The sequence below is a fragment of the Variovorax sp. J22P240 genome (assembly GCF_030316855.1).
In the GTDB taxonomy this organism is placed as follows: Bacteria; Pseudomonadota; Gammaproteobacteria; order Burkholderiales; family Burkholderiaceae_C; genus Variovorax.
This window is the reverse complement of the sequence record NZ_JASZYR010000005.1, coordinates 332,430-390,100: the sequence shown is the minus strand read 5'-3', so window position 1 is coordinate 390,100 and position 57,671 is coordinate 332,430. Positions and strand designations below refer to the sequence as shown.

General features: G+C 66.9%; 44 protein-coding genes (2 of these 44 cut by a window edge). 27 read left to right on the top strand and 17 right to left on the bottom strand.

The features are described 5' to 3' along the window. Positions 1-598, top strand: the final stretch of a protein-coding gene (otsA, locus tag QTI24_RS16690) for an alpha,alpha-trehalose-phosphate synthase (UDP-forming) (RefSeq protein WP_286601873.1). The gene continues 788 nt to the left of window position 1, outside the view; only the last 598 of its 1,386 coding nucleotides appear in the window; the start codon falls outside the window, past its left edge; the stop codon is at positions 596-598. A 2-nt stretch (positions 599-600) separates the two neighbouring features. On the opposite strand, the gene QTI24_RS16685 is transcribed toward otsA, so the two are convergent. Together QTI24_RS16685 and QTI24_RS16680 are read right to left on the bottom strand one after the other, a co-directional pair. Continuing rightward, the gene (locus QTI24_RS16685) at positions 601-996 is read right to left on the bottom strand and encodes a hypothetical protein (protein WP_286601871.1); all 396 of its coding nucleotides are present in this window, start codon (positions 994-996) and stop codon (positions 601-603) included. A 131-nt stretch (positions 997-1,127) separates the two neighbouring features. Next, positions 1,128-1,451: a hypothetical protein gene (locus tag QTI24_RS16680; protein WP_286601870.1), complete on the bottom strand. Its 324-nt coding sequence runs from the start codon at positions 1,449-1,451 to the stop codon at positions 1,128-1,130. A 180-nt stretch (positions 1,452-1,631) separates the two neighbouring features. Between QTI24_RS16680 and QTI24_RS16675 the strand changes: the two genes are divergently transcribed. Beyond that, positions 1,632-3,101 (top strand): aminotransferase-like domain-containing protein, encoded by a 1,470-nt coding sequence (locus QTI24_RS16675; RefSeq protein ID WP_286601869.1) that lies wholly within the window; start codon positions 1,632-1,634, stop codon positions 3,099-3,101. Between the two features lie 7 nt (positions 3,102-3,108). On the opposite strand, the gene QTI24_RS16670 is transcribed toward QTI24_RS16675, so the two are convergent. The 8 genes from QTI24_RS16670 to QTI24_RS16635 form a co-directional block, all read right to left on the bottom strand. Beyond that, positions 3,109-4,035: an ROK family protein gene (locus tag QTI24_RS16670; protein ID WP_286601868.1), complete on the bottom strand. Its 927-nt coding sequence runs from the start codon at positions 4,033-4,035 to the stop codon at positions 3,109-3,111. Positions 4,036-4,039: 4 nt separating this feature from the next. Then, on the bottom strand, positions 4,040-4,234 hold the full coding sequence (locus QTI24_RS16665) for a DUF2905 domain-containing protein (RefSeq protein WP_028251900.1): 195 nt from the start codon (positions 4,232-4,234) through the stop codon (positions 4,040-4,042). A gap of 9 nt (positions 4,235-4,243) precedes the next feature. Next, the gene (gene hisN, locus QTI24_RS16660; RefSeq protein WP_286601867.1) at positions 4,244-5,026 is read right to left on the bottom strand and encodes a histidinol-phosphatase; all 783 of its coding nucleotides are present in this window, start codon (positions 5,024-5,026) and stop codon (positions 4,244-4,246) included. A 41-nt stretch (positions 5,027-5,067) separates the two neighbouring features. Then, a complete protein-coding gene (locus tag QTI24_RS16655; RefSeq protein ID WP_286601865.1) occupies positions 5,068-5,937 on the bottom strand; it encodes an ABC transporter permease in 870 nt (289 codons plus the stop codon). After that, on the bottom strand, positions 5,934-6,713 hold the full coding sequence (locus tag QTI24_RS16650) for an ABC transporter ATP-binding protein (RefSeq protein ID WP_286601953.1): 780 nt from the start codon (positions 6,711-6,713) through the stop codon (positions 5,934-5,936). The genes QTI24_RS16655 and QTI24_RS16650 overlap by 4 nt, the downstream gene beginning before the upstream one ends. 101 nt (positions 6,714-6,814) lie before the next feature. Next, positions 6,815-7,825 (bottom strand): ABC transporter substrate-binding protein, encoded by a 1,011-nt coding sequence (locus tag QTI24_RS16645; protein WP_286601863.1) that lies wholly within the window; start codon positions 7,823-7,825, stop codon positions 6,815-6,817. Positions 7,826-7,866: 41 nt separating this feature from the next. Further along, on the bottom strand, positions 7,867-8,766 hold the full coding sequence (locus tag QTI24_RS16640; RefSeq protein WP_286601862.1) for a TauD/TfdA dioxygenase family protein: 900 nt from the start codon (positions 8,764-8,766) through the stop codon (positions 7,867-7,869). Between the two features lie 132 nt (positions 8,767-8,898). Continuing rightward, a complete protein-coding gene (locus QTI24_RS16635) occupies positions 8,899-9,996 on the bottom strand; it encodes a class I SAM-dependent methyltransferase (protein ID WP_286601860.1) in 1,098 nt (365 codons plus the stop codon). Between the two features lie 17 nt (positions 9,997-10,013). On the opposite strand from QTI24_RS16635, the gene QTI24_RS16630 reads away from it, so the two are divergent. From QTI24_RS16630 to QTI24_RS16585, 10 genes are all read left to right on the top strand, one after another. Further along, positions 10,014-10,811 carry an SDR family oxidoreductase gene (locus QTI24_RS16630; RefSeq protein ID WP_286601858.1) on the top strand — a complete coding sequence of 266 codons (798 nt, stop codon included), beginning with the start codon at positions 10,014-10,016 and terminating at the stop codon, positions 10,809-10,811. Continuing rightward, complete coding sequence (locus QTI24_RS16625) at positions 10,808-11,197, top strand: dihydroneopterin aldolase (RefSeq protein ID WP_126837247.1); 390 nt, start codon at positions 10,808-10,810, stop codon at positions 11,195-11,197. The genes QTI24_RS16630 and QTI24_RS16625 overlap by 4 nt, the downstream gene beginning before the upstream one ends. A 1-nt stretch (position 11,198) precedes the next feature. Further along, entirely contained in the window at positions 11,199-12,110 is a 912-nt protein-coding gene (gene ttcA / locus QTI24_RS16620) for a tRNA 2-thiocytidine(32) synthetase TtcA (RefSeq protein WP_286601857.1), read from the top strand. Between the two features lie 4 nt (positions 12,111-12,114). After that, complete coding sequence (locus QTI24_RS16615) at positions 12,115-12,762, top strand: DUF4136 domain-containing protein (protein ID WP_286601856.1); 648 nt, start codon at positions 12,115-12,117, stop codon at positions 12,760-12,762. A gap of 32 nt (positions 12,763-12,794) precedes the next feature. Then, positions 12,795-13,436, top strand: a complete 642-nt coding sequence (locus tag QTI24_RS16610; protein ID WP_286601854.1) for a histidine phosphatase family protein — start codon at positions 12,795-12,797, stop codon at positions 13,434-13,436. Between the two features lie 348 nt (positions 13,437-13,784). Next, complete coding sequence (locus QTI24_RS16605; RefSeq protein WP_286601853.1) at positions 13,785-21,155, top strand: polyketide synthase; 7,371 nt, start codon at positions 13,785-13,787, stop codon at positions 21,153-21,155. Further along, positions 21,152-26,164 carry a non-ribosomal peptide synthetase gene (locus tag QTI24_RS16600; protein WP_286601852.1) on the top strand — a complete coding sequence of 1,671 codons (5,013 nt, stop codon included), beginning with the start codon at positions 21,152-21,154 and terminating at the stop codon, positions 26,162-26,164. Before QTI24_RS16605 ends, QTI24_RS16600 begins: the two co-directional genes overlap by 4 nt. Before the next feature lie 14 nt (positions 26,165-26,178). After that, positions 26,179-26,892: a 4'-phosphopantetheinyl transferase family protein gene (locus QTI24_RS16595; protein WP_286601850.1), complete on the top strand. Its 714-nt coding sequence runs from the start codon at positions 26,179-26,181 to the stop codon at positions 26,890-26,892. Beyond that, positions 26,889-27,695: an alpha/beta fold hydrolase gene (locus tag QTI24_RS16590; protein WP_286601849.1), complete on the top strand. Its 807-nt coding sequence runs from the start codon at positions 26,889-26,891 to the stop codon at positions 27,693-27,695. Before QTI24_RS16595 ends, QTI24_RS16590 begins: the two co-directional genes overlap by 4 nt. Next, positions 27,688-28,632: an alpha/beta fold hydrolase gene (locus QTI24_RS16585; RefSeq protein ID WP_286601847.1), complete on the top strand. Its 945-nt coding sequence runs from the start codon at positions 27,688-27,690 to the stop codon at positions 28,630-28,632. Before QTI24_RS16590 ends, QTI24_RS16585 begins: the two co-directional genes overlap by 8 nt. Before the next feature lie 136 nt (positions 28,633-28,768). Here QTI24_RS16585 and QTI24_RS16580 read toward each other — a convergent pair whose 3' ends face one another. After that, complete coding sequence (locus QTI24_RS16580; RefSeq protein ID WP_286601846.1) at positions 28,769-31,924, bottom strand: efflux RND transporter permease subunit; 3,156 nt, start codon at positions 31,922-31,924, stop codon at positions 28,769-28,771. Then, entirely contained in the window at positions 31,921-33,174 is a 1,254-nt protein-coding gene (locus tag QTI24_RS16575) for an efflux RND transporter periplasmic adaptor subunit (RefSeq protein ID WP_286601845.1), read from the bottom strand. The genes QTI24_RS16580 and QTI24_RS16575 overlap by 4 nt, the downstream gene beginning before the upstream one ends. Positions 33,175-33,384: 210 nt before the next feature. Here QTI24_RS16575 and QTI24_RS16570 point away from each other — a divergent pair, with 210 nt between their 5' ends. The 7 genes from QTI24_RS16570 to mdoH all read left to right on the top strand — a co-directional run bounded on the left by QTI24_RS16570 (position 33,385) and on the right by mdoH (position 41,353). After that, on the top strand, positions 33,385-33,879 hold the full coding sequence (locus QTI24_RS16570; protein ID WP_286601843.1) for a hypothetical protein: 495 nt from the start codon (positions 33,385-33,387) through the stop codon (positions 33,877-33,879). A 144-nt stretch (positions 33,880-34,023) separates the two neighbouring features. Next, positions 34,024-35,394 carry a tRNA (N6-isopentenyl adenosine(37)-C2)-methylthiotransferase MiaB gene (miaB, locus tag QTI24_RS16565; RefSeq protein ID WP_286601841.1) on the top strand — a complete coding sequence of 457 codons (1,371 nt, stop codon included), beginning with the start codon at positions 34,024-34,026 and terminating at the stop codon, positions 35,392-35,394. Continuing rightward, the gene (locus QTI24_RS16560; RefSeq protein WP_286601840.1) at positions 35,394-36,821 is read left to right on the top strand and encodes a sensor histidine kinase; all 1,428 of its coding nucleotides are present in this window, start codon (positions 35,394-35,396) and stop codon (positions 36,819-36,821) included. Before miaB ends, QTI24_RS16560 begins: the two co-directional genes overlap by 1 nt. A gap of 68 nt (positions 36,822-36,889) precedes the next feature. Beyond that, positions 36,890-37,504 carry a hypothetical protein gene (locus QTI24_RS16555; RefSeq protein ID WP_286601839.1) on the top strand — a complete coding sequence of 205 codons (615 nt, stop codon included), beginning with the start codon at positions 36,890-36,892 and terminating at the stop codon, positions 37,502-37,504. Continuing rightward, positions 37,501-38,940 carry a sigma 54-interacting transcriptional regulator gene (locus QTI24_RS16550; RefSeq protein ID WP_503011267.1) on the top strand — a complete coding sequence of 480 codons (1,440 nt, stop codon included), beginning with the start codon at positions 37,501-37,503 and terminating at the stop codon, positions 38,938-38,940. The genes QTI24_RS16555 and QTI24_RS16550 overlap by 4 nt, the downstream gene beginning before the upstream one ends. Before the next feature lie 197 nt (positions 38,941-39,137). After that, entirely contained in the window at positions 39,138-39,338 is a 201-nt protein-coding gene (locus tag QTI24_RS16545) for a hypothetical protein (protein ID WP_286601838.1), read from the top strand. 8 nt (positions 39,339-39,346) lie between these two features. Continuing rightward, positions 39,347-41,353, top strand: coding sequence for a glucans biosynthesis glucosyltransferase MdoH (gene mdoH / locus QTI24_RS16540; RefSeq protein WP_286601837.1), 2,007 nt, complete (start codon positions 39,347-39,349; stop codon positions 41,351-41,353). A gap of 90 nt (positions 41,354-41,443) precedes the next feature. On the opposite strand, the gene ffh is transcribed toward mdoH, so the two are convergent. Then, on the bottom strand, positions 41,444-42,829 hold the full coding sequence (ffh, locus tag QTI24_RS16535; protein WP_286601836.1) for a signal recognition particle protein: 1,386 nt from the start codon (positions 42,827-42,829) through the stop codon (positions 41,444-41,446). A 160-nt stretch (positions 42,830-42,989) separates the two neighbouring features. Here ffh and QTI24_RS16530 point away from each other — a divergent pair, with 160 nt between their 5' ends. From QTI24_RS16530 to QTI24_RS16495, 8 genes are all read left to right on the top strand, one after another. Further along, entirely contained in the window at positions 42,990-43,799 is an 810-nt protein-coding gene (locus QTI24_RS16530) for a cytochrome C assembly family protein (RefSeq protein WP_286601835.1), read from the top strand. Continuing rightward, positions 43,796-44,038, top strand: coding sequence for a PP0621 family protein (locus tag QTI24_RS16525; RefSeq protein WP_286601834.1), 243 nt, complete (start codon positions 43,796-43,798; stop codon positions 44,036-44,038). The genes QTI24_RS16530 and QTI24_RS16525 overlap by 4 nt, the downstream gene beginning before the upstream one ends. Next, a complete protein-coding gene (locus QTI24_RS16520; RefSeq protein WP_286601833.1) occupies positions 44,035-45,714 on the top strand; it encodes a two-component system sensor histidine kinase NtrB in 1,680 nt (559 codons plus the stop codon). The genes QTI24_RS16525 and QTI24_RS16520 overlap by 4 nt, the downstream gene beginning before the upstream one ends. A gap of 4 nt (positions 45,715-45,718) precedes the next feature. Next, a complete protein-coding gene (locus tag QTI24_RS16515; RefSeq protein WP_286601832.1) occupies positions 45,719-47,236 on the top strand; it encodes a sigma-54-dependent transcriptional regulator in 1,518 nt (505 codons plus the stop codon). Further along, on the top strand, positions 47,205-47,819 hold the full coding sequence (ampD, locus tag QTI24_RS16510) for a 1,6-anhydro-N-acetylmuramyl-L-alanine amidase AmpD (RefSeq protein ID WP_286601951.1): 615 nt from the start codon (positions 47,205-47,207) through the stop codon (positions 47,817-47,819). Before QTI24_RS16515 ends, ampD begins: the two co-directional genes overlap by 32 nt. Positions 47,820-48,167: 348 nt before the next feature. Continuing rightward, positions 48,168-51,086: a ribonucleoside-diphosphate reductase subunit alpha gene (locus QTI24_RS16505; RefSeq protein WP_286601830.1), complete on the top strand. Its 2,919-nt coding sequence runs from the start codon at positions 48,168-48,170 to the stop codon at positions 51,084-51,086. Between the two features lie 150 nt (positions 51,087-51,236). Further along, on the top strand, positions 51,237-52,475 hold the full coding sequence (locus QTI24_RS16500) for a ribonucleotide-diphosphate reductase subunit beta (protein ID WP_286601829.1): 1,239 nt from the start codon (positions 51,237-51,239) through the stop codon (positions 52,473-52,475). A 198-nt stretch (positions 52,476-52,673) separates the two neighbouring features. Next, positions 52,674-53,144: a histone H1-like DNA-binding protein gene (locus QTI24_RS16495; RefSeq protein WP_286601828.1), complete on the top strand. Its 471-nt coding sequence runs from the start codon at positions 52,674-52,676 to the stop codon at positions 53,142-53,144. 67 nt (positions 53,145-53,211) lie between these two features. Here the strand turns inward: QTI24_RS16495 and QTI24_RS16490 are convergent, their stop codons facing one another. The 4 genes from QTI24_RS16490 to accC all read right to left on the bottom strand — a co-directional run. Next, the gene (locus QTI24_RS16490; RefSeq protein WP_286601827.1) at positions 53,212-54,114 is read right to left on the bottom strand and encodes a carbohydrate kinase family protein; all 903 of its coding nucleotides are present in this window, start codon (positions 54,112-54,114) and stop codon (positions 53,212-53,214) included. Positions 54,115-54,165: 51 nt separating this feature from the next. Continuing rightward, positions 54,166-55,440, bottom strand: a complete 1,275-nt coding sequence (locus QTI24_RS16485) for a zinc-ribbon and DUF3426 domain-containing protein (RefSeq protein WP_286601826.1) — start codon at positions 55,438-55,440, stop codon at positions 54,166-54,168. 44 nt (positions 55,441-55,484) lie between these two features. Further along, positions 55,485-56,369, bottom strand: coding sequence for a 50S ribosomal protein L11 methyltransferase (gene prmA / locus QTI24_RS16480; protein ID WP_286601825.1), 885 nt, complete (start codon positions 56,367-56,369; stop codon positions 55,485-55,487). Positions 56,370-56,516: 147 nt separating this feature from the next. After that, positions 56,517-57,671 carry the 3' portion of an acetyl-CoA carboxylase biotin carboxylase subunit gene (gene accC, locus QTI24_RS16475; protein WP_286601824.1) on the bottom strand. The gene runs 195 nt beyond the window's last position, so only the last 1,155 of its 1,350 coding nucleotides appear in the window; its start codon lies off the right edge, out of view — the gene reads right to left on this strand; it ends in the stop codon at positions 56,517-56,519.

Genomic DNA, 57,671 nt, shown 5'->3' with positions numbered 1-57,671 from the left:
CATCGACCGGCTCGATTACTCCAAAGGCATCCCGCAGCGGGTGCGCTCGTTCCGCGAACTGCTGGCCAACTACCCCGAGAACCGCCGCAGCGCCACGCTGATCCAGATCGCATCGCCCACGCGCGAGACGGTCGACGCCTATGCCGACATCCGGCGCGAACTCGAATCGCTGTGCGGCGCCATCAACGGCGACTACGGGGAGCTCGACTGGATGCCCGTGCGCTACATCCACCGCATGGTGGCGCGCAAGCGCGTGCCGGGCTTGTGCCGCGCCGCGGCCGTCGGCCTCGTCACACCGCTGCGCGACGGCATGAACCTTGTCGCGAAGGAATACATCGCGGCGCAGGACCCGGCGGACCCCGGTGTGCTGGTGCTGTCACGCTTTGCCGGCGCCGCCGAGCAACTCAGAGAAGCGCTGCTGGTGAATCCCTACGACACGCATGGCACCGCGGAGACGGTGCAGCAGGCGTTGCAGATGCCCCTGGACGAGCGCCGCGAGCGCCACCAGAAACTGCTGGCGCGCATTCGCGAGCAGGATGTGCACTGGTGGCGCGAAGGCTTCCTGAACGCGCTGCGCGAAGCGGAGAGCGTTCGCTAAGGCTATTCGAAGCGAACTTCCGCAACGGTCGGTGCGTCAGGCGACATCGTGTCGGCGTTGGCCAGCGAAGTCGCCGTGCGGAACCAGTACCGGCACACCGTGCGATTCACCATCGTGACGCACATCCGCCCATCGTCCTGGATTGCCCACGTACCGGATGCCCTGCCGAGCCCGGTGCGGCTGGCCTCGACGGTGCCGTCGCGACGGAATTCCCAGTGCGACATGGACCCGCTCGCAAGGTTCTTCGACAACACCGGCTTGCCGACCAGCCCGGCTTCGATGTCGGCCCGGTTCAGGTAGACACGATCTGCCGCGGCAGCCGCACCCGGGTTCAACAGCGCCGCCACGGCGGCCACCACGGAGATGAGGTAGATCACGTGAACGACGAAGCGGGTCATGAGCGGGCTCCCTTTGGGTGTCCGGGGCGCCCGGCAGGTTCGCGCGCCCCATGCCCGTCAATGTAGGCAGAGACCGCGCCGGCGACGAGTAAGCAGTTCGCGTCGGCGATGTGACGCAGTTCACACGACCGTCAGGCCGCCTTGCCGACCAGCAACTGCACGAGCCGCGTGACGCGGGAAGGCGCAGGCGGCGCCACGGTCGCAGCGCGGGGCAAGCCGCGCACCTGCGCCGGCGACAGGGCCGAGACCTCCAACCAGCCACCATGCTCGGCCACGTAGGCCTCGCCCTCGTCCAGCGTGGCCTTGGCAGTGAACACCGTTTCACCAAACCACGAGGGCGGCGATACCACGCTCACGCAGCCTCGCGTGACCAGCAGCGCAGAGCCCGCGTCGACGGCCACGCGCAGGGTCTGGCCCGGTTGAAGACATGTGATTTGGAGAAACTCGCTCGTCATCGGAACACCTCATTGAGACTGATCGGGATGACTTCATCGTAGGCAGCCGGCTGCCGGAAAAACAGGCACAGCAGCGGACATTCGCAGGCAGAACAGTGGCGCTCGACGCGCATCTGTTATGGTCGTTTCCCACTAATCTGCATCTGTTTCCGCCGCCCCGGCTGAGGGAGCATCGACTGCATGGAATCGCCACCGCTCTACCGGCAACTCGCCACGCACTACCTGGACGCGATCCGTGCGGGCTCGCTCAAGCCGGGCGACAAGCTGCCCTCGCTGCGCAGCCTGATGCGGCAGCACGGCATCAGTCTTTCGACGGCGCTGCAGTTCTGCCGCGCCCTGGAAAGCGAAGGATGGGTAGAGGCCCGCGATCGTTCGGGTTACTTCGTGCGGCGGCCGCGCCGGCTCGCGATCGCGACCATGGACGAACCTGCCGCCGACGTGGCGCCCGACCCCGCGCAGTACGTCGGCATCCATTCCAAGGTGTCGGACTTCGTGGCGCGCCGGCGCCAAGGCGAAGTGCAGGTCGACTTCTCGATGGCGCGCGGCGCGCCCGAGCTGTATCCCGCCGAGGCCCTGCGCGCCAGCATGATGCGCATGCTGCGCCAGCGGCCCAACCTGCTGACGACGGCCGCACCCTCGCGCGCCCGCACGCCCCTGCGCGAAGCGGCGGCACGGCGCGGCCTGCGCGTGGGCATGACCCTCGCGCCCGAGGAAGTGCTGGTGACCAACGGCTGCATCGAGGCACTGAACCTCGCGCTGCGTGCCGTGGCCCAGCCGGGCGACACGGTGGCGGTCGAGTCACCGACCTTCTACGGCCTGCTCCAGGTGCTCGAAAGCCTGGGCATGCGCGCCCTGGAAATTCCGACCAGCCCGCAGACCGGCCTGTCGGTCGAGGCGCTGGAGATGGCGATCGAGGCCTACGGCCACATCAAGGCGGTGGTCGTCGTGCCGCATCTGCAGAACCCGCTGGGCAGCGTGATGCCCGACGCGCACAAGCAGCGGCTGGTCGAGCTGTGCGAGCGTCATGCCATCGCGCTGATCGAGGACGACACCTACAGCGAACTGCTCGATGCCGACGCGCCACCACGCGCAATCAAGTCGTGGGACCGCACGGGCAACGTGATCCACTGCGCCTCGCTGCACAAGGTGCTGGCGCCCGGGCTGCGGCTGGGCTGGATCTCGGCCGGCCGCTGGCACGGGCGGGTCGAAATGCTCAAGTACACCCAGACCCGCAGCAACGAGGAACTCGCGCAGCACGCAGCCGGCGAGTACATGGGCACGGGCGCCTACGACCGGCATCTGCGCCGCCTGCGCGAACGGCTCCAGGTGCAGCGCGAGCGCACGGCCGATGCGATTGCGGCGCACTTTCCGTCGGGCACGCGGCTGAATCTGCCGCCCGGCGGCTTGCAGCTGTGGGTGGAGCTGCCCGAGCGTCTCTCGTCCGCCACGGTGTTCGATGCGGCCCTGCGGGAGCGGATCCTGGTGGCGCCGGGGACGCTCTTTTCCAACTCGTCGCGCTTCGACCACTACCTGCGCATCAACTGCGGCTGGCCATACGACGATGCCATCGATGCGGGGTTGCGCAGGCTGGGCGCGATCATCGGGGAATGCGCGGCTGCGCAGGCTGTGTCGGTACGCAAGGCGGCCTGAGCCGGCCTCAGTCCAGCAGGGCCAGGGCGCCGTAATCGCCGACCGTGTCCCCCAGGCCGGCGGGCACCAGCACAGCGCCGCGGGTGAGTGCCACCAGCTTGCCGTCGATCTGCGCCTGAAGTCGGGGCAAGAGGAAATCGCGGTTGTTCCAGAACACGCTCCCGCCGAGGGCGATGCGTTCGAGGTCCAACGTCGCGATCAGGTTGTAGAGCATGCGCCCCATCACGCGGCACAGCGCGTCGGTCGTCGCCAGCGCCTGCGGCTCCCCACGCGCCGTCGCTGCGAACAGCTGGGCAGCAGGCTGGCCGAAACGCCGCGCGATCGCATTGCCAGCAGCCAGCCCTTCGACGTCGCCGACGTTGCCGCAGCCGCACAGCGCGTTGGTGTCGTCGTCGACGACGAAGCTGTGCCCGGCATGCCCCGCATTGCCGTTCTTGCCGCGCAGTACGCGACCTTCGACGCACAGCCCGACACCGACACCGGTGCTCCATGTGACATAGGCGCAGTGGTCGCTTCCCTGGAGCGCGCCCCAGCGCCGCTCGGCTTCGAGCGCGGCGACGGCGTCGTTCTCGACACGGACGTGGGCGAAGCGGCGGGCCAGCGGCGCCTCCAGCAGCGCGGTCATCCACTGGTTGGGCAAGCCGCGCGCCGGTCCGGCGATGCCGCCGCAGATGTTGGGGGTGGCGAGTTCCACCAGGCCGTCGCGCAGCTCGAACGGCCCTGCGGACGACACGCCGACGCGTTCGATCGTGGCGCTGTCGATGTGCTGCTCGGCGCAGATCTCATCGACGAGCCGCATGATCTGCACCGCAACCGCATCGTTGTCGCCGGTCTTGGCGGTCGGCTCGCTGCGGCGGCCGATCAGCGGCGACGCGCTGTCGGCGGAAAGGCTCACGGCCACCTTGGTGCCGCCGATATCGACGCAGGCTCTCATCCGGTCAGATCCATCGTGCAATCAGTGCCGCGATCATGCTGAGCACGACCGTGCTCGCGATCGGCAGCTGCCACTCACGCCCGAAGGCTCGGAACTCGAAATCGCCCGGCAGCCGCCCGAAGCCGAAGCGCCGCAGCCAGGCAGTGAGCCCGCTCATCAGCACCAGCGCCAGGACAACGACGATCAACCAGCGAATCATGGGTGGAGTTTAGGCCGCAAGAATGGCCAGCGCCTGTCGGTGAAGTTCGGGCGTTGCGGCCGCGACGACGCGCGCGTTGGCCTCCAGGCCGAGCGGACGCCCTTCCCAGTCCGTAACGACGCCGCCGGCGGCCTCGATCAGACCGGTCGGGCCGAGGTAGTCATAGGGCTGCAGGCCGGTCTCGACCACCAGGTCGATCGTGCCGCCGGCCAGTTGGGCGTATCCGTAGCAGTCGCCGCCGAAACGGCGCATCGCGCATCGGCGGCTCAGCCGGTCGAAGGCCTGCCAGTCGGCTGCGTTGAAGATGTCCGGCGACGTGGTGACGATGCGCGCCTCGGCGATCGTCTTGCAGTCCCGCACGCGCACGGGCTGCCCGTTGCGTTGCGCCCCGATGCCGGCCTGGCCGATCCAGCGCTCGCCGAGCACCGGCATGTCGACCATGCCCAGCTCGACGCGGCCGCCGCGCACCAGCGCGATCAGCGTGCCCCATAGCGGCGAGCCGGTGATGAAGCTGCGCGTGCCGTCGATAGGGTCGAGCACCCAGATGCGCTCGGCATCGACGCGCTCCTGGCCATGTTCCTCGCCGAAGATGCCGTCGGCAGGGCGCTCGGCGGCGAGGATCTCGCGCATCGCCGTCTCGGCAGCGCGGTCGGCTTGAGTGACCGGGCTTTCGTCGGCCTTGGCAATGATGTCGAGCGGGGTGCGAAAGAGGCGCAGCGAATGTGCTGCCGCGGCACCGGCCAGCGCGTGGGCGACGCGCAGGTCTTCTTCGGGCGAAAAGTGGAAGCTCATGGGGAGGGATTAGAACTCACCCCCCAAGGCTCGCTCACGCACTAGCGTTGTTGGCCCCAACGCCGGACGGTCAGGCGCTCCAGGGTGGCAAACCCCAGGTTCTCGACCAGGAGACCGATCAGCACGACCATCGCCAGGCCGGCGAACACGCGATCGGTATAGAGCTCGTTGCGGTTCTGGAAGATGTACCAGCCCAGCCCGCCCTGCCCGGACGACGCGCCGAACACCAGTTCGGCCGCAATCAGCGTGCGCCAGGCGAAGGCCCAGCCGATCTTGAGCCCCGACAGGATCGACGGCAGCGCGGCCGGCACGAGGATCTGCAGCACGTAGCGCAGCCCCTTCAGGCCGTAGTTGCGGCCGGCCATGCGCAAGGTCTCCGGCACGCCCTGGAAGCCAGCGTAGGTATTGAGCGCCAGCGGCCACAGCACCGAATGGATCAACACGAACACCAGGCTGCCGCGGCCCAGGCCGAACCACAGCAGCGCCAATGGCAGGAGCGCGATGGCCGGAAGTGGGTTGAACATCGAGGTGAGGGTGTCCAGCAGGTCGCGTCCGATACGCGTCGACACCGCGAGCGTGGTCAGCGCGAAGGCCAGCACCACGCCAGCCACGTAGCCTTGCACCAGCACGACCAGCGAGATGCGGACCTTGTCGATCAACTCGCCGCTGGCCAGTCCCTGGACCAGCGCCTGCACGGTGGCGGTGAAGGTGGGCAGCAGAAGATCGTTGTCCTGCCAGCGCGCGGCAAGCTCCCAGAGCGCCGCGAGCACGCAGAGGATCAGCCCCTTGCGCAGCCAGCCCTGCGACCACAGGCGCGACGCGGCCGGCAGCGGCCGTTCGACGGCCACTGCGGTGAAGGGCTCGAGCGGCAGCTCGTATTCGGGCCGGATGGGGGGATTGGCGCTCGTCATGCGGCCACCGCCTCGTCGAACAGCAGGCGGTGGATGCGCTGCGCCGTCGCCTGGAAGTCGCCCGCGCCCAGGCTGTCCTGGGTGAAGCCGTGGCTGTTGATCTCGGCTCGCATGCGGCCCGGATGCGGCGACAACAGCGCCACGCGGTTGCCGACCACCAGCGCCTCCTCGATCGAGTGCGTTACGAACAACAGGGTGAAGCGCACTTCCTCCCACAGCGCAAGCAACTCCTCCTGCATCTTGCGGCGGGTGAGCGCGTCGAGAGCGGCAAAAGGTTCGTCCATCAGCAGCACGCGCGGCTGCATCGCCAGCGCACGCGCAATGGCCACGCGCTGCTTCATGCCCCCTGAGAGCTGGTGCGGATGCACGTCGGCAAACTTGGCGAGGCCGACCTTGTCGAGGTAGTGCATGGCACGTTCCCCGGCTTCCTTCCGGCCGAGCGTGCCGGATGCCCGCAGCGGGAAGATCACGTTCTCGCGGACGGTCTTCCAAGGCGGCAACTGGTCGAACTCCTGGAACACCACGATGCGGTCCGGGCCCGGCTGCGTCACGCGCCGGCCGTCGAGCCGGATCTCACCTTCCACCGGCGGAATGAAGCCTGCGACGGCTTTCAGCAGCGTGGACTTGCCACAGCCCGAGGGGCCGAGCAGCACGAAGCGGTCCGCCTCGTGCACATCGAAGCTCACGCGGTGCGTGGCCCGGACCAGCCGTTCGGGAGTGCGGTATTCGAGACTGACGCCATCCACCCGCAGCAACGGGTCGAGCCGGCCGTGCAGCCCGGAAGACGCCGACCGGACGGATGCCGGATGGCGCGACGGCGTGTCCGCGAAAGTCCGGCGCAGGGTGATTCCCGCCGAGGTCGACGACGAGGCCACGCTCAGTTTCCCGTCGTGTTCTGGGCGTCGTCGAAGAAGTAGTCCTTCACCGAGGCCGGCTTGTTCTTGATGGCACCCACCCGGTGCATGAATTCGGCCAGCACGTAGGTGTTCTGCGGCGTGGTCTTGAACTGCACTTCGGGGTTCTTGATGATCTTCAGCAGCAGGTCGCGGTCGATCTTCGCGTTGCCGACCTTGAGATAGATGTCCGCGGCCTTCTCCGGATTCGCGGTGACGAATTCCGCGGCCTCGTTGAGCGCGTCGAGGAAGGCGCGGTAGGTCTTCGGGTTCTCGTTGCGGAATTTCTCGGTGGCGTAAAGCACCGTGGCCGAGGCCGGGCCGCCCAGCACCTGGTAGGAGTTGAGCACGATGTGCGCGTTCGGATTGCCCGCCAGTTCCTGCTCCTGGAACGGCGGGTTGCCGAAGTGCGCGCTGATCTCGGTGCCGCCCTTGATGATGGCCGCCGCGGCGTCCGGATGCGGCACGGCCACGCTGATCTTGTCGAGCTTGTTGAACTCCTTGTCGCCCCAGAGCTTGGCGGAGGCCAGTTGCAGCACGCGCGACTGCACCGAGACACCGACGGCCGGCAGGGCAATGCGGTCCTTGTCGGTGAAGTCCGCCAGCGTCTTCACGCTCGGGTTGTTGCTGACCAAGTAATACGGGAAGTTGCCGAGCGACGCCACGCCGCGCACGTTCTGCTTGCCGTGGGTGCGATCCCACAGCGTCAGCAGTGGCCCGACGCCGGCGCCCGCGATCTCGATGTTGCCCGAGAGCAGCGCATCGTTGACCGCTGACCCGCCCGAGAGCTTGACCCACTCGACCTTGGCGTCGACGCCCGCCGCCTTGGCGTGCTTCTCGATGAGCTTCTGTTCCTGCGCGACGTTCAGCAAGAGATAGACGATGCCGAACTGCTCGGCGATGCGGATGCGGCCTTCGGCGTGCGCTGCGATGCTGCCGAGGGTCAAACCGATGCCTGCAATGAGTGCGGCGGTGTTGCGTGTGAAACGGTTCATGGTTTTTCTTGTTGCGTATTGCTTCTTGGGATGAGTCCCGATCAGAACGGCGTGTCGCCTTCGATCGTGGTGCGGTAGAGCTTGCGGCGGAGTTCGTCGGGCGTGCCGGCCGCCAGGTGCATCAGCGAACGGTTGTCCCAGAACACCAGGTCGTGCGGCGCCCAGTGGTGGCGGTACACGAACTCGGGCTTCACGCTGTGCGCGAACAGTTCGGCGAGCAGCGCATCGCTCTCGTCCTGCGGCAAGCCGACGATGCGCGTCGTGAAATGCTCGCTGACGAACAGCGCCTTGCGGCCCGTTTCCGGATGCGTACGCACCACCGGCTGGATGGCGGGCGCAACCTGGTCGATCTGCGCCTGCGAGAGCTTGGGCCGCCACGGATTCTTCGAACGCAGTTCCTCGTACTTGGCGAGATAGCTGTGCTCCGCCTTCAGAGGCAGAACGCGCTTCTGCAAGTCGGGGCTGAGCGCCTCCCACGCAAGATGCTGGTCGGCGAAGAGCGTGTCGCCACCCTGGCTCGGCAGTTCCTGCGCGTGCAGCAGCGAGCCGAGGCTGGGCCTGGGCTTGTACGAGATGTCGGAGTGCCAGTACACGCCCGCGTCGCCCAGGCCGATGGGTTCGCCGTTCTCCTTGATGTTCGAGACGATCAGGATCTCGGGATGCCCCTTGAGTTGGAACTGGTGGAGCACGTGGATTTCGAGTGCGCCGAATCGGCGGCTGAACGCGATATGGTCCGCGGGCGTGACCTGCTGGTCGCGGAACACGACCACGTGATGGTCGAGGTGCGCGCGGTGGATGCGCGCGAAATCCACATCGTTGATCGGCTTCGAGATGTCGAGGCCGACGATTTCGGCCCCCACCGGCGCGTCGAAACGGCGCACTTCGAAATGCTGCGCCGGCGCGTTGCGCGTACCGGCGTCAGAAGAGAGAACAGCAGTCATCCAAACAATCCATCGTGGAGCCCGCCCATCCGGATGAAGGGCAGCGAGCCGGCCACTTTAGGAGCCGGCCCGTTGATTTCCAACGAATTGTTTGTTGCTAGCTTATTCGGGCGTCTCCGCAGCCTCCGGGCCTTACAACGTGTGCACGCGGTCGCCCTCGGCGAACCCGATCGCGTCCCAGGGCTCGCCCGCCACGAAGCCGATCACCTTGAACAGTTCGCCCATCTCGTGCTCATGGATCAGCCGCGCCGCCAGCGTGCGCTCGGCGAGCGTGGCCTGTTCCAGCATCGGCAGGATGCCGGCATTGAGCAGGAACCTCGCCTGACTGCAGTAGCCCAGCACTTCGAGGCCGGCGTCCTGGCCCGCCACGGCCACGCCGGTGAAGTTCACGTGCGCGGTGATGTCCTTCTGGCCCACGTCAGCCAGCGGATCAGGGTCGGCCAGATGACCGCGATGGCACATCACCGTGCCCATGTGGCGCTGCGGGTGGTAGTACTCGGACTCGGGAAAACCGTAGTCGATGAAGAAGGCCGCGCCCTGTTTCATGCGATCGGCCAGGGTGGCGATGAAGGCCTCGGCCTGCGGGTGGATCTCGCTCAGGTAGTCGTGCGCGCCCTGGACTTCGACCGGCGGGCGCAACTCGGTGGGGCGGTCTTCCCACGCAAGACCATCGCCGTGCCGCACCACGCCGCGCTCGAACCATTCGCCCTTTGTGCGCACCAGCAGTTGCACCGGCATCGCATCGAGCACTTCGTTGCCAACCACCACGCCGCGGAGGGTTTCGGGCAGTTCGGACAGCCATTCGACCTTGCCGGAATGCTGTGCCAATGTCTGCTGCTGGCGCTCGCGCAGCGTGCCGGAGAGGTCGACGATGCGGTAGCGCGCCACGCGGTCGCCCAGCGCGTCGAGCAACTGGAGGGCGAGCGCGCCCGATCCGGCGCCGAATTCCCAGACTTCGTCCGTGCCAGTCTTGTCGAGGGCCTCCGCCACCTGGATCGCCAGGGTCCGGCCGAACAGCGGCGTGAGTTCGGGCGCGGTCACGAAGTCGCTGCCGGAGTCCGGCATCTGGCCGAACTTGCGGCTCGTGTTGGCGTAGTAGCCCAGTCCCGGTGCGTAGAGAGCCATGGCCATGAAGCGGTCGAAAGGCAGCCAGCCACCGGCGCGCTGCAGCGCGGCATCGATAATCCGGGTCAAAGGGGTGGCGCGATCGGCGCCCTGCTCCAGGTTCATACGGGAAATCTATCAGGATGGCTGAATCAACCCCACGCCACGGCGTGCTCGTGACGGGCGGCGGCCAGCGGCTCGGCGCCGCTGTCTGCGAGGCTTTCGCGCGCGCGGGCTGGCGGGTGTGGTGCCAATACCGCGAATCGCGGGATCAGGCGCAGGCATTGTGCGCGCGCCTGCGCGATGAAGGCCATGACGCCACGGCTGTCGAAGCCGACATCGGCGCCGAAGACAACCGGTGCGCACTGGTCGAGCATGCGTCAGCCGATGGCCCACTGGCGTGCATCGTCAACAACGCCTCGGCCTTCGAGCCCGACACCGGACTGGACTTCGAGGCCGACGCGGCAATGCGCCAGATCGGCGTGAACCTGCTCGCCCCGCTCTCCTTCGCTCGGCTGCTGGCCCGAAGCGCGAAAGCGGGCGACGGCGTCGACCGGTCGGCCATCCACGTGCTCGATCAGAAGGTCTACAACCTCAACCCCGACTACTTCTCCTACACCGTGTCCAAGCTGGCGCTGGAGCGCGCCATCGCCCTCCAGGCCCAGTCGCTGGCGCCGGCGGTGCGCGTGTGCGGCGTAGCGCCGGGCATCCTCTACAGAAGCGGACCTCAGACCGAGGACAATTTCGCGAGGGCCTCGCGCGCCAACCTGATGCGTCGGCCCATCGATCCGGCCGACGTCGCCAGGACCTGCGTCTTCCTTGCCGGCACGCCCAGCGTGACCGGCACCACCTTTTGCGTCGACAACGGCCAGCACCTCGTGCCGCTGCCGCGCGACATCATGTTCGTCGTCGACGACCTGCTGAAAGCCTCTCCCCCATGACCACTGCCGCTCTCGACCCCTTGCTGCTCTCCTGCCGGCGCGTTTTCCTGCGCGACTACGAGGTCTGGATCAACATCGGCGTGCATGAATTCGAGAAGCGCGCCGAGCAGCGCGTGATCATCAACGTCGACCTCTACGTGCCGCTCGACGTCTCGACGCCGAAGTCGGACGAGCTCGACGAAGTGGTGGACTACGACTTCATCCGCCGCACCGTCGCCACGCGCCTGAGCAAGGGCCACATCCATTTGCAGGAAACGCTGTGCGACGACATCCTCACGCAGGTGCTGGCGCATCCCAAGGTGCAGGCCGCCCGCGTGTCGACCGCCAAACCCGACGTCTACCCCGACTGCGACGCAGTGGGCGTTGAAGTCTTTCGGAGCAAGTGAAATGAGTGCCGTATGGATCGACGAGACGCCCTCGTCCACCAACAACCTGAAGATCGAACGCGAGACCCACAAGCTCGAGAAGCGGCTGTGCCGCGAAGTGGGCCGCGCCATCGTCGACTACAACATGATCGAGGAAGGCGACAAGGTCATGGTGTGCGTCTCGGGCGGCAAGGACAGCTATGGACTGCTCGACATCCTGCTCAAGCTGCGGGCCCGTGCGCCGATCCACTTCGACATCGTCGCGGTCAACCTCGACCAGAAGCAGCCCGGTTTTCCGGAGGACGTGCTGCCCGGCTACCTCACGGCGTTGGGCGTGCCCTTTCACATCGAGGAGCAGGACACCTACTCGATCGTCAAGCGCGTCATTCCGGAAGGCAAGACCACCTGCGGGCTGTGCAGCCGCCTGCGGCGCGGCATCCTGTACCGCGTGGCGGACGAACTCGGCGCCACCAAGGTCGCGCTGGGCCATCACCGCGACGACATGCTGCAGACCTTCTTCCTCAACATGTTCTTCGCGGCCAAGCTCAAGTCGATGCCTCCCAAGCTGGTGAGCGACGACGGCAAGCACATCGTGATCCGCCCGCTCGCCTACGTGGCCGAGAAGGACCTGATCCGCTGGGCGCAGCACCGAGAATTCCCCATCATCCCGTGCACCCTCTGCGGCAGCCAGGAGAACCTGCAGCGCAAGCAGGTCGGCGAGATGCTGCGCGAATGGGACCGCAAGTTCCCGGGCCGCATCGAGAACATGTTCAGCGCGCTACAGAACGTCGTGCCCTCGCACCTGCTGGACGGAACATCGTTCGACTTCAAGGGGCTGAAGGCGACGGGCATCGCCGATGCCGACGGGGACAAGGCCTTCGACGCACCCGAATTCCCGACGGCGCCTTCGCCACTGCGCATCGTCCAACTCTGACGCCATGAAGATCCTGCTCGCCGCCCTTGCGCTGACCGCCAGCCTCACCGGCTGTGCGACGCGCTGGGTCGTCGACAGCGACGTCCGGACCTTCTCGAAGATCGAGACGGTCCCGGCCGCCTCGACCTACCGCTTCGAGCGCCTGCCTTCGCAGCAGTACGAGGAGGCGGCGCAACTGCAACTGGAGGCGATGGCGACCGCCGCTCTCGAAGGCGTGGGCCTGCGCCGCGACGACGCGGACCCGCGCTACAGCGCACTGATCGGTGCGCGCGTGACCACCGAACTGTCGCCCTGGGCCGATCCATGGTTGTATGGCGGCGGCCCGTGGTGGGGACCCGGCCCGCGCTTCGGCGGTGCTTGGGGCTATGGCCGGGGCTGGGGTGGCTGGGGCGGCCCGGGCTGGTATGGAGGTGGCTGGTGGGGGCCCGCTTTCCCGCCCCCCTCTCCCTGGTACGCACGCGAGGTCAGCATCGTGCTGCGTGAACTGCCTTCCAACCGCGTGGTGTACGAGACCCATGCGCGCAACGACGGTCCCTATACCGCGAGCGAGGCCGTCCTGCCCGTCATGTTCCAGGCTGCCCTGCAGGGCTTTCCAAATCCTCCCAAGGGCGAACGCCGCGTCAACATCGAGATCCCCACGGCGAAGAACTGAGGGATTAAGGGTTCCCCCTAGAATCCTTTCGGATGGAGCCCACCCGACTCATCGCCGTTCGCCACGGCGAGACCGCCTGGAACGTCGACAGCCGCATCCAGGGCCAGATCGACATCGCGCTCAACGACACCGGCCTGTGGCAGGCCCGGCGCGTTGCGCAGGCGCTCGTGGAGGACCCCATCGCGGCCATCTACGCCAGCGACCTCGCCCGGGCGCGGCAGACGGCGCTCGAGATCGCCCAGTCACATGGCATCGAAGTAGCGTTCGACACGGGTTTGCGCGAACGATCGTTCGGCCTCTTCGAAGGCCGCACCTTCGCCGACATCGACGCCGCCTTGCCGGATCAGGCACGCCTCTGGCGGACCCGCGATCCAGAATTCGCCCCCGAAGGGGGTGAGTCTCTGCTCACTTTCCGTGAACGAGTGACGAGTACCGCGGCGCGGCTTGCGGCGCGGCATCCGGGCGAACTCGTGGTCCTGGTGGCACACGGCGGCGTGATGGACGTCCTCTATCGCGCTGCAACAAGACAGGAACTGCAGGCACCACGCACCTGGCACCTCGGTAATGCAGCCATCAACCGCCTGCTGTGGACACCGCAAGGCTTTACGCTGGTCGGTTGGGCCGACACCGCCCACCTCCAGGGCGACGGGACGCTGGACGAAGCGACCGCCTAAACGCGTTCTCTTCGTTTCCGCAGTGCAACAAACGATTGACGTCAGTCGTTTGTACTCATTTTGTAAAAATGAGCGCAGAATCGTATCTACACGAAGCATCTCCAGGCGGGAAACGCAACCAAGTGCGTCGAATGTTGCAAAGCATCCAAACGACATAGGCTGGCCGACATGGCTTTCGTCCGGTGGCGCGAGGGGGTTCTAGAGGGCAATATGGAGCCTCGGTCAAAAATGAGCGCTTTGTGACTACTCTTCGGCGCTGATACATCTTTCGCCGAAGAGACGTAACGGTTGAAACAGCAGGGGTTACCTGAAGGGCATCGGACCATTCATTCGCGGAGTCAGCAGTTCATGGAACAACAGCCTCTTTCCCCACCATCGTCCGAGGCGGCGGTGCTCTCGCTCATCGACTTGTTCGTGCGTCCGTCCGGCAGCCAGACCCAGGCTCGCCAAACAGGCAGCGCCGCGCTGTCCCCGGACCTCGGCGCGAGGTGGGCGGACCTGGTTCAAGCATCCCGATTCCTTCCGGACACGCTTTTCGCCGCGGCCTGGTGCCTCCTGCAGTCGCGTTGGCTGGGTTCCGCGATCGTCGAACTTGGGGAGTTCCTCGGCGAAGCGCCTGCCCGCACGGTGAGCGTCGCGATCCGTTGCGACGATACGGCCACGGCGGGCCACTGGCTCTCGGAGGTCGATCAGGCCCGTCGCAGTGCGTCCGCCGCCGTCCCGGCGGCCGAGGCACAGCCCTTTGCCTTGTGGCTTCGCGATGGCGCGCCCGCAGCCAGCGGCGAAGGCCCCCTGCTTCAGTGGCGCACCACTTGGGCCGGCCAATCCGCCGCACTCCACCTGACCGCCGCCGCCGCAGTCCTCGAAAGCACAGCCGCCGAAAGCCTGCTGGCAGCACTGATAGATACAGCATCCGATCTGCTGGAGCGGCCCACGGCCACCCTGCGCGAAATCCGGACCCTGACGGCACCTGACCGGCAGCAGCAACTGGATGTCTGGAACACCCCACCGTCCCCCTACGATCCGACGCTGACGGTTCACGCGATGTTCGACCGCCAGGTCGCGGCCCGCGAAGACGCCATCGCCCTGATCGGCGAGGATGGTCTCCTGAGCTACCGCGAACTGGCGGACCGGGCCGAGCGCATGGCACGCAGGCTGCAGGCGCGGGGCGTCCGCGCCGGAGACACTGTGGGCGTGATGCTCGACCGATCGAGCGCAGCCGTGGTCGCGCTGCTCGGCATCCTGAAGGCCGGCGCGGTCTACGTTCCGGTGCAGCCGGACTTTCCGGCCGAACGCATCGCGTTCATGCTGACGCATTCCGATGTCGGGCTGGTCGTGACCCAAACCGCGCATCGACAACTCGTGCCCGCCGGACGGGCGCTGCTGTCGATCGACGAGGCCATGGACGACGACGCCTCGCTGCCGCCGCTCGCGCCCGCGCCGGCAGGCGGCGAATCAGTGGCCTACGTGATGTACACCTCGGGCTCGACCGGCACGCCGAAGGGCATCGAGATCTGCCACCGCTCGATCCTTCGTCTCGTGGTCGATGCCCGCTACGTCGAACTCCCGCCCGGCGAAGCCATGCTGCACGCCGCGCCACTGGGCTTCGATGCCTCCACGCTCGAGATCTGGGGCCCGCTGCTGAATGGTGGCATCTGCGTGGTCCATGACGAGCAGGTGCCCACCGGCGCCGGACTGGCGCGCACCATCGCACAGCATTCGGTCAAGACCGCCTGGCTCACGGCCGCGCTCTTCAACGCGGTGGTCGATGACGATCCCGCGCAACTGGCCGGCCTGCGCCAGTTGCTCACCGGCGGCGAGGCGCTGTCGGTGCCGCATGTGCGGCGCGCGATGGCCGCCCTGCCCGGCCTCACGCTGATCAACGGCTACGGGCCGACCGAATGCACGACCTTCGCGGCCACGCACCGCATTCCGCGCGACTTGCCGGCCGACGCTCGCTCGGTGCCGATCGGACTGCCCATCAACGAGACCGCGCTGCGCGTGCTGAGTCCGACGATGGCGATGCTGCCCGCCGGTCTCGTCGGCGAACTCTGCATCGGCGGACGCGGCCTGGCGCGTGGCTATCTGCAGCGGCCCGACCTGAGCGCGGAGCGGTTCATCCCTGATCCGTTCGGCGGGCCTGACGACCGCCTCTACCGGACCGGCGACCAGGCGCGATGGCTTCCCGACGGCACCATCGAGTACATCGGCCGCATCGACGGGCAGGTCAAGATCCGTGGCCATCGGATCGAGACCGGCGAAGTCGAGGCCGCACTGCTCGCGCACTCTGGCATCAAGTCCTGCGCGGTGATCGCACGTGCCGACGCGGCTGGCCGGCTTCGCCTGGTGGCTTACCTGGTGGCCCGCGGCGCCGAGGTGCCGTGGACGGCCCTGCGCCAACACCTCGCCGAGCGCCTGCCCGAAGCAATGCTGCCCGCGGCGCAGGTCTGGCTCGAACAACTGCCGGTCACGACCAACGGCAAGCTCGATCGCCGTGCGCTGCCCGAACCCCCGAGGCAACGGCCCGAACTCGCGCAGACCTTCGAAGAACCGCGCGACGACGCCGAACGCAGGGTGTGCGCGGCCTTCGCACGCGCCCTGGGTATCGACCAGGTCGGCCGCAACGACAACTTCTTCGACCTCGGCGGCGATTCGCTGCTGGTGCTCAAGGTGTTGAAGGATCTGCAGAGCGGCAGCGAACGCCGTCTCTCGACCAATCTGTTCTTTCGCCAGCCCACGCCCGCGGCCCTGGCCGCCGGGATGCAGGACAACGAGGCGGCCGCGCCGCAGCGCGAGGCCACCAGGCCAGTGCCGCAAGCGACGCACGGCATGGAACCGGTCGCGCTGATCGCCATGGCCGGCCGCTTCCCGGGTGCTGCGGACGTCGAGCAGTTCTGGGACAACCTGATGGCGGGCCGCGAATCGATCACTTTCTTCGACGATGCGACGCTGGACGCCGGCGTCAGCGCCGCTTTGCGGGCCGACCCCGCCTACGTGCGCGCACGCGGCGTGATCGACGACATCGAGCAGTTCGACGCAGCCTTCTTCGGCATCAACCCGAAGGAAGCGGAACTGATGGACCCGCAGCACCGCGTGTTCCTCGAGATCTGCTGGGAATGCCTCGAGCGCGGTGGCTACGTGCCCGATCAGGCGCCCGGCCCGGTGGGCGTGTACGGCGGCATGTACAACGCGACCTACTTCCAGCGCCACGTGACGGCGCACCCGGACCTGATCGACATGGTCGGTGAGTTCCAGGTGATGCTCGGCAACGAGAAGGACTACATCACGACCCGCGTGGCGAACAAGCTCAGCCTGACCGGCCCGGCCGTGAGCGTGCACACCGCGTGCTCGACCTCGCTGGTGGCGGTGGCGCAAGCCTTCCATGCGCTGCGCACCGGCCAGTGCAGGATGGCGCTGGCGGGCGGCGCATCGGTCACCTGCCCGCCACGCAGCGGCTACCTCTACAACGAAGGCTCGATGCTGTCGCCCGACGGCCATACGCGCAGTTTCGACGCCAAGGCGAAGGGCACGGTCTTCAGCGACGGCGCGACGGTCGTGCTGCTCAAGCGGCTGTCCGACGCGATCGCCGACGGCGACACCATCTATGCCGTGCTGCGCGGTGCGGCGATCAACAACGACGGCGGCGCCAAGGCCAGCTTCACGGCGCCGAGCGTGGACGGACAGGCCGCAGTGATCGAGGCCGCGCTGGCATCGGCGGGCGTCGAGGCCCGGAGCATTTCCTACGTCGAAACCCACGGCACGGCGACGCCGATGGGCGACCCGATCGAAGTCGAAGGCCTCACGCGGGCCTACGCGGCGCACACCGCAGATACCGGCTTCTGCACCATCGGATCACTGAAGAGCAACGTCGGCCACATGGTCACGGCCGCCGGCGCCGCCGGGCTCATGAAGGCCGCGCTCTCGATGCATGCGGAGGCGATTCCCGCGAGCCTGCACTACGAGTCGCCGAACCCGGCCATCGATTTCGACACCTCGCCCTTCCGGGTGAACGACCAGCTGCGCCCGTGGCCGCGCGAAGCAACGCCGCGCCGCGCGGGTGTGAGCAGCTTCGGCGTGGGTGGCACGAACGCGCACGTGATCATCGAGGAAGCGCCGCTGCGCGTGCCCTCCGATGCCGCGACGGGTCCACAGTTGCTGACCCTTTCCGCCCGGTCGCCCGCAGCGCTCGCCGCGGCGGCGACCCGCCTGGCCGATCACCTCGACACGCATCGCGATGCCGCGCTGGCCGACGTCGCCCACACGCTGCGTGTCGGTCGCAAGCAGTTCGCGCATCGCGCCTGCGTGGTCGCCGAGTCTTTCGATGAAGCCGTCGCGGCATTGCGCACGGCCGACTCGCCCGCTCGCGCCGGTGGCTCGGTCAATGCCTGGGTGCCGAAGCCGGTCTTCATGTTCCCGGGCCAGGGCGCGCAGTACGCCGGCATGGGCCGCGCCCTCTACGCCGGTGACGCCGTCTTCCGCGCTGCCTTCGACGAGTGCCTGAAGGCCTTCGACGACGTGCTGGGCTTCGATCTCCGCGAACGCATGTTCTCGGACGATGCGTCGGCGCTCACCCCCACATCGGTCACGCAGCCGGCCACCTTCGCACTCGAATACGCGCTCGCGCGCCAGCTCATGGCGCTGCGCGTGACGCCGGCCGCCATGATCGGCCACAGCGTGGGCGAATTCGCCGCCGCCGTGCTGGCCGGCGTGATGCGCCTCGAAGACGCCGCGCGGCTCGTGGCACAGCGCGGCGCGCTGATGCAAGCGCTGCCTGCCGGCACGATGCTGTCGGTGCGCCTCGCGGCCGCCGAGCTGCTGCCGCTCCTGCCCGAAGGCATTTCACTGGCCGCCGACAACGGCCCGGCCGTCTGCGTCGCCGCCGGTCCGAGTGATGCGATCGAGAACCTGCGCGCCGCGCTGGAGGCCAAGGGCATCGTCGCGAAGACGCTGCAGACCTCGCACGCCTTCCACTCCGCCATGATGGACGCCGCCGTCGCGCCCTTCGAGGCGCTGGTGCGCCAGACGCCGCTGTCGGTGCCCAGCCTGCCAATCTATTCGACGCTCACGGGCCGCCTGCTGACGGACGAGGAAGCGACCGACCCGCACTACTGGGCCCGGCACTTGCGCGAGACCGTTCGCTTCTCGCCCGCCGTGCGCGAAGTGCTGGGCCAGCTCGCGCATCCGTTCTTCGTCGAGATCGGCCCCCGCAACACGCTCGCAACGCTGGTGCGCCAGCACGCGACCAAGGCGGTGCCCGCACCTGCCGGGTCGCTGTTGCCGGACCCGGCACAGGGCGAGAGCGCCGCATGGCGGCTCGCCGCCGGGCGTCTCTGGGCGCAAGGCGTCGAGATCGACCTCGGCGCCCTCGATCCGCGCGAGCGCAAGCATCGCGTGCGCCTGCCCACCTATCCGTTCGAGCGCAAGCGCTTCTGGGTCGAGATGGCAACGGCTTCCGCCGCGCCAGTCGTGCCGGTTGCACCTGTCGCTCTTGCCCCTTCTTCAGACCTTTCCGCCCTTTCAGCCCCTCCTTCCACATCGATTTCGGAGTTGACAATGACTGTCGCTGCTGTCGCCACATCCGCGCCCCCCGCGCGCCGTGCATCCCTCGTCACGCGCCTGCGCGAACTGTTCGAGAACCTCTCGGGTGTCGACATGAGCGACGTCGAGGGCGCAGCGCCCTTCGTCGAGATCGGCCTCGATTCGCTCACGCTCACGCAGGCTGCGCTGCAAGTCAAGAAGAACTTCAAGGTCAACCTCACCTTCCGGCAGCTGATGGAAAGCTATCGCAGCTTCGACGCGCTGGCCGAGTTCCTGGATGCCACGCTGCCACCCGACCCGGCAGCACCCGTGGCCGCAGTGCCAATGGCGGCACCCGCAGCGGCGGCGGCCATGCCTCAACAGGTGGCGGCCATGTCGATCCCTGCGATGCCGGCGATTCAGCCCTCGGCTGGCCTTGCGGCGGGCAACGGCACCCTGATGCAGCAGGTCATCGCGCAACAGATGCAATTGATGCAACAGCAACTCGCATTGCTGTCGGCGGCGCCGACGGTTCCGGTCAGCCCAGCGCTGCCGGCATCGGTGGCGGAGCAACCCACGCCCATGGCCACCGCCGCGGCTACGGCGTCCAATTCCCCCACGCCGGCTGCCACCGAAGAGCCCGCCGCGCCGCTGCAGAAGTACGACGTCAAGAAAGCCTTCGGCGCCATCGCGCGCATCCACACGCAGAGCAAGGAGCCGACCGAACGGCAGAAGGCGCGCCTGGCGGCCTTCATGCGGCGCTACGTGGAGCGCACGCGCAGCAGCAAGGCCTTCACCGAGCGCAACCGTCCGCACATGGCCGATCCGCGCGTGGTCAACGGCTTCCGTCCCGCGACCAAGGAGATCACCTACCAGATCGTCATCGAGCGCTCCAAGGGCTCACGCCTCTGGGACATCGACGGCAACGAATACGTCGACACGCTGAACGGCTTCGGCATGAACCTCTTCGGCTGGACGCCGGACTTCATCAACGACGCAGTGCGCAAGCAGTTGGACCTGGGCTATGAGATCGGCCCGCAGCATCCGCTCGCGGCCGACGTCACGCAACTTCTGTGCGACCTCACCGGCTTCGACCGCGCAGGCCTGTGCAACACGGGCTCGGAGGCCGTGATGGCCGCGCTGCGCATCGCGCGCACGGTCACCGGCCGCAGCACCGTGGTGCTGTTCACGGGCTCCTACCACGGCACCTTCGACGAAGTGCTGGTGCGCGCAGGGCGCAATGCCAAGGGCATGTCGGCGGCGCCGGGCGTGCTGCAAGGGATGTTCGGCGACGTCCGCGTGCTCGACTACGGCACGCCGGAAGCGCTGGAGTTCATCCGCGCCAATGCCGACGACCTGGCCGCCGTACTGGTCGAGCCGGTGCAGAGCCGCCGGCCCGACTTCCAGCCGCGCGAGTTCCTGCGCGAGGTGCGGGCCATCACGGAGAAGTCCGAAACCTGCCTGATCTTCGACGAGGTCATCACCGGCTTCCGCTGCGACCTGGGCGGCGCGCAGGCCGTGTTCGGCATCCGCGCCGACCTCGCGACCTACGGCAAGGTGCTCGGTGGTGGCTTCCCGGTCGGCGTGATCGCCGGCAAGCGCACCTACATGGACGCGCTCGATGGCGGCCCCTGGCAGTACGGCGACGACTCGGTGCCCACCGTGGGCGTGACCTACTTCGCCGGCACTTTCGTTCGGCACCCGCTGGCGCTCGCCGCATCCAAGGCCGCGCTCGAACACCTGAAGCAGGACAACAACAAGCTGCAGACCCAGCTGAACCTGCACACCGCGGCCATGGCCGACGAACTCTCGGCCTTCTGCCGCGAGGTCGGCGCGCCTCTCGAGATTCGCTACTTCTCATCGCTGTGGCGCGTGAGCTGGCTGGAAGACCACCCGCTGCAGGACTTGCTGTTCGCCATGATGCGCAGCCGCGGCGTGCACATCCTGGACAACTTCCCCTGCTTCATGACGACCGCGCACACGCAGCAGGACATCGCGACCATCAAGTCCGCCTTCAAGGAATCGATCGCCGAGATGCAGGAGGCCGAACTGCTGCCGCGCCGTGCGGCGCCGAAGCCGGCCTTCGACCCGTCCAACCCGCCCGTGCCCAACGCGCGCCTCGGCCGTGACAAGGACGGCCAGCCCGCATGGTTCGTTCCCGATCCGACCGCCCAAGGCAAATTCATGAAGTTCCAAGCATGACCACAGCCGTCCTCACCCCCTCCGACGACAGCGCCGTGGACGAGTTCGACCCGTTCGCCGTGGGCCTGATCGAGCGCATCGTCGCGACGACCGAAGCGCAGCGCGAAGTCTGGCTCGGCGACCGGCTGAGCCCCCAGGCATCGCTGGCCTACAACGAGTCGATGCGGCTTCGCCTCAAGGGCCTGCTGGACACGCCCGCGCTGGGCGCGGCACTCGACCAGCTGATCGCACGCCATGAATCCCTGCGCTCGACGATCTCGCCCGACGGCACCCAGTTGCTGATCGGCGAGGCCGCTCCGGTGCAGATGGGCCAGCATGACCTGCGACACCTCGACGCGGCCGCGCAGCAGCGCCGGCTGGAGGAAGACGGGCTTGCCGCCGTGCAGGACCCCTTCCTGCTGGAGAAAGGCCCGTTGTTCCGGGCCGCGCTGTATCAGCTCTCTCCGACCGACCATGTGCTCGTGATGACCGCGCACCACGCCATCTGCGACGGCTGGTCGTGGGGCGTCATCAGCGAGGACCTCGGCGCGCTCTATGCGGAGCAGACCGGCGCCGGCCCGGCGCTCGAACCGGCCGCGCGCTACTCCGACTACGCCACGTGGGAGGCCGAGGAAGCGTCGAGCCCCGACATGCAGACGCACATCGACTACTGGCTCTCGCGCTATGCCGGGGGCAGCCTGCCGGTGCTGGAACTGCCGCTCGACCGCCCAAGGCCTGCCGTTCGCACCTTCAGCTCCTACCGCATCGACCACGTGCTGGACCAGTCCCTGATCGACGGGCTGCGCAAGGTCGGCTCGGGAACGGGCACCAGTCTCTTCGCGACGATGTTCAGCGCCTTTGCCGCGACGCTCCACCGGCTGACGGCGCAGGACGATCTGGTGGTCGGCATCGCCGCCGCGGGGCAGATGCCCAGCGACATGCCGGACCTCGTGGGCCACTGCGTGAACCTCCTGCCGATTCGCGTGGCAGTCGACGCGAATGCGCCTTTCGATGCGCTCGCACGCCAATCGGGCAGCGCGCTGCTCGATGCCTTCGAACACCAGACGCTGACCTACGGCTCGCTCCTCAAGAAGCTGCCAGTGCCGCGCGACCCGAGCCGGCTGCCGCTGGTGAACGTGCTGTTCAACGTCGACCGCGATGCGGCGCCCAACGACGGCAACTTCCCGGACCTGAAGGTCGAGCAGAGCACCATCGCGCGCCGCTACGAGAACTTCGAGCTCTTCCTCAACATCACGCCCGTGGTCGGCGGCATGCAGATGGAGGCGCAATACAACGCCGACCTGTACGACGATGCCACTGTGCGCCGCTGGCTGGTCATGTACGAATGCCTGCTGCGCTCCGTGGTGAATGACCCGGCGCAGGCCGTCGGCAAGCTGCAGGTGCTGTCGGCCGACGAGGCGCGTGCGATCACCGCGTTGCAGCCGGCACCGACGCCGATCGAAGGCGATCCGCTGATGCACGCCGGCTTCGTGGCGCATGCGGCCGCGCAGCCCGAGCGGCCGGCCCTGCGCGACGGCGCGCGAAGCATGAGCTACCGCGAACTCGACGTGCGGTCGAATCGCCTGGCGCACGCCTTGCGCGCACGCGGCATGGGCCGCGGCCAGCGCGTCGGCCTGTGCCTGGACCGCGGCACCGACATGTTCGTGGCCCTGCTCGCCGTGCTGAAGAGCGGCGCCGCCTACGTGCCACTGGACCCCGCCTTCCCGCAGGCCCGCCTCGACTATTACGCCGAGGATGCGCGCCTGGGACTGCTGCTGACCGCATCGTCGATCGCCGCCGCACCGGTCAACTGGTGCGCCGATGCGGCCCAGCGCGTGTTCCTGCTCGACCGCGAGACCGCCTGGCTCGACGAGCCGGCAACGCCGCTCGCGGCGGGATCCCAGGACGCGCAGGCCGAGGACACGGCCTACGTGATCTACACCTCCGGCTCCACCGGCAAGCCCAAGGGCGTGTGCGTGCCGCACCGCGCGGTTGCGAACCTGATGCAGACCATGCAGCGCGAGCCCGGCATCACGGCGCAGGACCGCCTGGCCGCCGTGACCACGCTGTCCTTCGACATGGCTGTGCCCGAAGTGATGCTGCCGCTGGCGGCGGGCGCCGAGATCGTCATCGTGCAGCGCGAGGTCGCCATGGACGGCAACCGCCTGCGCGCGCTGCTCGAATCCGAATCCATCACCATCTTGCAGGCCACGCCCGGCATGTGGCGGCTGCTGCTCGATGCGCAATGGTCGGGTGCACGCGGCTTCCGCGCCTGGATCGGCGCCGAGCCGGTGCCAGCGGACCTCTCGCTCGAACTGCTGGATCGCAGCTCCGAGCTGTGGAACTTGTATGGGCCCACCGAGACCACCGTGTGGTCGACGGTCTGGCGCATGGAGCGGCCGCGCATCGCGGCGCGTGGCGTCTCGATCGGCCGCCCGATGGCGAACACCGGCGTCTGGATCCTCGACAACAACCTGCAACCCTGCCCCATCGGCGTGCCGGGCGAGATCTGCATCAGCGGAATGGGCGTCACGCTCGGCTATCTCGATCGCCCCGAACTCACGGCGGAGCGCTTCGTGACGACCGCCATCGACGGCGTGGACACGCTGATCTACCGCAGCGGCGACCGCGGCCGCTGGCGCAACGACGGTCTGCTGGAGCACATGGGACGCTTCGACTTCCAGGTGAAGGTGCGCGGCTACCGCATCGAGCTCGGCGAGATCGAGGCGCGCTGCAACGAGGCACCCGGCGTGGCCCGCAGCGTGGTGGTCACGCGCGAAGACCAGCCCGGCGACGTGCGACTGGTGGCCTACCTCGCGAATTCCCCCGGTGCGACGGTCGACCTCGCGGCGCTGGACCGCCATCTGCGCAGCCGCCTGCCGCAGTACATGGTGCCGCAGCACGTCGTCTCGCTCGACGCCATTCCGCTGCTGCCCAACGGCAAGGTCGACCGCAAGGCCCTGCCCAAGCCGAGCGCGACCCGGCAGGAAACGACGGAACGCGTCTTGCCCCGCAACGAGCGCGAGCGCGTCGTGATGGAAACCATGGAGCGCGTGCTCAACCTGCCCGGGCTCGGCATCCGCGACGACTTCTTCGCGCTGGGGGGACATTCGCTGCTCGCGGCTCGCGTGTCGACGCTGCTGAGCCGCGAGTTCGGCATCACGGTGCCGCTTCGCACTCTGTTCGAAGCCCCGACCGCCGAGCGGCTGGCAGCGGCGATCGACAGCCTGAGCGGCGATGACGCGCCGCGCAGCGAGCCCATTCCGCACATGGCCGGCCGCCGCAGCGCGCCGCTCACGCCGATGCAGGAGCGCATCCGCTTCGTCGAGGAGTTGCACCCGGGCCGCTCGGTCTACAACGCGCCTTCCGCGCACCGGCTCGGCGGGCCGCTGGACGTTCCCAAGTTCAATGCGGCGCTCCGCGAAATCATCCGCCGGCAGGCTTCGCTGCGCACCTCGGTGGGCATCGATCCACAGACCGGCGAGCCGGTGGCGCTGATCGCCGACAGCATCGACTACGAACTGCCTCTGGTCGACCTCGGCAGCCTGCCTGCGGACCAGCGCGAGGACGAGTTGCTCGAACTCATGCAGGAGCTGGCCGACCGCCCGATCGACATCCACAAGGCCCCGCTCTTCCATGCCGCGCTGTACAAGGTCGCGGAAGACGACCATGCTTTTGTCTTCGTGCCGCACCACCTGGTGTGGGATGGCTGGTCCTTCGACATCCTGCAGAGCGAGCTGTCGCAGATCTATGGGGCGCTGGTGCGCGGCGAGCCGCACGGACTGCCCGAGCCCGTCCTGACCCACGGCGACTACGCCGAGTGGTACGCGAACTGGCTGGAACAGCCGGAGCTGGAGACCCAGCTGCAATACTGGAAGAACCGTTTCGCGAATTCGCCGACGCCCAAGGCACCCCAGACGGACATGCCGCGCCGCGCGGGCATGAGCGGCCAAGGCGGCACGCACTGGATCAGCGTCGACAAGGCACTGACCGAGCGCCTGCGCGACGCCGGGCGCGGCCACAACGTCACGCTCAACATGCTGACGCTCGGCGTCTACATCCTGATGATGAGCAGCGTCATCGAGACACGTTCCATCGTGATCGCGACGCCGGTGCGCGGCCGCGAAGCGCCGGAGACCGAGTCGATCATGGGCTTCTTCAACAACGTGCTGCCGCTGTCCTTCCAGGTCGACGGTTCGCTGCGTTTCGGGGAGTTCATGCGCTACGTCAAGCAGGAGTTGCTGTCAGTCATGAACTACCAGCAGGTGCCCTTCGAGCGCCTGGTGGTCGAGCCCGAGTTCGTCGAGCGCGCCCAGGGCGTGGGGCTCTACCAGGCCCTCTTCTCCTTCCAGGATGCGCGCGAACGGCCGCCGGGCATCGGCGATCTCCAGGACCGTCAGATGCACCTGCTGCAACGCGGCGCGACGGACGACCTCGGCATCTGGCTCATGGACAAGCCGAAGGGGCTGGAAGGCGCGATCACCTACAACGCCGACATCTACCGCCGCGAAACGGGCGCCGCCTTCAAGGAGCGCTTCGTCGAACTGCTGCACCTCGTCGCACAACGGCCGGACGACACACTGGAGGCGCTCTGGACCTCGGGCGACTCGGAAAGCGCCAAGTACCTCCAACGCCTCGCCGCCGGCGACACGCCGCCGCAGCAGGCCGTGTCCGCAGCAGCCCCGGTCCAGGAGGAGAAAGGGCCGCCGGCGCTGCTGCTGCCCGAACAGGCCCGGCTTGCGCAGATCTGGGCGAGCGCACTGAACATCGACGTCAACGACATCCGCGCCAACGACAACTTCTTCGACCTCGGCGGCGATTCGCTGCTGGCGATGCGTGTGCTTCGGCAGGCGGAGCAGAGCCTCGGCTTCCGTGTGGAGCCGCGCCGCTACGTGTTCGAAAGCCTGGCGCAACTCGCCTCGACCGCCGCGGGCACCGCCATCGAGGCGACCGCGCAGGCTTCGGAAGAGAGCGGATCGAAGCGCGGCCTGCTGGGCCGCGTGTTCGGGGGCTGGAGCCGCAAGGGCTGAAGAGGGCGACGGCCATGTCCATCGTCCAGATTCCTTCCGTGGCGCACTGCCAGTTGTGGCGTGTGGATCTCGATGTCGTGCCGGGGCCGGAAGCGGCCGCCTGCCTGTCGAACGAAGAATGGGAGCGGGCCCACCGCTTCGTCTTCGCGCGGGACCGCCATCGCTACGTCGCCGCCCATTCGGCGCTGCGCAGCACGCTGTCGGCGCACACCGGTATCCCGGGCGCGTTCCTGGACTTCACGCATGGCGCCTTCGGCAAGCCCACACTGGTCGAGCCGGCCGGCGTGCGCTTCAACCTGAGCCATAGCCAGTCGGTGGGACTGATTGCGATCAGCACGGATGCGGAGGTCGGCGTCGATGTCGAGTTGTTGCGCCACATGCCGGATGCCGAGGCTCTGGCCGACGCGCATTTCACGGAAACGGAGCGGTGTGCATTGGAAGAGTTTCGACCGGACGAGCGTGACCGCGCCTTCCTGCGCTGCTGGACGCGCAAGGAAGCCTGCCTGAAAGCCACGGGGATGGGCCTCAGCGCCGACACCCGCAGCTTCGAGGTGGGCCTGGCCGGCGATGCGCGCGACGTGCAGATCGCCAGCGACGGGAGTCTGGTGCGCCTGGCGCTGAGTTCATTCGATGGCGGGCAGGGAGTGGTGTGCGCGATCGCCCGAGTGGTGGCGGTCGATGCGATTGCGCCGCGCCCCATGATGCAGGAAAGCGAGTTGTACGCATGACCCCGATGCTCTTCGGCCCGGCCTCACGCCAGTTGTTCGGGCTGTTCCATGCCCCCGAACGCGACGGCAGCGTGGCCCTGCTGATCTGCCAACCCTTCGGCCAGGAAGCCATCCGGGCGCACCGGCTGTTCCGCGTGCTGGCCGACCGCCTCGCACGCGGCGGCGTGGCGGTGCTGCGCTTCGACTATTACGGCACCGGCGACTCGCCAGGCGAGGACACCGACGGCGAGCTCGAAGGCTGGCGCCGCGACGTCTGCTCGGCGCACGAGGAATTGCGCCGGCGCGCGGGCTCGCGCCGCATCTTCTGGCTCGGCTCGCGCCTGGGCGCCGCGATGGCAGTGCTGGCGGCCAAGAGCGGCCGCTGCGACCCGTCGCGGCTCGTCCTGTGGGACCCGATCGTCGATGGTGCCCGCTACCTGGACACGCTGCGCGCCGGCCACGTCGACGCGCTCGAACGCTCCTTTTGCGTGCCCGACCCGACGTGGCGCCGCCGCCTCGCGAAAGACCCCGACGCCTTCACCGAAGAACTGTTCGGCTTCGGCATCTCGCCCACCATGCGGCAGCAGCTGCGCGCGCTCGCTCCGCAAACCCTCCAATTGACCGCACTGCACGAAACCGTGATGCTGGCGAACGCGGAAGACCAAGCAGCGCACCAGTGGGCGCAAGCCGAAGCCGCTCGTCACATGCCGGTGAAGATCTCCCAATTCCAGCACCCGCTGATCTGGACCTCGGACCCACACCCCAACAACGCCATGGTCCCGACCGAAGCGCTGCAACGTCTGATGGCAGAAGTTCATGAATGATTGCAAGGAAACCCCGGTCCAGTTCGGCGCCGATGGCTCGCTAATCGGGATCGTCACGACCCCCGGCGAAGGTTCGATGGCGCCGGTCGCCTGCCTCATGCTCAACATGGGCGCGAACCACCACATCGGGCCGCGTCGCATCAACGTGAAGCTGGCGCGCCAGCTCGCCACGCGCGGCATCAGCAGCATCCGCCTGGACCTCTCGGGCCTCGGCGACAGCGGACCGGCCAGCGGCTCGGAGCACTTCCTCACGCAAGCTGTGTACGACCTGCAAGCCGCGATGAGCCTGATCGAGACCATGCTCGGCGTGCGCCGCTTCATCGTGATCGGCCTGTGCTCTGGCGCGACCAACGGCCTCTCCCTCGCGGTCGCGGATGCGCGGGTGGTCGGGCTGCTGATGTTCGACAGCTATTCGTTCCCCGGACGCCGCACCCGCCTGGAACGCATGGTGCGCCGGGCGCTGGCCGCGCCGACCAATCCGGCCTTCATCGGCAAGCTCGGGCGTTGGGTCCAGCGCAAGCTGTCCCCGAGCGCGGCGGCGGCAGCGGCACCCCACATCTTCGACCCCGATCCGCCGGAAGTTACGGCCGCGACCTTCCGCCGGTCGATGTCTCAGGTGGCAGCGCGGAATCTCGCCGTGCTGCTGCTCTATACCGGGACCCTGCACGTCACGGACCGGAACCGCGACCAGCTCGGCCCCTTTGCCAACGAACCCTTCATGCGTCAGTTCGAGTACGAGTTCATCGGCGAGATCGACCACGGCCTGACCTCGATGGCTGCGCAGCAGACCTTCATGAACGTGGTGTGCGACTGGGTGCTGCGTGTAACGCACGGCGGACAGTCCGCATCGCCACAGCAGGCAGCCACCGCGACCGAACGGCCTTCGGCACGCATGCCGCTGGCAGCGCAGGCCTTCGCACGCGACGCTTTACCTTGACGCTCGCCCCCAGTCTTCGCGCACTTCGTGTCGCTTCGCCAACCCCCTGCCGGGGGCAATACGAACGGCCCGGCAAAGCCAGTTCCGCGGTATTCCTGGAACACTGACACCGGCGCGCAGCAGCGGCCCGGCCCGTTCAGGTCGCCGTGCCGGCAGCGGGCTGCGGCAGCTTGTTCTCTCCCGGCAGTTCCTGCATCGGCCCGCTGCCGCTGTAGCGGTCGAGCGCGAGGTAGATCGCCGGCGTGATGTAGAGCGTGATGACCTGCGAGAAGATCAGACCGCCGACCACCGCCACGCCCAGCGGCTGGCGCAGTTCGGCGCCGGCGCCCAGGCCCAGCGCGAGCGGCAGCGCGCCCATCATCGCGGCCAGCGTGGTCATGAGAATCGGGCGGAAGCGCAGCCGGCAAGCCTCGCGGATGGCGTCGATCGGCTTCATGCCCTCGGTGCGCTGCGCTTCGAGGGCGAAGTCGATCATCATGATCGCGTTCTTTTTCACGATGCCGATGAGCAGCAGGATGCCGATGGTCGCGATCAGCGTCAGGTCGAAGCCGAAGAGCTTGAGCGACAGCAGCGCGCCCACCGCAGCCGAGGGCAGGCCGGCCAGGATGGTGAGCGGATGGATGTAGCTCTCATAGAGCACGCCCAGCAGCACGTAAATCACCAGCACCGCCAGCACGAGCAGCACCGCCTGGCTGCCTTGCGAACTCTGGAAAACCGCCGCATCGCCGCCGTAGCTGGTGATGATCGAGGGCGGTATCTTCAGCTCGGCCTTGAACTGGTCGATCTTGGCCGTGGCATTGCCCAGCGGCACGTCGGGCGCGAGGTTGAACGACACGGTCACCGCCTGGAGCTGGCCCTGGTGGTTGACCGAGGTCGGCCCCACCGTGCGCTTGACGGTCGAGAAGGCCGAGAGCGGCACCAACTGGCCCGCCTTGTTGCGCACGGACAGGCGCGACATGTCTTCCTCGAACTGGCGGTCGCTGTCGGCCGCCGAGAGGATCACCTGGTAGGTGTTGCTCGCGCCGTAGATGCTGCCGATCTGGCGGTCGCCATAGGCGTTGTAGAGCGCGGTGCGCAGGTCGCCCACCGCGACGCCGAGCACGCCGGCCTTGTCGCGGTCGATGTCGAGCGTCGCCTGCAGGCCGCGGTTCTGGGAGTCGCTGGTGACGTCGCGGAAGACCGGGTCGGCGCGCATGCGTTCCATCAGCTTGTCGGCCCACACGCTCATGGTGCCGGCGTTCACGCTCTGCAGCGTGTACTGGAAGCGCGCCTTGCTCTGCCGGCCGCCCAGACGCAGGTTCTGTACGGGCTGCATGTACACGGCGATGCCCGGAATCTCGCGGAAGCGCTTGCGCAGCGATTCGAGCACCTGCGGCATGGGCGGGCGCTCCTTGCGCGACTTGAGCACCGCAAACAGCCGGCCCGAATTCTGCGTGGCGGTGGGCCCGCCGACGCCGATGAAGGAATTGACGTAGTCCACGCTCGGGTCGGCCTGCAGCGCTTCGGCCACGCGGTCCTGCAGCGCCTTCATCGCGGGGAAGGAGATGTCCTCGGCTGCCTCGGTCGTGATCTGGATCTGCCCGATGTCTTCCTCCGGGAAGAAGCCCTTCGGGATGGTGATGAACATCCACGCAGTGAGCGCGAAGGTCGAGGCAGCGACGATCAGCATGATCGGTCGATGGCGCAGCGTCCAGTCGAGCGTGCGCATGTAGTTGCTGTGCACCCAGCGGTAGCCGCGCTCGAAAGCCCGGCCGATGGCGGTGCCCGGCTCGGGATGCTCCTCCTCGTGATCGACCGCGCCGTCCTCGCGCGGCGTGTGCTTGAGCAGCCGGCTCGCGAGCATCGGCACCAGGGTCAGCGAGACGATCGCCGACACCATGACCGCCAGCCCCACCACCACGGCGAATTCGTGGAACAGCAAGCCGATGACGCCGGGCATGAAGAAGATCGGGATGAACACCGCGACCAGCGAGATCGAGATCGAGATGATGGTGAAGCCCACTTCGCGCGCGCCGCGCAACGCGGCCGCGAAGGGCTCCATGCCCTTTTCGACGTAGCGCATGATGTTTTCGAGCACCACGATCGCGTCGTCCACCACCAGCCCGACGGCCAGCGTGATGCCGAGCAGCGACACGTTGTCCAGGCTGTAGCCGAAGGCGTAGAGCAGCGCCACCGCGCCGATCAGCGAGATCGGGATCGTCAGCGCCGGGATCAGCGTGGCCACGAGGCGGTGCAGGAACAGGAAGATCACCAGCACCACCAGCAGGATGGTGCCCAGCAGCGTGAGTTGCACATCGTGCACGGCCTCGCGGATCGACAGCGAGCGGTCGTTGACCATGTTGATCTCGACCGACTGCGGCAGCTCTTCCTTGAAACGCGGCATCAGCGCCCGCACGGCATCGACCACCTGCACCGTGTTGGCGTTCGGCTGGCGCTGCACGGCCAGGGAGATGGAACTCTGGCCGTTGAAGCTGCTCGCGGTCTTGACCGACTCGAAGCTGTCTTCGATGGTCGCGACCTCGTCGAGCCGCACCGGCGCGCCATTGCGCTGGCCGACGATGACCTTTGCGAAGTCCGCCGCCTTGAGCATCTGCTCGTTGGCCTGGATGGTGAGCGTCTGGCGCGGGCCGTCCAGTACGCCGACCGGCGTGTTGGCGTTCGCCTGCCGGACAGCGTTGGCAAGTTCGTCGAGCGTGATGTTGCGTGCGTTGAGCAGGTCGGCATCGGCCTTGACGCGCACCGCGAAGCGCTTCTGCCCGTACACCGCCACCTGCGCCACGCCGTCGATGGTCGACAGGGTCGGCGAAATCAGGTTCTCGGCATAGTCGTTCAGCTCTGCCGGGGTCATCGAGTTCGAGACCATCGCGATGAACAGCACCGGTGCGTCGGCCGGGTTGACCTTGCGGTACGACGGCAGCTGCGTCAGTTCCTGCGGCAGTTGCCGCTGGGCGCGCAGCAACGCGGCCTGCACGTCGACCGCGGCCGCGTCGATGTCGCGCGAGCTGACGAATTCGAGCGTGACGGAGGTCACGCCCTGGGTGTTGACCGAACTGATCGTCTGCAGGCCCGGGATGGTGGAGAACTGCTTTTCCAGCGGCAACGCGACCGATGACGCCATGGTCTCCGGACTGGCGCCAGGCAATTGCGCATTGACGTTGATGACCGGCGTGTTGTAGCTGGGGAGCGCCGCGACCGGTATCTGGAAATAGGCAAAGATGCCGATCACCACCACCGCGGCAGAGAGCAGCACCGTCATCGCAGGACGACGGATGCACAGCTCGGAGATGTTCATGTGCGCTCCCGCTCCGCGACGATGCTCGCGTTAGAGGGCGCGACCGATGCCGCGCTGCCGGGTCCGGGCGCCGCGTCGCCCGGCCGTTGCGGCTGGGCGGGGGTATCGAGGCGCACCTTGCCGCCGGGCCGCACGTTCTGCTTGCCCTCGATGACCACCTGTTCGCCCGGCTCCACGCCGCGCACGACAACCTGCGTGCCGAAGGTGTAGAGCGATTCGACCTTGCGCCGCGCCGCCTTCTTGTCGGCGTCGACCACGTAGACCGAGACGCCGTCCGCCAGCATCATCAGTGCGGAAGCCGGCAGCACTGTCGCGTCGTTGATCGTGCGGACGGTGACGCGTGTCTCGACGAACTGGCCGGGCCAGAGGCTCTGATCGGCGTTGTCGAACACGGCCTTGGCGCGCACGGTCCCGATCAGCGGATCGACCGTGTTGTCGACGAAGCTGAGCGCCCCCTTCAGGGGCTCCTTGCGTCCGGCCACGACAGCTTCAACCGGTGTGTGCGAACGCGCCGCCGCCAGCAGGTCCTGCAGCTTGCCTTCGGGCACCGGGAAGCTCACCGCGATCGGATCGAGCTGGGTGATGGTCACCAGTGACAGGCTCGGCTGCACCAGCGTGCCCGGGTAGATATTGACCGCGCCGATGCGCCCCGCGATGGGTGCGCGCAGCGTGGCATAACCCAGCGCCACCTGCGCCGATTGCACCGCCGCGCGATCCGCCGCGACCGCCGCGCGCTGCGCTTCGAGTTGCGACAGCGTCGCGTCGGCAGCGCTCTTGGCGATGAAGTTCTGCGACACGAGGTCCTGGCTGCGCTTGTATTGACGCTCCAGGTCGGCCAGCATGGCCTCGTCCCGCTGCTGCTGCGCCTTGGCCTTGGCGAGATTGGCCTGGTCGGGGCGGTCGTCGAGCGTGAAGAGCAATTGGCCGGCCTTGACGAACTGGCCTTCCTTGACATGCACTTCCCGCACCGTGTTCGTCACCTGCGGCCGCAGGTCCACGCTATTCAGCGACACGACGCTGCCATTGACCTGCACCGTGACCGGAACGTCCTGCTTCTTCGCCGCTGCCAGGGTGACCAGCGCCGGAGCGCCGGCCCCGGCGCCCCCTGTGCCGGACTTGCCCGCGCCGGCCTCGACCGCCGCGCCGCCCTGGGCCGTTCCGCGCGTCTTGGCCCCGGACCACCACCAGGTGCCCGCTGCCGCAGCCACGACCAGCACACCCGACAGGGTGAGAACGAGATTCTTCTTCATGGGGCCTTGCTATTGAATCGAAAGGGTTCGCCGGGCCTGAGCGCAGGCACTATTTTCACGGCGGCAACTATTGGAGCAGCGCAAGCGAAAAAGAGCCCCTGGCTGCCGTAAAGATAAGTAAAGCGTTCATGCACGATGGCACATTCCGCGGCTCGTCTGGTGGAATGCGGCCGCTAGAATCCCCGCACCCACAGCCTCTGGATGTACCCCATGAACCGCTGCAAAAACCCCCTGAACGCTCTCATTTTAATAGCGCTGAGCGCAATGCTAGTGCCCGCTGCCGCCCTTTTTTCGGGCAGCGCCGCTGCTCAGCTGCAAGATCCTTCCGCCACTCAGAACGAGGCCGCCAACGGTGGCCGCAACTTTCCGGTCGGCACGCTGCGCGGCAAATTCATGGTCGTGAACGCGCCCGAGATCCAGCTCGACGGCCAGGCTGAACGCCTCTCGCCCGGCGCACGCATCCTCGGGTCCAACCGCATGCTCGTGATGCCGGCTGCCATCACCGGCCAGAACCTGCTGGTGAACTACACCCGCGACGCCGCAGGCCTGGTGCGCGAAGTGTGGATCCTCACGCCCGACGAAGCGCGGGCCAAGCGCGCATCGGCCGAGAAGCCGCTGCTGAACTTCTGGCCCTTCGTGGCCGACAGCGGCCCGCGCGACGACGGCAAGACGCCGTTCGACCAACTGCCCAGGTACGGGCAGTAGAGCTCGCCCCCAGGCTTGCTCACTTCGTGTAGCCGCCGCCCCCTGCCGGGGGCGACGCCTGCGGCCTGGCGAAGCCAGTTCCGCGGCATCCCGCGAACAAACCGGCGTTCGCCGGGCGACATTTGAATTTCTCGGGAGAGAACCATGAACCCCAAAGTTTTTATCAAGACCTTCGGCTGCCAGATGAACGAGTACGACTCGGACAAGATGGCTGACGTGCTCCGCGCCGCGGAAGGCTACGAGCCCACCACCAACGTCGACGAGGCCGACCTGATCCTCTTCAACACCTGCTCAGTGCGCGAGAAGGCCCAGGAGAAGGTGTTTTCCGACCTCGGCCGCGTGAAGCACCTCAAGGCCAAGGGCGTGAAGATCGGCGTCGGCGGCTGCGTCGCGAGCCAGGAAGGCGCGGCCATCATCGCCCGCGCGCCCTATGTCGACGTGGTGTTCGGTCCGCAGACCCTGCACCGCCTGCCCGACATGCTGAACCAGCGCGACCGCGAAGGCCAGCCGCAGGTGGACATCAGCTTTCCCGAGATCGAGAAGTTCGACCACCTGCCGCCTGCGCGGGTCGAAGGCGCAACCGCCTTCGTGTCGATCATGGAAGGCTGCTCCAAGTACTGCAGCTACTGCGTGGTGCCCTACACACGCGGCGAGGAAATCAACCGGCCGCTCGACGACGTGCTGGTCGAAGTCGCCGGACTGGCCGACCAGGGCGTGCGCGAAGTCACGCTGCTGGGACAGAACGTGAACGCTTACCGCGGCCGGATGGGCGACACCGCCGAGATCGCCGACTTCGCGCTCCTCATCGAATACATCGCCGAGATTCCCGGCATCGAGCGCATCCGCTATACGACGAGCCACCCCAACGAGTTCACGCCGCGGCTCATCGAGGCTTACGCCAAGGTCCCGCAACTCGTGAGCCACCTGCACCTGCCGGTGCAGCACGGCAGCGACCGCATCCTGATGGCAATGAAGCGCGGCTATACGGCCATGGAATACAAGAGCACGGTGCGCAAGCTGCGCGCAATCCGTCCCGGCCTGGCGCTCAGCAGCGACTTCATCGTCGGCTTCCCAGGTGAGACCGACGACGACTTCGGCAAGATGATGAAGCTCATCGACGACCTCGAATTCGACGCGAGCTTCAGCTTCATCTTCAGCCCGCGCCCCGGCACGCCCGCCGCGGCGCTGCACGACGACACGCCGCATGCCGTCAAGCTGGCGCGGCTTCAGCAGCTGCAAGCTGTCATCGACCGCAACGTCAAGCGCTTCGGCGAGAGCCGCGTCGGCACCGTGCAGCGCGTGCTGGTCGAAGGCGCATCGCGCAAAGACGCCCGCGAGCTGATGGGCCGCACCGAGTGCAATCGGGTCGTCAACTTCGAAGGCGACGACCGGCTGGTCGGCCAGATGATCGACCTGCGGATCACGCGCTCGCTCGCCTATACCTTGCGCGGCGAGGTCGTGACGGCCGAGTCGACGCACGCGGCCTGCCGGCCTGCACCGGTGCCCGTCGCCTGATGGCGAAGCTGAAGTCGGCGCGCGGTTCTTTCCAGCAGCTGCTGCTGTTCGCCTTTCTCCTGATCACCGCGCTGCTGGTGGGCGTCGCGCTGCGCGCGGTCTTCCAGTACGACCTCCTCATGACCGAAAGCCGCGACGCGGCGGCGCGCGCGCTCACGCTGTCGGGCGCGGCGCAGTCGCTGGCCGAGCGCAGCGCCGCGATGGAGCGCGCCGGGCGGCAGTCGCTGGTGCTCAACGACGCCGTGCTGCGCCGCCGCTTCGACGACGCTGCGCGCGACGCGCGCCAGGTGCTCGAGCGCCTGGCCGCCAACGGCCTTTCGAGCGACGGCCCCGACAAATGGCGCGAGCAGTTCGAGGTGATCCAGGGCCTGATGAGCGGCGCCCCCGAGACGGCACTGGCGCGCGAAAGCTCCATGGCGATGCAGTTCCGCGATCTCGATGCGCTGAACACCAACATCGCGCAGCAGGTCCAGTTCCTGATCGAGACCCGGAACAACGCTCTCGCCGAGCGCATCGAGACGGCGCGCACGCGGCTGATGCGGCTGGTGGTCGCCGCCAGCGCGCTGGCAGTTTCCCTGGCGCTCGCTTTCGGCGTCTGGCTGGCGCGGCCGTTCAAGCGGCTGGAGCGCGCCATCGTGGGGCTGGGCGAAAACCGCCTCGACGAGCCGATCGACATCCATGGCCCCTCCGACGTGCGCCGCGTGTCGCAGCAGCTCGAATGGCTGCGGCTGCGGCTCACCGAGTTGGACGCCGACAAGGCACGCTTCCTGCGACACGTCTCTCATGAACTCAAGACGCCTCTGGCCGCCCTGCGCGAAGGGGTCTCGCTGCTGGAAGACGGCGTGACCGGCGCATTGAACCCCGCGCAGCGCGAAGTCGCGCAGATCCTGCAGCAGAACACCGTTTCGCTGCAGAGCCAGATCGAGGCCCTGCTGCGCTTCAACGCCGCGGCCTTCGAAGCGCGCCAACTGCACCGCGAACGCACGCCGCTGCTGCCGCTGATCGAGGACCAGATCGAGGCGCAGCGACTGCAATGGCAGGCCAACGGGCTTACCGTTCGGGCCGAGGGCGAACCGATCTCCGTCGCGGTGGATCCGGTGAAGCTCGGCACCGCGCTCGCCAACCTGCTGTCGAACGCCATCCGGTTTTCGGCGCGCGGCGGCACCATCACCATGGCGGTATCGAGCACGGCCGACAAGGCCTACATCGACATCAGCGACGCCGGACCCGGCATCGCGGAAGGCGATCGCGACCGCATCTTCGAACCCTTCTTCCGCGGCGAGCGACAACCCCAGCACTCGGTCAAGGGAACGGGCATCGGTCTATCGATCGTGCAGGAGTACATTGCAGCCCATGGCGGCCGCATCGCGCTGCTGCCGGAGGGGCCGGGTGCGCGATTCCGCGTCGAGCTGCCGCGCTCCACCTGACGACCACCGCCCGACGCGCCATTTTCCGACCCATGTGTTTCTCGATCTTTTGCAGATCCGCCCTCGTCATGACGATCGTCATGCCGCTGCTTGTGGCCGGCTGCACTACGCCACGCAGGCCGCCGGCCGAACCGGTGACTGTCGCTGTCGTCCCACCGCCGCCCCCGGCCGTCACGCCGGTCGAGGCTGAGCCCGTCGCGCCGGCGACGCAGCCCGGCGGCATCTTCGCGCAACAGCCGCAGGGCCCGGTCGGCACCATGCTCACCTATGCCGACAAGGTGCGGCAGCTCGGCCCGCCCGAACTCGCCAACGAGCTGGCGCGGCTCGGCGATCTCATCGAGACGCCGACCACGCAGATGCAGACGGCGATCGTCCTGGCCCAGACCCGCGCTCCGGCGGACCTCGCCAAGGCGCAAGGTCTGCTCCAGCGCGTGGCAACGAATCCTTCGGCGGATGCGCTGCCGCTGCAGCCACTCGCGCGGGTGCTCGGGGCGCGCTACGCTGAACAGCGTCGTGTCGAAGAAGACCGCGACAAGCAGGCGCAGCAGGTGCGCGACAGCCAGCGCCGCATCGACCAGTTGAACGATCGCATCGAGGCGCTGCGGGCCATCGAGCGCAGCTTCACGCGCCCGACCCCGCCTCCGGCGGCCCCAGTGAACAACAACCCGAAGCCCGCACCGTGAGCAGCCCGGCACCGCCCCCGCCCGCCAAGGACGTCGCAGCCGCGACGGCCCGCGAAACGCGCGGCGCGCGCCTGCTGGTCGTGGATGACGATCCGGACATGCTGCGGCTCCTGTCGATGCGGCTCACCTCGTCCGGCTATCAGGTCACGGCCGTGACTTCGGCGGAATCGGCGCTGACGCAACTGGAAATCGAACACCCGCAACTCGTGCTCAGCGATGTCCGGCTGCCGGGGCGCGACGGGCTCGCGCTCTTCGACGAAATCCGCAAGCGCCATCCGACCCTGCCGGTGATCCTCCTGACGGCGCACGGCACGATTCCCGATGCGGTCGAAGCCACGGCGCGCGGTGTCTTCACCTATCTGACCAAGCCCTACGACGGGCGTGAACTGCTCGACAAGATCGCGCAGGCGCTGGCCCTGGGCGCGCCCGCGGCGACACCCGGCAAGGGCGGCGACGAAAGCTGGCGGGCGGAAATTGTCAGCCGCAGCAATCGCATGTCCGAATTGCTGGCCGAGGCCCGCATGGTCGCCAAATCGGATGCCAGCGTGCTGCTGCGCGGGGACAGCGGCGCGGGCAAGGAACTGCTCGCCCGCGCGATCCACCGCGCGAGCGCACGGGCCGACAAGCCCTTCGTGGCCGTCAATTGCGGCGCCATTCCGGAGGCCTTGCTGGAGTCCGAGCTGTTCGGTCACATGAAGGGCGCCTTCACAGATGCGGTCGCCAATCACAAGGGCCTGTTCCAGCAGGCCGACGGCGGCACGCTGCTGCTCGACGAGATCGGGGACATGCCGCCAGCACTGCAGGTCAAGCTCCTGCGGGTGCTGCAGGAACACGCGGTGCGGCCGCTCGGCGCCAGCCAGTCGATAGAAGTCGACGTGCGGATCATCTCCGCCACCCACCGCGATCTGGACGCCGCGATGGAGGCCGGCCAGTTCCGCGAGGACCTGTACTACCGTCTCAACGTCGTGACACTGAGCCTTCCGCCCCTTTCGGCGCGGCGCGAGGACATCCCCCTGCTCGCGAACCACTTCCTCCAGCGGCTGTCGACCAAGTACGGCAAGCGGCTGTCCGGCTTCGCACCGGAAGCACTGAAGGCCCTGACGACCGCGTCGTGGCCCGGCAATGTGCGCCAGCTGTTCAATGTGGTCGAGCAGGTGTGCGCCCTTTCGAGTTCGCCGCTGATCCCTCTGGCGCTGGTGCAGCGCGCGCTCCGCGTGCCGAGCGTCGAGGTGCAGACCTACGCCGAGGCCAAGCAGCGGTTCGAGCGTGATTACCTGGTCGGCCTGCTCAAGCTGACCGACGGCAACGTCGCCGATGCAGCACGCCTCGCCGACCGCAACCGGACCGAGTTCTACCGGCTGCTGCAGAAGCACGAACTCACGCCCGGACATTTCAAGGCCGACGGCGTGTCGCCCGGACCGGAAAGCGGTCGCTGACCAGCGACACCCCTAAGTCGTTGATTTCATTGGGTTTTTCTGGTCAGGCTCGGCGGCTTGTCGGGATTCGGCGACAGATTCGGGTGGTTTGGGGCCATTTCGGGCATCCTGGCCGGGTCAGCCTGCTCCAAATCACCCTAAGTGCTTGATTTGAAATAGCTTTTCCGTGCTGGCACAGGGTTTGCCCCTTTAAAGGCATGACAGCACTTACCAGCCCCTCTTTCGCGATGCGTCCGCAGCGCGATGGCCTGCGTCAAAAGCAGTTTTCCCTCTCGCGGCCCCGCGCCGCGGGTCAGTCGCTGGCGGCACTCGAAGCTTCCAGCGGCATTGCGCCGGATTGCGTGTTCAAGCGCTTTCCGGCTATTGGCGACACGCCCTCCGTCCAGAAGCAACGCTGAGCTGCCGCATGAAGCCCAATGAATACTCCCAATTGAAGGTCCTGACGGAAGGCGATTTCTCGCACCGCAGCGTCCTTCGCGAAGAGCGCCACCCCAACTCGGTGACCGCTCCCCCCATCAACCGCGGCTCGATGATGCCCCGTCCCTGGCGCGGCTTCTGGAACAGCATCGGTACTGCACTGCTGGTCAAGCTCGGCGCTGGCGGCGCGGCGAAGGCCTCGCGGCAAGCCGCGGCGCCGGCCGCCCGGCAACCATGGGAGCGCGCGGCGAAGCAGCGCCGTTTCACCTTCATGGCGCTCGCGCTGTTCAGCACTGTGCTTGCTTCCACCCTGTTTGCGCGCGTGCAACCGGACTACGACAACCTCTGGCTCGAATACAGCCAGATCGCCCTGTACGGCCTGCTGTCGGGCTGGGTCGTGACCGGCTTCGTGACTGCGCTGATGGGCTTCTACGTCTCGGTACGCGGTGACAAGCATGCGCTGTCCGCCAAGCAGGTGGCGAACCACCCCATGAACCCCGAGGCGCGGACGGCAATCGTCATGCCGATCTGCAACGAGGACGTGGCGACCGTGTTCGCCGGCCTGCGCGCCACCTGCGAATCGGTGGCCGCGACCGGCCATGCCCAGCAGTTCGACGTGTTCGTGCTGTCCGACAGCTACACGCCCGAGATCGCCGCCGCCGAGCACGCTGCCTGGGAAGACCTGCGCACCGCCCTGGCGAGCAGCCCCAACCAGCCGCAGGTCGAGGTGTACTACCGCCTGCGCACCCGCCGCACGCACCGCAAGGCCGGCAACGTCGCCGACTTCTGCCGCCGCTGGGGCAAGGACTACCGCTACATGGTCGTGCTCGACGCCGACAGCGTCATGAGCGGCGACTGCCTGACCTCCATGGTCAAGCTGATGGAAGCCAACCCCACGGCCGGCATCATCCAGACCGCGACGCAGGCCATCGGCCACGTCACGCTGCACGCCCGCGCCCAGCAGTTCGCCTCGCGCATGACGGGTCGCCTGTTCACGCTCGGCATGCAGTTCTGGCAGCTCGGCGAGTCGCACTACTGGGGCCACAACGCGATCATCCGCGTCCAGCCCTTCATGGACCACTGCGCGCTGGCGCCCATCAAGGGCAAGGGCGGCATGTCCGGCGGCATCATGTCGCACGACTTCGTCGAAGCCGCGCTGATGCGCCGCGCCGGCTATCACGTCTGGCTGGTGGCGGATCTGGTCGGCAGCTACGAGCAGCAACCGCCGGACCTGCTGGCCGAACTGCAGCGCGACCGCCGTTGGTGCCAGGGCAACCTGCAAAACGCCCGCCTGATGGCCGAGCCCGGCCTGCACTCGGTGCACCGCGCGATGTTCGTCACCGGCACGATGGCCTACGTCTCCGCGCCGCTGTGGCTGGCGTTCCTGACGCTGGGCACCGCCCTGTGGCTCACCGGTTCGACCGTTGTCGACCACTGGCTCGCCATGCCGATGGAATTGGCCGGCCTCTGGCTGTGGACGCTGTGCTTGCTGTTTCTGCCGCGCGTGCTGGGGATCGTCGCCGTGGTGATCCGCGGCGAGCAGCGCCAGTTCGGTGGCGTGGGCGGTCTGCTCAAGAGCGCAGCCCTGGAAAGCACCCTCGCCATCGTGCAGGCGCCGGTGCGCATGCTGGCCCACTCGCTGTTCGTGGTCGTGGCGCTCACTGGCATCAAGCTCGAATGGAAGTCGCCTCCGCGTGAAGCCGCTGCCGTGCCGTGGCGCATCGCCGCCTCGCAGCTGGCCCCGATGACTCTGGTGATCGCCGCGCTGGCCGTAGGCGTCGCACTGATCGACGCCAGCGCGCTGGCCTGGCTGATGCCGGTGGGCCTGCCGCTGCTGCTGGCGATCCCGCTGACGGTCCTGACCAGCCAGATCGCGCTAGGCAACTCCCTGCGCGACAAGGGCTTCCTGCTGATTCCGGAGGAGTCGCGTTCGCCGGCCGTGCTGCGCAGGGCCTGGATGCACGCGGTGCGCCTGGCCCGGCCCGTGCCGGCCTGAGTCGTAGGACGCGCAAGAAAAAGCCCGCTTCGGCGGGCTTTTTCTTTGTCAGGAATACCGCGGAACCGGCTCCGCCGGTCCGCAGGTGAGTCAGAACCGCGGCATCCCGCCGCCACCACCCATGCCGGGCATGCCCTTCATGCCACCCATGCGCTTCATCATCTTCATGAGGCCGCCGCCCTTCATCTTCTTCATCATCCCCTGCATCTGCTCGAACTCGTTGAGCAGACGGTTCACTTCCTGAACCTGCACGCCGGCGCCGGCCGCGATGCGCCGCTTGCGCGTTGCCTTGAGGAGTTCGGGCTTGCGTCGCTCCAGCGGGGTCATGCTGTTGATGATCCCTTCCTTGCGGCGGATGTCGCGTTCGGCGCGGGTCATGTCGGCTTCGGTGGCCTTGGCGGCCATCTGCGCAGGCAGCTTGTCCATGATGCTGGAGAGCCCACCCATCTGCTTCATCTGCTGCAACTGGCCGAGGAAGTCGTTGAGGTCGAAACCGGCGCCGCTCTTAACCTTGGCCGCAAGCTTCTGCGCCGCGGCGACGTCCACGCCGGCCGTGACCTGCTCGACCAGCGCGACGATGTCGCCCATGCCCAGGATGCGGCCCGCATGCCGCTCGGCATCGAAGACTTCCAGACCATCGATCTTTTCGCTGACACCGGCGAACTTGATCGGCACGCCCGTGACCTGTCGCACCGACAAGGCCGCGCCGCCGCGCGAGTCGCCGTCAGTCTTGGTCAGGATGATGCCGGTCAGCGGCAGTGCTTCCTTGAAGGCCTTGGCGGTGTTGATCGCATCCTGCCCTTGCATCGCATCGACCACGAACAGCGTCTCGATCGGATTGAGTGCAGCGTGCAGTTGCTGGATTTCGGTCATGAGCACTTCGTCGATCGCGAGACGGCCGGCCGTGTCGACCAGAAGCACATCGAAGAAGTGGCGCTTGGCGTGGTCGAGCGCGGCGCGCGCGATGTCGAGCGGCTTCTGGTCCGGGCTGCTCGGGAACCATTCGGCCCCGGCCTGCTTGGTGACGGTCTTGAGTTGCTCGATGGCGGCGGGACGGTACACGTCGCCCGAGACGGTGAGCACCTTCTTCTTGCGCTTCTCGATCAGGTGCTTGGCCAGCTTGGCGGTGGTGGTGGTCTTGCCGGCGCCTTGCAGACCGGCCATCAGGATCACGGCTGGCGGCTGGGCGACGAGGTTGATGTCGGCCACGCCCTCGCCCATGGTCGCGGCGAGTTCGCGGTTCACGATGCCGACCAGCGCTTGTCCGGGCTTCAGCGAACCCAGTACTTCCTGGCCGAGTGCCTTCTCCCTGACGCGCGCGACGAAGTCGCGAACGACCGGCAGCGCCACGTCGGCTTCGAGCAACGCCATGCGCACCTCGCGCAACATGTCCTGCACGTTGCTTTCGGTGATCCGGGCCTGGCCGCTCATCGTCTTGACGAGGCGGGAAAACTTTTCTGTGAGCGCGGTGGCCATGAAAGGGGTACCTTGTTGCTCCGCTGAAGCGGGGCGAAAGAAAGTCGTGAAACACCGCGGATCCGGCTCCGCCGGTCCGCTGGTGTTGCCCCCGGTCAGGGGGTGGGCGAAGCGACACGAAGTGCGCGAAGCCTGGGGGCGAGCCATTAAACTCCGACCGATGATTTTAGCGATCCCCTCCCCACTCGGCGTGGCACTGGGCATCGCCACCGCCGCAGCCTATGGCTTCACCGCGGCCGCATCCTCCTGGCTCAGCCGCTCGTCCACACAGTCGCTGCTGGTGCTGGCGTGGCTGCTGCACGCGTTCGCGCTGGGCTGCGGGCTGGTCGGCGGCACCCCGCGCTTCGGCTTCGCGCCGGCGATTTCGGTCACGGCCTGGCTGGTGCTGACGGTCTACGCCATCGAAAGCCGGATGTATCCACAACTGAAGGTGCGCCGAGCACTTGCAGCGCTTGGAGCTGCGGCCGTGCTGCTTGCCGTCCTGTTCCCGGGCACGCCGCTGCATGTCTCGGCCTCGCCCTGGCTGCCGCTGCACCTGGCGCTGGGTATTGCTTCCTACGGCTTGTTCGGTGCCGCGGTGATCCATGCATGGCTCATGACCCGCGCCGAAAAGCAGATCCGTCTCGCTGCCGAACCACAGGGTGGCGTGCCCCTCCTCACGATGGAGCGACTGACCTTCCGCTTCGTCGCGGCAGGCTTCGTACTGCTGTCGGCCACATTGCTGGCGGGCCTTCTGTTCAGCGAGACCCTTTACGGCACGGCCGTGCGCGGCTGGAAGTGGGACCACAAGACCGTTTTCTCCGTCCTGGCCTGGCTCGCCTTCGCCGTCCTGCTGATTGGACGCGCACGCTTCGGCTGGCGCGGCCGCACCGCGCGCCGCGTGCTTTACGCGGGTTCCGCCCTGCTGGTGCTGGCCTATGTGGGTTCGCGCTTCGTGCTGGAAGTCGTCCTCTCGCGCGCCCCCGCATGAAATACCTTCTCGTCCTCGCCGTCATCTTCGTGGCCATCTGGATCTGGCGAAAGAACCGCCGCGAAGAAATGCAGTCGCGCCCCCCACCGCCCGCCAAGCCACCGGCCGTCGGCGCCCCCCAAGCCATGGTCCGTTGCGCCCATTGCGGCCTCCACCTGCCAGCCGCCGATGCAATCACCGGGCCATCGGGGATCTACTGCAGCGCAGCCCACCGCCAAGCCGCAGGGCGAGCCAAGTGACCTGGTCACGGAGCGACCCGGCCACGGACTGGAGCTCGCTCGAACATTTCAGCGGCGAAAGCTCGGCGCTGCAGCGCCTGTGGCGGGGTTTCATAGCCGCGCGATGCTTTGTCGCGGCGGTGCTGCTGCTGTTGCAGGCCCTGGCCATGGTCCTGGGACAGTCGATGCAGCCGGCCGCCGTTGCACTGTCGGCCGGCTATGTCATCGCCGCGCTGCTGGCGGCGCGGTTTGCGCCGTTCAAGCCGATACGGGGCGTCGGGGGTGCGTGGCTCTCGACCATCGGGGTCGACCTCGTCACTTTCACGGCGCTGCAAGTGATGCAGGTCGGCAGCATCAACTACACACCGCTGTTCGCGCTGCCCGTGTTGATGGGCGCGGTGCTGGGCACGAGCGCGGTGGGCCTCGGCACGACGGCTGCAGCCACCTTGCTGCTGCTGGCGCATGCGACCTGGTTCTGGCTGGAGCAGCCCACGGACACCTCGCCCCGGTTCGTCCAGGCGGCGCTGACCGGCACGGGGCTCTTCGTGGTGGCCTTGCTGGCGCACGAGTTGGCGCGCCGGCTGACGCGCGAGGAAGCGGTGGCGCAGCGAAACCGCGGCGCGGCGCAGATGCATGCACTGGTCAACGACCTCGTGATCGAGACGCTGAGCGAAGGCGTCCTGGTGATCGATGCCCAAGGCCAAGTGCACGCCACCAACCCGGCCGCCGATGCCATCCTCGGCCAGGGCCTGGCGGAACTCGCGCTGCCGTTCGCGCTGAGTGCGCATCCGGCATGGGCTCCGCTCGCCGCACTTGCGCGGCAGACCTTCTCACGGCGCACGCCCCAATCAAAGGAAATTCCCGTCGCGCAAGCACAGGGCACGGCGCGCGAAGTCCGGGTGCGCACACGCCTCACGCAAACGAGGGATCGCCACACCGAAAGCTTGTGCGTGATGTTCCTGCAGGATCTGCGCGAACTCGAAGCCCGCATCCGCACCGAGAAGCTGGCAGCCATGGGACGCATGTCGGCGGCGGTCGCGCACGAGATCCGCAATCCGCTCGCCGCCATCACCCAGGCCAGCGCACTGCTCGGCGAGGACCTGGTCGACCCTGCGCATCGGCAGCTCACGACGATGGTGCAACAGAACGCGCAGCGCCTGTCGCGCATCGTCGACGATGTGCTCGATGTGGCGCGGGCCCGGCAACAGCGCGTGCTGCCGCTCGGCGAACAGATCATCCTCGACCCGACCGTCCGTACGCTCGCGGAAGAATGGGTGCAGCACGCGCAGCGGCAAGGCGTGCTGCTGGCGCTCGACGCGACCGGAAGCGACGTGCGCTTCGACGTCGAGCACCTGCGCCGCATCCTCGTGAACCTGCTCGACAACGCAGCGCGCTATGCAGGGGACCGCGAGGGTTCGATCCAGATCACCACGCGCGTGAACTCCGCCGGCCGGCCTTGCCTCCAGATATGGAGCGACGGTGCACCGCTCGAACCCGCGGTGCAGCGGCATCTATTCGAACCCTTCTTCTCTTCCGAAAGCCGTTCGAGCGGCCTGGGTCTGTTCCTGTGTCGCGAGTTGTGCGAGCGCCACGGCGCGACGATCGGCTACGAGCGCCGCACTCTGTCCCCGACAGGGCCGGAGGGCAACGAGTTTTTCGTCGCGTTTGCAGCGGCCGAAACTCGACTGACACAATAGCAGTGTGAGCACCCCTAACCCGTCCGCGCCGCGCCCCGCCCAGATCCTGGTCGTCGACGACGAACCCGATCTGCGCACACTCTATGAACTCACGCTGCTTCGCGAGGGCTACCGCGTCGAGGCGGCCGGCAGCGTGTCGGAGGCCTGGCAGCACCTGGAGGCCGGCCGCTTCGATGCCGTGATCACCGACATGCGCCTGCCCGACGGGCTCGGCATGGAGATCCTCCTGCGCATCCAGCAGGACCAGCGCGCCGAGCGCTGCGTCGTGATGACGGCCTACGGCTCGGCTGAGAATGCGGTCGAGGCGCTCAAGGCCGGCGCATTCGACTACCTCACCAAACCGGTCGACCTGAAGCAGTTCCGTTCGGTCGTGGCGTCCGCCGTGCAGGCGACGGCACAGCCGACCACGGCGAAAGCGGTTCGTACGGGCGACGACGGCGGCAAGGCGGTGCCGGCCATCGGCAGCAGCGGCGTCGCTGCGCTCGAACGGCTGGTAGGCGAATCCGAACCGATGCGCCTCGTCAAGGCACGCATCGCCAAGGTGGCGCGGGGCATGGCGCCGGTGCTGGTGCGCGGCGAATCCGGCACCGGCAAGGAACTGGCCGCGCGCGCCGTGCATGCGTGCAGCCAGCGCAGCGACGGTCCGTTCGTCGCAGTCAATTGCGGCGCCATTCCCGAGAACCTTCTCGAAGCCGAATTCTTCGGCGCGCGCAAGGGCTCCTACACCGGCTCTTCCCAGGACCGCGACGGCTATTTCCAGGCGGCACGCGGCGGCACCTTGTTCCTCGACGAGATTGGCGACCTGCCGCTGGCGATGCAGTCCAAGCTGCTGCGCGCCATCCAGGAGCGCAGCGTGCGCCCCATCGGCTCGACGCAGGAGGATGCGGTCGACGTCCGCATCGTGAGCGCCACGCACAAGGACCTGCACGCCGAGGTCCAGGCCAGCCGCTTCCGGCAGGATCTTTTCTACCGCCTCAACGTGATCGAGATCGCCGTGCCGGCCTTGCGCGAGCGTCGCAGCGACCTGCCCGCGCTGTGCATTGCGCTGCTCGAACGCATCGCAGGCGATGCCGGCATGCCGGTGCCCTCCCTGTCGGCCGATGTGCTCCAGCGCCTGTCCGAGCACCCGCTTCGCGGCAATGTCCGTGAACTGGAGAACCTCCTGCATCGCGCCGTCGCGTTGAACGACGGCGACATGCTGCATCTCGACCTCGTCGACAGCGCGGTGATCCCTGCGGAACCCGCGTTGGCGGAGCCCGTCCTTCTGCCGGAACCTGGTCCCGCGACCGCGCCCCCATTGCCCACGCGCCAGGCATCGGCGATGCCGAGTGATCTGCAAGGCTACCTCGATGAGCAGGAGCGCCAGATCCTCATCCGCGCCCTGCAGGAAACCGGCTTCAATCGCACGGCGGCGGCGGCGCGCCTCGGCTTGAGCCTTCGACAAATCCGCTATCGCATCGCGCGCCTAGGCATCGCGACACCGAATGGCGATGATGGCAATGGTCTCGGTGCCGATGAATGAACCCGGCGCCGGACTCTGGCAGTCCGGCTGGTATCGCTTCGCCCGACAGTTGCGCTCCCCCAATTTCGGGCCACGCCCGGACGGCGCGCAGATCGACCTCGTCGTCCTGCATTCGATCAGCCTGCCACCCGGCCGCTACGGCGGCGACGAAGTGCAGCAGCTCTTCACGAATCGCCTCGACTGGGACGCGCATCCCTACTTCGCCGCCATCCGCGGCCTGGAGGTCTCCGCTCACTTCTATATAAGACGCAACGGCGAGCTGTGGCAGTTCGTGAGCTGCGACGACCGCGCGTGGCACGCCGGCGCTTCGTCCTGGCGCGGCCGCGCGAACTGCAACGACGATTCGATCGGCATCGAGCTCGAAGGGCTGGAGGGCGAACCCTTCGAAGGCGCGCAATACGAAACCCTGGCCAGCCTGTGCCCGGCGATCGCGCAGCACTACGCGATCGAATTCATCGCCGGCCACGAACACATTGCGCCGGGCCGCAAGGAAGACCCGGGCGCCGGCTTTGATTGGCGCCTCCTGCGCGCGGAACTCGGCTGGGATCCGGCGATGTTCCCCCCGGGCGTCGCAACACGCTGAAATTTTTCAATCGCGAAGCAACGGGCGATGTATCCCGGGTGCATCGCCGCGAATGATCCCCCCGCGCTGCGCAAGCGCAGCAACCATGCGGTTTTCAGGCCCAAATCCCTCGGAAACCCCCGTAGATCGCGGACCCAGTTAACGTGGGGCACTGGTGATGCGGGATAAATGTGCCTTCGGCGTCCAGCAACAAAAATCACGGTCGTTGTAGATTGTCGAAAACACTATATCTAGTGGGTTGTGGACCCCATGGGCCCCAGATATAGTGTGCCCTGCCCGGCGCGTACCGCCCGGAACAATGGCCAACACGGCACTGCCGCCCCAACAAGAATTGCCAACGAGGATCGAATGCAAACAGCCCTGACCCCCCCCTCCTCTACTTCCCGCGCCGTACCCTCGACGCCGCAAAACCGCGACGTTGCCGGCTCGCCTGCAGGCAACGCGCTCGCCCATTACCAGATCATTCGCCGCAACGGCTCGGTCGTGCCTTTCGAGCCGAACAAGATCGCCATCGCGATGATGAAGGCCTTCCTTGCAGTGCATGGCACGCAGGGCGCGGCGTCCGCCAGCGTGCGCGAGACGGTCGACAACCTGACGCAAGGCGTGGTCCGCGCCATGGTCCGCTCGCGACCGGGCGGCGGCACCTTCCATATCGAGGACGTGCAGGACCAGGTCGAACTCGGCCTGATGCGCGGCGGCCACCACGAGATCGCCCGCGCCTATGTGCTGTACCGCGAACGCCGCTCGCAGGAGCGCACGAAACAGGGCGACACCGAGTCGCAGGTTGCCGTTTCCACGCTGCACGTGCTGGACCGCGGCGAGCGCGTGGCGCTCGACCTGAACGAACTCAAGGCCCTGATCGAATCCGCCTGCACCGACCTGGGCGACAGCATCACGGCCGGCCCGATAGTGGCCGAGACCATGCGCAATCTCTACGACGGCGTTCCGCTCGACGAGGTCTACAAGGCTTCGATCCTCGCTGCCCGCACGCTGATCGAGAAGGACCCCGACTACACCTTCGCCACCGCCCGCCTGCTGCTGCACACGATCTTCAAGGAAGTGATCGGCCGCGAAGTGCCGCCGGCCGAACGGGCCCAGGCCTACGCCGACTACTTCCCGCAGTTCATCAAGAAGGGCGTCGACAACGAGCTGCTGGACGAGAAGCTGCTGCAGTTCGATCTGGCCCGCCTTGGCGCCGCGCTCAAGCCCGAACGCGACATGCAGTTCGACTATCTCGGCCTGCAGACGCTCTACGACCGCTACTTCCTGCACGTGCGCAAATCGCGCATCGAACTCCCGCAAGCCTTCTTCATGCGCGTCGCGATGGGCCTCTCGCTCAACGAGATCGACCGCGAAGCCCGGGCGATCGAGTTCTATGAAGTGCTGTCCTCCTTCGACTTCATGTCGAGCACGCCGACCTTGTTCAACAGCGGCACGCTGCGCTCGCAGCTGTCCAGCTGTTACCTGACGACCGTGCCCGACGACCTCGACGGCATCTACGAGTCGATCAAGGAAAACGCGCTGCTCTCCAAGTTCGCCGGTGGCCTGGGCAACGACTGGACGCGCGTGCGCGCCCTCGGCAGCCATATCAAGGGCACCAACGGCGAATCGCAGGGCGTCGTGCCTTTCCTGAAGGTCGTGAACGACACCGCGGTCGCAGTCAACCAGGGCGGCAAGCGCAAGGGCGCGGTCTGCACCTACCTGGAAAGCTGGCACCTCGACATCGAGGAATTCCTCGAACTGCGCAAGAACACCGGCGATGACCGCCGCCGCACGCACGACATGAACACGGCGAACTGGATTCCCGACCTCTTCATGCGCCGCGTGATGGAAAAGGGCACCTGGACGCTGTTCTCGCCTTCCAACGTGCCTGACCTGCATGACAAGTTCGGCGCCGACTTCGAAACCGCCTACGTGGCCTACGAAGAAAAGGCTGCGCGCGGCGACATCAAGCCGAGCCGCACGCTCCAGGCCACCGACCTCTGGCGCAAGATGCTCACGATGCTGTTCGAAACCGGGCATCCGTGGATCACGTTCAAGGACGCCTGCAACGTGCGATCGCCTCAGCAGCACGCCGGCGTGGTTCATTCGTCGAACCTCTGCACTGAGATCACGCTCAACACCAGCGACACCGAAACCGCCGTCTGCAACCTCGGCTCGGTCAACCTGCTGCAGCATCTGAAGGACGGCAAGGTCGATCAGGAAAAGCTCAAGCGCACCATCTCGACCGCGATGCGCATGCTCGACAACGTGATCGACATCAACTACTACGCTGTCAAGAAGGCGCGCGATTCGAACCTGCGCCATCGCCCGGTCGGCCTCGGCCTGATGGGCTTCCAGGACGCACTGTATGAACTGCGCATTCCCTACGCCTCGCAGGAAGCCGTGCAGTTCGCCGACGAATCGATGGAAGCGATCTGCTACCACGCCTACTGGGCCTCGACCGACCTGGCGCGCGAACGCGGCAAGTACTCGAGCTACAAGGGCTCGCTGTGGGACAAGGGAGTGCTTCCGCCCGACACGCTCGACCTGCTCGAAAAGGCACGCGGCGGATACGTCGAAGTGGACCGTTCTGCAACGCTCGACTGGGACGCGCTGCGCCAGAAGATCAAGGCCGACGGCATGCGCAACTCCAACTGCGTCGCCATCGCACCGACCGCGACCATCTCGAACATCATCGGCGTGGATGCATCGATCGAGCCCTGCTTCGGCAACCTCTCGGTCAAGTCCAACCTCTCCGGCGAGTTCACCGTCATCAACCATTACCTGGTGCGCGACCTCAAGCGCCTGGGCCTGTGGGACGACGTGATGGTGATGGACCTGAAGCACTTCGACGGTTCGCTGCGTCCCATCGACCGTGTGCCGCAGGACGTCAAGGCGCTCTACGCGACCGCGTTCGAGGTCGAGACCACGTGGTTGGTCGAGGCCGCTGCGCGTCGCCAGAAGTGGATCGACCAAGCGCAGTCGCTCAACATCTACATGGCCGGTGCATCAGGCAAGAAGCTCGACGACACCTACAAGCTCGCATGGCTGCGCGGCTTGAAGACCACCTACTACCTGCGCACGCAGAGCGCGACGCATGCCGAGAAGTCCACTGTTCAATCGGGTCGGCTCAACGCGGTGTCTTCAGGCAGCGGCGATGCATCGCAAGGCATGAGCGCACTCGAAGCCGCTGCACTCGCAGCGCAAGCGCAGTTGAATGCGATGCCCGCAACCGACATCGCTTTTTGCGGCGTCGACGATCCGACGTGCGAAGCATGCCAATGATGTCGGCATGAAGTGGAGGTCGTTCGCGGCATTGCCTGACAAATTGCGATGCATGCGAACAACATAACGACAACATAATTGGAGCGCGATGTGAAGGAGCACTTTGCAACTCACATCGTTGCTCACATAATTTGAGCATTGGATTTTTCTATGTTGACCTGGGACGAAGAAGTCAAGCCCTCCTTGCCAAAGGATCTGCAACAAGGATTGCGGCACACATCGAACAGCGGCACGCAAGTCGGCCGCTCGACGGAGTTTCCGACTTCGCAAATTGCTTCCCCTCTCTCTTCCGCTTCGCCCGTCGCGCGCACGCTCGATGACGGCGCAGCATTGCGGCCCGCACAAGCAGTGTCGTCCGTCGCGCCGGTGGCGCATCGCGTCAAGGCTGCCGACAAGCGCATCATCAACGGCCAGACCGACGTCAACCAGCTGGTTCCGTTCAAGTACAAGTGGGCCTGGGAAAAGTACCTCGCCACCTGCGCCAACCACTGGATGCCGCAGGAAGTGAACATGACGCGCGACATCGCGCTCTGGAAAGATCCCAACGGCCTGACCGAGGACGAGCGCCGCATCGTCAAGCGCAACCTCGGCTTCTTCGTGACCGCCGACTCGCTGGCCGCCAACAACATCGTGCTGGGCACCTACCGCCACATCACGGCGCCCGAGTGCCGCCAGTTCCTGCTTCGCCAGGCCTTCGAGGAAGCGATCCACACACACGCGTACCAGTACATCGTCGAGTCGCTCGGCCTGGACGAGAGCGAGATCTTCAACGCCTACAACGAAGTCCCGTCGATCCGCGAGAAGGACCAGTTCCTGATCCCGTTCATCGACGCCATCAGCGACCCGAACTTCCACACCGGTACGCACGAGAACGACCAGACCTTGCTCAAGTCGCTGATCGTCTTCGCCTGCCTGATGGAAGGACTCTTCTTCTACGTCGGTTTCACGCAGATCCTCGCGTTGGGCCGCCAGAACAAGATGACCGGCGCCGCCGAACAGTACCAGTACATCCTGCGCGACGAGTCGATGCACTGCAATTTCGGCATCGACCTGATCAACCAGCTCAAGCTCGAGAACCCGCACCTCTGGACCGCCGAGTTCAAGGCGGAGATCAAGGCCCTCTTCATGAAGGCCGTCGAGCTCGAATACCGATATGCCGAAGACACCATGCCGCGCGGCGTGCTCGGCATGAACGCATCCATGTTCAAGGGCTACCTGCGCTACATCGCCAACCGGCGCGCGCAGCAGATCGGCCTCGAAACGCTCTTCCCGAACGAGGAAAATCCGTTCCCCTGGATGAGCGAAATGATTGACCTGAAGAAGGAGCGCAACTTCTTCGAAACCCGCGTGATCGAGTATCAGTCGGGTGGTGCGCTCTCCTGGGATTGAATCTTTCCGACAAGAACAAAAAGTGAATTCAAGAATAGTTCTCGCCGACGACCAGCACCAAAGAGTGCGGCATCGGTGAGGGCGCAGGTGTTCATGGTGCTGGAGCCTGCTCCAACGCCATGAATCGCTTCACGCTGACCAACATGCGTGGAGTGCTTCAAAAGGTTGATTTTTCAACTTGATCAAGGAGAAATAGAAATGGCAACTGCAAAGAAAGCGCCGGCTAAGAAAGCCGCTGCAAAGAAGGCCCCGGCAAAGAAGGCTCCGGCAAAGAAGGTCGCCGCCAAGAAGGCACCGGCCAAGAAGGTCGTAGCGAAGAAGGCGCCGGCGAAGAAGGTTGCAGCCAAGAAGGTTGCGGCAAAGAAGGCGCCGGCGAAGAAGGTTGCAGCCAAGAAGGTTGCGGCAAAGAAGGCCCCGGCGAAGAAGGTAGCCGCCAAGAAGGCGCCGGCGAAGAAGGCCGCTGCCAAGAAGGCCCCTGCCAAGAAGGCCCCTGCGAAGAAGGCCGCGGCCAAGAAGCCCGCTGCCAAGAAAGCAGCGAAGAAGCCCGCTGCCAAGAAGGCCGCCAAGGCGCCCGCGAAGGCTGCCGTCGCCCCTGCCCCTGCTCCCGCAGCGCAGACTACGCTGAACCCGCAGGCAGCATGGCCGTTCCCGACGGCCAGCAAGCCCTGAGTCGTTCAGCGGCCTTGAAGGCAAAGCCCGGCACCGCGAGGTGCCGGGCTTTTTTGCATCCGGCGCGTCAGAGGCCGATGGCCTTCAGATCCACCTTGTAATTCTGCGGCCCGCGCTGCGCGATCTTGAGCGCGCCCAGTTGGTTGCCCAACGCGGCGCAACGCACGAGGGGCCAGCCCTGCTCCAGTCCGAACAGCAGCGCGCCACGCCACGCGTCGCCGCAGCCGGTCGGCTCGATCACGGCCGTCGGCTTCACCGCGGGCACGTGCTCGCTCTCGCCGTGGGTCCACACCTCGCAACCTTCGGCGGCCAAGGTCACCACCAACCCGCGAACGCGCTTCGAGATCTCGGCGAGGCTCCAGCCCGTGCGCTGCGCGAGCATCTTTCCTTCGTAGTCGTTCACCACGACCCAACTGGCCAGGTCGACGAAGTGCGCGAGTTCCTTGCCATCGAACATCGGCAAGCCCTGGCCCGGATCGAAAACGAAAGGAATGTCGGCCGCCTTGAATTGCTCCGCGTGCTGCACCATCGCGTCGCGGCCATCCGGCGCCACGATGCCGAGCTTGATGTCCTCGCGCGCCGTGACGCGCGTGATGTGCGCCTGCTGCATCGCGCCAGGATGGAACGCTGTGATCTGGTTGTTGTCCCGGTCGTTCATGATCATGGCTTGCGCAGTGAAGGTGTCGTCCACCTGCCGGACGAACTCGGCGCTGATGCCCAGCGAGCGCAGGCGCTCCAGATAGTCGCCGCCGTCGCTGCCGACCGTCGCCATCGGCAGTGCCGTGCCGCCGAGCGCGTTGAGGCTGTAGGCGATGTTGCCCGCGCAGCCGCCGAAATCGCGGCGCAGGCCGGGCACCAGGAAGGACACGTTGAGGATGTGCAACTGATCGGGAAGGATCTGGTCCGCGAACCGGCCCTCGAAAGTCATGATCGTGTCGAACGCGAGGGAACCGCAAATTACCGCTGCCATGGATGATCCAATGAATCGTTGGTTGGAATGGGAAGGAAAGGCCGCTGCCGCTCAGGGGTAGAGCGTCTCGACACGAAAGCCCGCGACTGGCGGCATCATTGCGGCCTCGGGGCCGGTGAGTTTCAGCGACATCGACGCCGCGCGTTCGGCACGCGCCGGCAAGATCGACGGCGCGCCAAATTCGGAAGGCATGAGCACGCGCCGCACCACGGCCCGCTCCTGCGTATCGAGCAGCGACAACTCGACGGCGGGCATCGCGAGCGGCACGTCGGCGGAATTGCGCAAGGTAAAGCTGAGGCGGAACCCTTCATCGCTCTTCTCGCGCGAGAAGGACGCGCCATCGACCTTGATGTCGTTGATCTGCCGAAGCGCGGAGAGCTGGCAGCCTAGCGCCTGGCACATCGACGCCATCGCCGGGCGCAAACCCGGCTGGCGCGCAACGATGAGATCACGCTCCTGATAAATTATTTGCCCGATCAGGACCAGTGCGGCGAGAACGGCCGCCGCCACCATCGAACGCCGAGCCGCAGGACGCTGCCAGAAGGCCTCCGATCCCGATGCGCCCATGAAAGATGGCGTGCCGCGGACAACTTCAACCGGTGGTTCAGGCTCACTGGCCGCCAGGACCACTGGCGCCGTTTCGACCGAAGCGGCCTTCTGATCACGGGCCTTGGCCTTGGCAATCTTGGCTGACTTGACTCGTGCACGGCGCAGCGCCTTTTGCAACTGCGCATTGCTGACGTCCTCGGTGGTCGGCTCGGTTTCGGGAATGCTCGGAGGAGGTGCAGGCACTGGCGCCGGCAAGGACAGATCGATGTTCGGAAACGAAAGTGGTGGAGGCAACGGCGGTCGCACAACGGTGCGGCCTTCATCACCCAGATTCAACAGATCCGAATCGGGCCAAGGCTCGTCAGCGACGACGCCTGCGAAAGACAGCATGTTCGCTGCCGGTTTCGAAGGCCCGGCGTCGAACGCATGTTCGCCGTCCGTCGTCAACATCCCCTGATGGTCGTCGTCGAGAAAGTCAGCCTCCACCGCTTCCCGTGCGTGCTCATCAGCATCCGGCGGCGCTGAGGGTTCCGACGCCTGCTCCTGTTCGTCAAGCGGCTGCTCGACCGTAAAGCCATTTTCGGCAGGAGTCGATGCGGGGGCTGGAACAGGAGCAGATGGCGACGGTCCAGACCCGGGCGCCTCTCGCAGATCAAGGGTCGCATCGAACACCTGGCTGCAGCGACCGCAGCGCACCCAGCCATCCGAAATGCGAAGCTGGTCCTTCACCACCTTGAAAGTGGTTTCGCAGGCGGGGCAACGCGTGACCAAGCTCATCTGGCGCAGATTGTAAAAGCTGGTTGCGCGCAGCCCGGCGCCAACTAGATCTTTGCAGTCATGAGGATCCAGCCATCCTCGCTGTCGCTCACTTCCAGCGAGGCGTACGGTGCATAGGCGAGTTTCAACTCGTCTGCCTGACGTTCGAGGATGCCTGCCAGCACCAGAGCGCCGCCCGCCACCACGTAGTCGCAGAGCAAGGGAGCCAGCACCTTGAGCGGCGTCGCGAGGATGTTGGCAAGCACGACGTCGTAGCGTCCAGCCGCTGCCTCGGGCAGACCGGCATTCAGGTGCACGCCATTGGCCTCGGCATTGAGCCGAGTCGACTCCACTGCGGCTTCATCGATATCGACCGCATCGATCTCACCCGCGCCGAATTTCGCGGCGCCGATCGCCAGGATGCCGGAGCCACAGCCGTAGTCCAGCACGCGCTGGCCCATCGGATGGCCGCGACGAGCGATCCACCGCAGGCACATGCGCGTGGTCGGGTGCGTACCGGTGCCGAACGCCAGCCCCGGGTCCAGGCGAATGATCTGCCGCGCCTGCAGGGGCGGCTCATGCCATGTCGGTACGATCCAGAACTCAGGTGTGACCTCGACCGGCGCGAACTGCGACTGCGTCAGCCGAACCCAGTCCTGCTCCGGCACGTCCGCCAACCCCAGCACGCGGCAATCTGCAAAGAACTCCTGCGCCGCCAACACAACGGCCGCCTCACGCGCCAGTTGCTCGGTGGAGAACAGTGCGATCACGCGCGACCGCTGCCAGCCCTCCTTCGGCGGCGGCATGCCCGGCTCGCCGAACAGCGCCTGCTCCGCATCGGTCTGCGCATCGGCATCCTCGACCGAAACACTCAACGCATCGAGCGCATCCAGCGCATCACTGACGGTCTCGACCAACTCCTCAGGCGCCATCAGACGAAGTTCGAACATAGGAATCCCTCTCAATGGCAATGCCCCCGGCAAGCGAAGCGAAGCCCGTTCGTAAAACACCGCGGAACCGGCTTTGCCGGGCCGCAGGTGTTGCCCCCGGAGAGGGGGTAGGCGCAGCGACACGAAGTGCGCGCAGCCTGGGGGAGTTCAACGCTTATGTGCAGCCAGCCACTCTTCCAGGTAGTGGATGTTGGTTCCACCGCCCATGAACTTGGCATCGACCATCAGTTCGCGATGCAACGGCATGTTGGTCTGAATGCCTTCGACCACCGTCTCGTTCAGCGCCGTGCGCATGCGCGCCAGCGCCTGCTCGCGGGTGTCGCCGTGAACGATGATTTTGCCGATCATGGAGTCGTAGTTGGGCGGCACGAAGTAGTTGGTGTAGATGTGCGAATCCACGCGCACGCCCGGTCCGCCCGGCGGGTGCCACATCGTGATGCGGCCCGGCGACGGCGTGAACTTGTAGGGATCCTCGGCGTTGATGCGGCACTCGATCGCATGACCCCGCATCTCGATCTGACGCTGGGTGAAGGGCAGCTTTTCGCCTGCCGCCACCATGATCTGCGTCTTCACGATGTCGATGCCGGTGGTGAACTCCGTGACCGGATGCTCCACCTGCACGCGCGTGTTCATCTCGATGAAATAGAACTCGCCGTTCTCATAGAGGAACTCGAAGGTGCCGGCACCGCGGTAGCCGAGCTTCTTGCACGCCGCCGCGCAGCGCTCGCCGATCTTCTCGATGAGCTTGCGCGGAACGCCCGGTGCCGGCGATTCCTCGATCACCTTCTGGTGACGTCGCTGCATCGAACAGTCGCGCTCGCCCAGGTAGACGGCGTTCTTGTGCTTGTCGGCGAGGATCTGGATCTCGATGTGGCGCGGGTCCTGGAGGAACTTCTCCATGTAGACGGCCGGATTGTTGAAAGCCGCGCCCGCCTCCGCCTTGGTCATCTGGATGGCATTGACCAGCGCAGCCTCGGTGTGGACCACGCGCATGCCGCGTCCACCACCGCCGCCCGCCGCCTTGATGATGACGGGATAGCCGATCGCCCGTGCGATGCGCTTGTTGGTGGCAGCGTCGTCCGAGAGTTCGCCCTCTGAGCCCGGCACGCAAGGCACGCCCGCCTTGATCATGGCCTGCTTGGCCGACACCTTGTCGCCCATGATGCGGATCGATTCGGGCGTCGGGCCGATGAACTGGAAGCCGCTCTGCTCCACTCGTTCGGCGAAGTTAGCGTTCTCGCTCAGGAAGCCGTAGCCCGGATGGATGGCTTCCGAGTCCGTCACCTCGGCGGCCGAGATGAT

Coding starts and splice junctions, on each gene's coding strand:
- QTI24_RS16545 (WP_286601838.1), top strand. CDS start 39,138: ATGACAGCACTTACCAGCCCCTCTTTCGCGATGCGTCCGCAGCGCGAT.
- mdoH (WP_286601837.1), top strand. CDS start 39,347: ATGAAGCCCAATGAATACTCCCAATTGAAGGTCCTGACGGAAGGCGAT.
- QTI24_RS16555 (WP_286601839.1), top strand. CDS start 36,890: ATGACGATCGTCATGCCGCTGCTTGTGGCCGGCTGCACTACGCCACGC.
- ttcA (WP_286601857.1), top strand. CDS start 11,199: ATGAGTGCCGTATGGATCGACGAGACGCCCTCGTCCACCAACAACCTG.
- QTI24_RS16640 (WP_286601862.1), bottom strand. CDS start 8,766: ATGACTGCTGTTCTCTCTTCTGACGCCGGTACGCGCAACGCGCCGGCG.
- miaB (WP_286601841.1), top strand. CDS start 34,024: ATGAACCCCAAAGTTTTTATCAAGACCTTCGGCTGCCAGATGAACGAG.
- QTI24_RS16575 (WP_286601845.1), bottom strand. CDS start 33,174: ATGAAGAAGAATCTCGTTCTCACCCTGTCGGGTGTGCTGGTCGTGGCT.
- QTI24_RS16595 (WP_286601850.1), top strand. CDS start 26,179: ATGTCCATCGTCCAGATTCCTTCCGTGGCGCACTGCCAGTTGTGGCGT.
- QTI24_RS16675 (WP_286601869.1), top strand. CDS start 1,632: ATGGAATCGCCACCGCTCTACCGGCAACTCGCCACGCACTACCTGGAC.
- QTI24_RS16600 (WP_286601852.1), top strand. CDS start 21,152: ATGACCACAGCCGTCCTCACCCCCTCCGACGACAGCGCCGTGGACGAG.
- QTI24_RS16630 (WP_286601858.1), top strand. CDS start 10,014: ATGGCTGAATCAACCCCACGCCACGGCGTGCTCGTGACGGGCGGCGGC.
- QTI24_RS16530 (WP_286601835.1), top strand. CDS start 42,990: ATGATTTTAGCGATCCCCTCCCCACTCGGCGTGGCACTGGGCATCGCC.
- QTI24_RS16560 (WP_286601840.1), top strand. CDS start 35,394: ATGGCGAAGCTGAAGTCGGCGCGCGGTTCTTTCCAGCAGCTGCTGCTG.
- QTI24_RS16585 (WP_286601847.1), top strand. CDS start 27,688: ATGAATGATTGCAAGGAAACCCCGGTCCAGTTCGGCGCCGATGGCTCG.
- QTI24_RS16625 (WP_126837247.1), top strand. CDS start 10,808: ATGACCACTGCCGCTCTCGACCCCTTGCTGCTCTCCTGCCGGCGCGTT.
- QTI24_RS16615 (WP_286601856.1), top strand. CDS start 12,115: ATGAAGATCCTGCTCGCCGCCCTTGCGCTGACCGCCAGCCTCACCGGC.
- QTI24_RS16490 (WP_286601827.1), bottom strand. CDS start 54,114: ATGGCAGCGGTAATTTGCGGTTCCCTCGCGTTCGACACGATCATGACT.
- QTI24_RS16590 (WP_286601849.1), top strand. CDS start 26,889: ATGACCCCGATGCTCTTCGGCCCGGCCTCACGCCAGTTGTTCGGGCTG.
- QTI24_RS16635 (WP_286601860.1), bottom strand. CDS start 9,996: ATGAACCTGGAGCAGGGCGCCGATCGCGCCACCCCTTTGACCCGGATT.
- QTI24_RS16680 (WP_286601870.1), bottom strand. CDS start 1,451: ATGACGAGCGAGTTTCTCCAAATCACATGTCTTCAACCGGGCCAGACC.
- QTI24_RS16670 (WP_286601868.1), bottom strand. CDS start 4,035: ATGAGAGCCTGCGTCGATATCGGCGGCACCAAGGTGGCCGTGAGCCTT.
- QTI24_RS16655 (WP_286601865.1), bottom strand. CDS start 5,937: ATGACGAGCGCCAATCCCCCCATCCGGCCCGAATACGAGCTGCCGCTC.
- QTI24_RS16605 (WP_286601853.1), top strand. CDS start 13,785: ATGGAACAACAGCCTCTTTCCCCACCATCGTCCGAGGCGGCGGTGCTC.
- hisN (WP_286601867.1), bottom strand. CDS start 5,026: ATGAGCTTCCACTTTTCGCCCGAAGAAGACCTGCGCGTCGCCCACGCG.
- QTI24_RS16570 (WP_286601843.1), top strand. CDS start 33,385: ATGAACCGCTGCAAAAACCCCCTGAACGCTCTCATTTTAATAGCGCTG.
- QTI24_RS16610 (WP_286601854.1), top strand. CDS start 12,795: ATGGAGCCCACCCGACTCATCGCCGTTCGCCACGGCGAGACCGCCTGG.
- ampD (WP_286601951.1), top strand. CDS start 47,205: ATGATGGCAATGGTCTCGGTGCCGATGAATGAACCCGGCGCCGGACTC.
- QTI24_RS16485 (WP_286601826.1), bottom strand. CDS start 55,440: ATGAGCTTGGTCACGCGTTGCCCCGCCTGCGAAACCACTTTCAAGGTG.
- QTI24_RS16505 (WP_286601830.1), top strand. CDS start 48,168: ATGCAAACAGCCCTGACCCCCCCCTCCTCTACTTCCCGCGCCGTACCC.
- ffh (WP_286601836.1), bottom strand. CDS start 42,829: ATGGCCACCGCGCTCACAGAAAAGTTTTCCCGCCTCGTCAAGACGATG.
- QTI24_RS16495 (WP_286601828.1), top strand. CDS start 52,674: ATGGCAACTGCAAAGAAAGCGCCGGCTAAGAAAGCCGCTGCAAAGAAG.
- QTI24_RS16525 (WP_286601834.1), top strand. CDS start 43,796: ATGAAATACCTTCTCGTCCTCGCCGTCATCTTCGTGGCCATCTGGATC.
- prmA (WP_286601825.1), bottom strand. CDS start 56,369: ATGTTCGAACTTCGTCTGATGGCGCCTGAGGAGTTGGTCGAGACCGTC.
- QTI24_RS16645 (WP_286601863.1), bottom strand. CDS start 7,825: ATGAACCGTTTCACACGCAACACCGCCGCACTCATTGCAGGCATCGGT.
- QTI24_RS16500 (WP_286601829.1), top strand. CDS start 51,237: ATGTTGACCTGGGACGAAGAAGTCAAGCCCTCCTTGCCAAAGGATCTG.
- QTI24_RS16685 (WP_286601871.1), bottom strand. CDS start 996: ATGACCCGCTTCGTCGTTCACGTGATCTACCTCATCTCCGTGGTGGCC.
- QTI24_RS16665 (WP_028251900.1), bottom strand. CDS start 4,234: ATGATTCGCTGGTTGATCGTCGTTGTCCTGGCGCTGGTGCTGATGAGC.
- QTI24_RS16580 (WP_286601846.1), bottom strand. CDS start 31,924: ATGAACATCTCCGAGCTGTGCATCCGTCGTCCTGCGATGACGGTGCTG.